The organism is Bradyrhizobium sp. 155, assembly GCF_023101105.1.
Classification (GTDB): domain Bacteria; phylum Pseudomonadota; class Alphaproteobacteria; order Rhizobiales; family Xanthobacteraceae; genus Bradyrhizobium; species Bradyrhizobium canariense_D.
The window spans coordinates 226460-283454 of the sequence record NZ_CP064705.1 but is presented as its reverse complement, the minus strand read 5'-3'; the positions used below and the strand labels follow the sequence as shown (position 1 = coordinate 283454).

The 56995-nt window shown below is 61.2% G+C and carries 53 protein-coding genes and 4 pseudogenes (1 of these 57 only partly in view); 30 read left to right on the top strand and 27 right to left on the bottom strand.

The window, feature by feature from the left end; all coding sequences use genetic code 11:
* Positions 1-506 carry the 5' portion of a class I SAM-dependent methyltransferase gene (locus IVA93_RS38800; RefSeq protein WP_247789965.1) on the bottom strand. It extends 196 nt beyond the left edge of the window, so the window shows 506 of its 702 coding nt (coding positions 1-506); it begins with the start codon at positions 504-506; the stop codon falls past the left edge of the window.
* 498 nt (positions 507-1004) lie between these two features.
* Between IVA93_RS38800 and IVA93_RS38795 the strand changes: the two are divergent.
* The 5 genes and pseudogenes from IVA93_RS38795 to IVA93_RS38775 all read left to right on the top strand — a co-directional run bounded on the left by IVA93_RS38795 (position 1005) and on the right by IVA93_RS38775 (position 6471).
* Positions 1005-2443, top strand: a pseudogene (locus IVA93_RS38795) (FAD-dependent oxidoreductase).
* A gap of 302 nt (positions 2444-2745) precedes the next feature.
* Positions 2746-3672 (top strand): TauD/TfdA dioxygenase family protein, encoded by a 927-nt coding sequence (locus IVA93_RS38790; protein WP_247298883.1) that lies wholly within the window; start codon positions 2746-2748, stop codon positions 3670-3672.
* A gap of 21 nt (positions 3673-3693) precedes the next feature.
* A complete protein-coding gene (locus IVA93_RS38785) occupies positions 3694-4752 on the top strand; it encodes an ABC transporter substrate-binding protein (RefSeq protein ID WP_247789964.1) in 1059 nt (352 codons plus the stop codon).
* The gene (locus tag IVA93_RS38780; RefSeq protein WP_247789963.1) at positions 4749-5609 is read left to right on the top strand and encodes an ABC transporter ATP-binding protein; all 861 of its coding nucleotides are present in this window, start codon (positions 4749-4751) and stop codon (positions 5607-5609) included. Before IVA93_RS38785 ends, IVA93_RS38780 begins: the two co-directional genes overlap by 4 nt.
* Positions 5602-6471 carry an ABC transporter permease gene (locus IVA93_RS38775; RefSeq protein ID WP_247298877.1) on the top strand — a complete coding sequence of 290 codons (870 nt, stop codon included), beginning with the start codon at positions 5602-5604 and terminating at the stop codon, positions 6469-6471. Before IVA93_RS38780 ends, IVA93_RS38775 begins: the two co-directional genes overlap by 8 nt.
* Here IVA93_RS38775 and IVA93_RS38770 read toward each other — a convergent pair.
* Positions 6407-6598 (bottom strand): annotated as a pseudogene (locus tag IVA93_RS38770) (hypothetical protein); the annotation flags it as partial. The gene IVA93_RS38775 and the pseudogene IVA93_RS38770 overlap by 65 nt on opposite strands.
* A 1038-nt stretch (positions 6599-7636) precedes the next feature.
* Here IVA93_RS38770 and IVA93_RS38765 point away from each other — a divergent pair.
* The 3 genes from IVA93_RS38765 to IVA93_RS41460 all read left to right on the top strand — a co-directional run bounded on the left by IVA93_RS38765 (position 7637) and on the right by IVA93_RS41460 (position 9332).
* Complete coding sequence (locus IVA93_RS38765) at positions 7637-7858, top strand: hypothetical protein (RefSeq protein ID WP_247298876.1); 222 nt, start codon at positions 7637-7639, stop codon at positions 7856-7858.
* An 18-nt stretch (positions 7859-7876) separates the two neighbouring features.
* Positions 7877-8299: a hypothetical protein gene (locus IVA93_RS38760; protein WP_247478101.1), complete on the top strand. Its 423-nt coding sequence runs from the start codon at positions 7877-7879 to the stop codon at positions 8297-8299.
* A 766-nt stretch (positions 8300-9065) separates the two neighbouring features.
* Positions 9066-9332, top strand: a complete 267-nt coding sequence (locus tag IVA93_RS41460; protein WP_524536878.1) for a styrene oxide isomerase — start codon at positions 9066-9068, stop codon at positions 9330-9332.
* A 138-nt stretch (positions 9333-9470) separates the two neighbouring features.
* Here the strand turns inward: IVA93_RS41460 and IVA93_RS38755 are convergent, their stop codons facing one another.
* From IVA93_RS38755 to mdcA, 7 genes are read right to left on the bottom strand one after another with little or no spacing between them, the layout of a single operon-like run.
* Complete coding sequence (locus IVA93_RS38755; RefSeq protein ID WP_247789962.1) at positions 9471-10388, bottom strand: acyltransferase domain-containing protein; 918 nt, start codon at positions 10386-10388, stop codon at positions 9471-9473.
* A complete protein-coding gene (gene mdcB / locus IVA93_RS38750; RefSeq protein WP_247298869.1) occupies positions 10382-11236 on the bottom strand; it encodes a triphosphoribosyl-dephospho-CoA synthase MdcB in 855 nt (284 codons plus the stop codon). The genes IVA93_RS38755 and mdcB overlap by 7 nt, the downstream gene beginning before the upstream one ends.
* Positions 11233-11880: a malonate decarboxylase holo-[acyl-carrier-protein] synthase gene (mdcG, locus tag IVA93_RS38745; RefSeq protein WP_247478106.1), complete on the bottom strand. Its 648-nt coding sequence runs from the start codon at positions 11878-11880 to the stop codon at positions 11233-11235. Before mdcG ends, mdcB begins: the two co-directional genes overlap by 4 nt.
* On the bottom strand, positions 11873-12610 hold the full coding sequence (mdcE, locus tag IVA93_RS38740) for a biotin-independent malonate decarboxylase subunit gamma (protein WP_247371417.1): 738 nt from the start codon (positions 12608-12610) through the stop codon (positions 11873-11875). The genes mdcG and mdcE overlap by 8 nt, the downstream gene beginning before the upstream one ends.
* Positions 12597-13511, bottom strand: a complete 915-nt coding sequence (locus tag IVA93_RS38735) for a biotin-independent malonate decarboxylase subunit beta (protein WP_247371414.1) — start codon at positions 13509-13511, stop codon at positions 12597-12599. Before IVA93_RS38735 ends, mdcE begins: the two co-directional genes overlap by 14 nt.
* Positions 13508-13825, bottom strand: a complete 318-nt coding sequence (gene mdcC / locus IVA93_RS38730; protein ID WP_018456505.1) for a malonate decarboxylase acyl carrier protein — start codon at positions 13823-13825, stop codon at positions 13508-13510. Before mdcC ends, IVA93_RS38735 begins: the two co-directional genes overlap by 4 nt.
* Positions 13826-13835: 10 nt before the next feature.
* Positions 13836-15482, bottom strand: a complete 1647-nt coding sequence (mdcA, locus tag IVA93_RS38725; protein WP_247369429.1) for a malonate decarboxylase subunit alpha — start codon at positions 15480-15482, stop codon at positions 13836-13838.
* A gap of 193 nt (positions 15483-15675) precedes the next feature.
* On the opposite strand from mdcA, the gene madL reads away from it, so the two are divergent.
* The 6 genes from madL to IVA93_RS38695 all read left to right on the top strand — a co-directional run bounded on the left by madL (position 15676) and on the right by IVA93_RS38695 (position 20276).
* Positions 15676-16110: a malonate transporter subunit MadL gene (gene madL, locus IVA93_RS38720; RefSeq protein WP_247478108.1), complete on the top strand. Its 435-nt coding sequence runs from the start codon at positions 15676-15678 to the stop codon at positions 16108-16110.
* The gene (gene madM, locus IVA93_RS38715; protein ID WP_247298855.1) at positions 16107-16871 is read left to right on the top strand and encodes a malonate transporter subunit MadM; all 765 of its coding nucleotides are present in this window, start codon (positions 16107-16109) and stop codon (positions 16869-16871) included. Before madL ends, madM begins: the two co-directional genes overlap by 4 nt.
* Positions 16872-17573: a GntR family transcriptional regulator gene (locus IVA93_RS38710; RefSeq protein WP_247369423.1), complete on the top strand. Its 702-nt coding sequence runs from the start codon at positions 16872-16874 to the stop codon at positions 17571-17573.
* A gap of 174 nt (positions 17574-17747) precedes the next feature.
* Positions 17748-17957, top strand: a complete 210-nt coding sequence (locus tag IVA93_RS41455; protein ID WP_524536877.1) for a LysR family transcriptional regulator — start codon at positions 17748-17750, stop codon at positions 17955-17957.
* A gap of 2 nt (positions 17958-17959) precedes the next feature.
* Positions 17960-18661: a hypothetical protein gene (locus IVA93_RS38700; protein WP_247777616.1), complete on the top strand. Its 702-nt coding sequence runs from the start codon at positions 17960-17962 to the stop codon at positions 18659-18661.
* Positions 18662-18950: 289 nt separating this feature from the next.
* Positions 18951-20276 carry an ABC transporter substrate-binding protein gene (locus IVA93_RS38695; RefSeq protein WP_247789961.1) on the top strand — a complete coding sequence of 442 codons (1326 nt, stop codon included), beginning with the start codon at positions 18951-18953 and terminating at the stop codon, positions 20274-20276.
* A 1018-nt stretch (positions 20277-21294) separates the two neighbouring features.
* On the opposite strand, the gene IVA93_RS38690 is transcribed toward IVA93_RS38695, so the two are convergent.
* The gene (locus tag IVA93_RS38690; protein ID WP_502917292.1) at positions 21295-21567 is read right to left on the bottom strand and encodes a hypothetical protein; all 273 of its coding nucleotides are present in this window, start codon (positions 21565-21567) and stop codon (positions 21295-21297) included.
* A gap of 1489 nt (positions 21568-23056) precedes the next feature.
* Here IVA93_RS38690 and IVA93_RS38685 point away from each other — a divergent pair.
* The gene (locus IVA93_RS38685) at positions 23057-23218 is read left to right on the top strand and encodes a hypothetical protein (protein ID WP_247367264.1); all 162 of its coding nucleotides are present in this window, start codon (positions 23057-23059) and stop codon (positions 23216-23218) included.
* Between the two features lie 312 nt (positions 23219-23530).
* On the opposite strand, the gene IVA93_RS38680 is transcribed toward IVA93_RS38685, so the two are convergent.
* The 3 genes from IVA93_RS38680 to IVA93_RS38670 form a co-directional block, all read right to left on the bottom strand.
* Complete coding sequence (locus IVA93_RS38680; protein WP_247547376.1) at positions 23531-24580, bottom strand: HD-GYP domain-containing protein; 1050 nt, start codon at positions 24578-24580, stop codon at positions 23531-23533.
* Positions 24581-24680: 100 nt separating this feature from the next.
* Positions 24681-25004, bottom strand: a complete 324-nt coding sequence (locus IVA93_RS38675; protein WP_247367273.1) for a PilZ domain-containing protein — start codon at positions 25002-25004, stop codon at positions 24681-24683.
* On the bottom strand, positions 25001-26104 hold the full coding sequence (locus tag IVA93_RS38670) for a DUF2336 domain-containing protein (protein ID WP_247367277.1): 1104 nt from the start codon (positions 26102-26104) through the stop codon (positions 25001-25003). Before IVA93_RS38670 ends, IVA93_RS38675 begins: the two co-directional genes overlap by 4 nt.
* Before the next feature lie 1066 nt (positions 26105-27170).
* On the opposite strand from IVA93_RS38670, the gene IVA93_RS38665 reads away from it, so the two are divergent.
* The gene (locus tag IVA93_RS38665; RefSeq protein ID WP_247367280.1) at positions 27171-28190 is read left to right on the top strand and encodes a cyclase family protein; all 1020 of its coding nucleotides are present in this window, start codon (positions 27171-27173) and stop codon (positions 28188-28190) included.
* A gap of 34 nt (positions 28191-28224) precedes the next feature.
* Positions 28225-29238 carry a sugar ABC transporter substrate-binding protein gene (locus IVA93_RS38660; protein WP_247478116.1) on the top strand — a complete coding sequence of 338 codons (1014 nt, stop codon included), beginning with the start codon at positions 28225-28227 and terminating at the stop codon, positions 29236-29238.
* A gap of 2 nt (positions 29239-29240) precedes the next feature.
* Here the strand turns inward: IVA93_RS38660 and IVA93_RS38655 are convergent, their stop codons facing one another.
* The 4 genes from IVA93_RS38655 to IVA93_RS38640 form a co-directional block, all read right to left on the bottom strand.
* Positions 29241-30506 carry a DUF7453 family protein gene (locus IVA93_RS38655; protein ID WP_247789960.1) on the bottom strand — a complete coding sequence of 422 codons (1266 nt, stop codon included), beginning with the start codon at positions 30504-30506 and terminating at the stop codon, positions 29241-29243.
* Between the two features lie 83 nt (positions 30507-30589).
* Positions 30590-31528, bottom strand: a complete 939-nt coding sequence (locus IVA93_RS38650) for a metal ABC transporter solute-binding protein, Zn/Mn family (RefSeq protein WP_247367289.1) — start codon at positions 31526-31528, stop codon at positions 30590-30592.
* Entirely contained in the window at positions 31525-32340 is an 816-nt protein-coding gene (locus IVA93_RS38645; protein ID WP_247367300.1) for a metal ABC transporter permease, read from the bottom strand. Before IVA93_RS38645 ends, IVA93_RS38650 begins: the two co-directional genes overlap by 4 nt.
* 50 nt (positions 32341-32390) lie before the next feature.
* On the bottom strand, positions 32391-33122 hold the full coding sequence (locus tag IVA93_RS38640) for a metal ABC transporter ATP-binding protein (RefSeq protein WP_524536890.1): 732 nt from the start codon (positions 33120-33122) through the stop codon (positions 32391-32393).
* Positions 33123-34102: 980 nt separating this feature from the next.
* Between IVA93_RS38640 and IVA93_RS38635 the strand changes: the two are divergent.
* Positions 34103-34590 (top strand): annotated as a pseudogene (locus IVA93_RS38635) (LabA-like NYN domain-containing protein); the annotation flags it as partial.
* A gap of 1034 nt (positions 34591-35624) precedes the next feature.
* Here the strand turns inward: IVA93_RS38635 and IVA93_RS38630 are convergent.
* Together IVA93_RS38630 and IVA93_RS38625 are read right to left on the bottom strand one after the other, a co-directional pair.
* Positions 35625-35840 carry a hypothetical protein gene (locus IVA93_RS38630; RefSeq protein ID WP_247367295.1) on the bottom strand — a complete coding sequence of 72 codons (216 nt, stop codon included), beginning with the start codon at positions 35838-35840 and terminating at the stop codon, positions 35625-35627.
* Positions 35841-36966: 1126 nt separating this feature from the next.
* Positions 36967-37608, bottom strand: a complete 642-nt coding sequence (locus tag IVA93_RS38625) for an OmpA family protein (RefSeq protein ID WP_247367297.1) — start codon at positions 37606-37608, stop codon at positions 36967-36969.
* A gap of 340 nt (positions 37609-37948) precedes the next feature.
* On the opposite strand from IVA93_RS38625, the gene IVA93_RS38620 reads away from it, so the two are divergent.
* Positions 37949-39376, top strand: coding sequence for a caspase family protein (locus IVA93_RS38620; protein WP_524536876.1), 1428 nt, complete (start codon positions 37949-37951; stop codon positions 39374-39376).
* 600 nt (positions 39377-39976) lie between these two features.
* Here IVA93_RS38620 and IVA93_RS38615 read toward each other — a convergent pair.
* From IVA93_RS38615 to acuR, 8 genes are all read right to left on the bottom strand, one after another.
* Positions 39977-40279 carry a hypothetical protein gene (locus IVA93_RS38615; protein WP_247789959.1) on the bottom strand — a complete coding sequence of 101 codons (303 nt, stop codon included), beginning with the start codon at positions 40277-40279 and terminating at the stop codon, positions 39977-39979.
* Between the two features lie 316 nt (positions 40280-40595).
* Positions 40596-41213, bottom strand: a complete 618-nt coding sequence (locus IVA93_RS38610) for a LabA-like NYN domain-containing protein (protein ID WP_247777619.1) — start codon at positions 41211-41213, stop codon at positions 40596-40598.
* Positions 41214-41654: 441 nt separating this feature from the next.
* A complete protein-coding gene (locus IVA93_RS38605) occupies positions 41655-42170 on the bottom strand; it encodes a hypothetical protein (RefSeq protein ID WP_247367233.1) in 516 nt (171 codons plus the stop codon).
* A gap of 19 nt (positions 42171-42189) precedes the next feature.
* Positions 42190-42456, bottom strand: coding sequence for a DUF2939 domain-containing protein (locus tag IVA93_RS38600; protein ID WP_247376622.1), 267 nt, complete (start codon positions 42454-42456; stop codon positions 42190-42192).
* 1313 nt (positions 42457-43769) lie between these two features.
* Positions 43770-44261, bottom strand: a complete 492-nt coding sequence (locus tag IVA93_RS38595) for an ester cyclase (RefSeq protein ID WP_247337885.1) — start codon at positions 44259-44261, stop codon at positions 43770-43772.
* 38 nt (positions 44262-44299) lie between these two features.
* On the bottom strand, positions 44300-45508 hold the full coding sequence (locus tag IVA93_RS38590; RefSeq protein ID WP_247523885.1) for a trans-sulfuration enzyme family protein: 1209 nt from the start codon (positions 45506-45508) through the stop codon (positions 44300-44302).
* Positions 45509-45605: 97 nt separating this feature from the next.
* A complete protein-coding gene (gene acuI, locus IVA93_RS38585) occupies positions 45606-46589 on the bottom strand; it encodes an acrylyl-CoA reductase (NADPH) (protein ID WP_247523886.1) in 984 nt (327 codons plus the stop codon).
* A 13-nt stretch (positions 46590-46602) separates the two neighbouring features.
* Positions 46603-47265 (bottom strand): acrylate utilization transcriptional regulator AcuR, encoded by a 663-nt coding sequence (acuR, locus tag IVA93_RS38580; RefSeq protein WP_247789958.1) that lies wholly within the window; start codon positions 47263-47265, stop codon positions 46603-46605.
* Between the two features lie 236 nt (positions 47266-47501).
* On the opposite strand from acuR, the gene IVA93_RS38575 reads away from it, so the two are divergent.
* The 11 genes and pseudogenes from IVA93_RS38575 (at position 47502) to IVA93_RS38525 (ending at position 56838) form a co-directional block, all read left to right on the top strand.
* On the top strand, positions 47502-48497 hold the full coding sequence (locus tag IVA93_RS38575) for a Bug family tripartite tricarboxylate transporter substrate binding protein (RefSeq protein WP_247442312.1): 996 nt from the start codon (positions 47502-47504) through the stop codon (positions 48495-48497).
* An 18-nt stretch (positions 48498-48515) separates the two neighbouring features.
* The gene (locus IVA93_RS38570) at positions 48516-49694 is read left to right on the top strand and encodes an acyl-CoA dehydrogenase family protein (protein WP_247337894.1); all 1179 of its coding nucleotides are present in this window, start codon (positions 48516-48518) and stop codon (positions 49692-49694) included.
* Between the two features lie 19 nt (positions 49695-49713).
* Positions 49714-50376, top strand: a complete 663-nt coding sequence (locus tag IVA93_RS38565; protein ID WP_018456527.1) for a 3-oxoacid CoA-transferase subunit A — start codon at positions 49714-49716, stop codon at positions 50374-50376.
* The gene (locus IVA93_RS38560; protein WP_247789957.1) at positions 50373-51050 is read left to right on the top strand and encodes a 3-oxoacid CoA-transferase subunit B; all 678 of its coding nucleotides are present in this window, start codon (positions 50373-50375) and stop codon (positions 51048-51050) included. The genes IVA93_RS38565 and IVA93_RS38560 overlap by 4 nt, the downstream gene beginning before the upstream one ends.
* Complete coding sequence (locus IVA93_RS38555) at positions 51047-52690, top strand: thiamine pyrophosphate-dependent enzyme (RefSeq protein ID WP_247789956.1); 1644 nt, start codon at positions 51047-51049, stop codon at positions 52688-52690. Before IVA93_RS38560 ends, IVA93_RS38555 begins: the two co-directional genes overlap by 4 nt.
* A gap of 32 nt (positions 52691-52722) precedes the next feature.
* Positions 52723-53235: an MOSC domain-containing protein gene (locus tag IVA93_RS38550; RefSeq protein ID WP_247789955.1), complete on the top strand. Its 513-nt coding sequence runs from the start codon at positions 52723-52725 to the stop codon at positions 53233-53235.
* On the top strand, positions 53236-54186 hold the full coding sequence (locus tag IVA93_RS38545) for a PDR/VanB family oxidoreductase (RefSeq protein ID WP_247402292.1): 951 nt from the start codon (positions 53236-53238) through the stop codon (positions 54184-54186).
* A 126-nt stretch (positions 54187-54312) separates the two neighbouring features.
* Complete coding sequence (locus IVA93_RS38540) at positions 54313-54807, top strand: helix-turn-helix domain-containing protein (RefSeq protein WP_247789954.1); 495 nt, start codon at positions 54313-54315, stop codon at positions 54805-54807.
* A gap of 10 nt (positions 54808-54817) precedes the next feature.
* Positions 54818-55039, top strand: a pseudogene (locus tag IVA93_RS38535) (tripartite tricarboxylate transporter TctB family protein); the annotation flags it as partial.
* Positions 55040-55053: 14 nt separating this feature from the next.
* Positions 55054-55284, top strand: coding sequence for a hypothetical protein (locus IVA93_RS38530; protein WP_247790101.1), 231 nt, complete (start codon positions 55054-55056; stop codon positions 55282-55284).
* Positions 55285-56838 (top strand): tripartite tricarboxylate transporter permease, encoded by a 1554-nt coding sequence (locus tag IVA93_RS38525; RefSeq protein ID WP_247385370.1) that lies wholly within the window; start codon positions 55285-55287, stop codon positions 56836-56838.
* The last annotated feature ends 157 nt before the right edge of the window (positions 56839-56995 follow it).

Genomic DNA, 56995 nt, shown 5'->3' with positions numbered 1-56995 from the left:
GCCGAACTCACGTCGTCATGCAAATCGACCAGTGAACGCAGGTCGCTTCGGTAATCGACGAGACCGGCCTCAACGAAGAGCATTTTGAGCTCGTCGTCGGTGGCTCCGAGCACCCGGTGCGCTTCACCACTCCTCTCGGCGAACCCAGCCTGTTCGGTCGCCTGCCGAAGCAAAGTGCGGGACTCGTGAGGTTTGGTCGGGTCCTGAACGTTCAACCCGATCCGGCCGCCCGGCTTGAGAACGCGGTGAATTTCGTGCAGGGCTCGCCGCTTGTCTGAGATCCAATGGAACACGCTGTTGAGATAGACGGCATCGAATTCCGCAGGTTCAAAGCGCGAAAGGTCTTCGGCGCGGCCGATCGCGAATGTCAACGTCTTCGACGCGCGGAGACGCGCGATGGCAATGCGGTTCTCGAGAGGATCGATGCCGGTCACACGGCCGTCAGGCCCGACAAGTTGTGCGACGAATTCGGTAAGGCGGCCCGTACCGGCACCGATATCGAGCACGTGATTCCCGGCCTTCAATGCGAGCGGGCCGACGAGGAATTTACCGTGATGAAACTGGAGGATGCCGGCCTGCGAGCAAGCTCGGGTGTGTCTCGTTCAAGGCTGATGACGCCGGAGGTCGACATCGTGCTTCTCAAATCTCCAACGGGCCGTCGAGACAGCTTGATTGGACGAAGTTTATGTTGTCGGAACGAGGAATGTCGATGAAATTGAATTACGTTGTTCGGTGTGATGCGAGCATGAATCTAGCGGCGCGCATCCCTGGAAGAGATGATGTTGCAAACCGATCGTCTCAATTGGATGCCCCAGCGCATGCCGAGCGTCTCACCCCGGTCTCTGGCTCGCTCCACGACACTACGCAAATCTTTCAACACGCCGAAGCCCGGCGATTGGCTCGTTGTGCGGGTTGAAAAACAAAGCCGATTCCATTTCATTGACTGAGTATCGTTCGCTTCTACGATTTGACCGCATTTGATGCTGAAACCTCGAGGTGCGAACATGTTTCAGTCCGTTGTCGACACTGCGGCGCGCGAGACCTTGCGCCTGATTGGACCCGATCCGCAGAACTGGATCCCTGACCGTCAGGGGATCGATCACAGCGTCGCCATCATCGGCGGCGGGCAATCCGGAAGCGCGTTCGCCTTTGCGTTGCGTCGTGCCGGCATCGGCAAGGTCACCCTGATCGATGCCGCCGGCGACGCTGCTTCGTCCGGCCCCTGGTTGAGCAGCGCGCGCATGAACAAGCTGCGTACGCCGAAAGGGTTGCCTGGGCCCGAACTCGGTTTGACAGGGCTGAGTTTCCAGGCCTGGTATGAAGCCCGCCACAGCGCCGCCGCGTATGAAGCGATCGATCGCATTGCCCAGGTGGATTGGGCCGCCTACCTCGACTGATATCGCAGCACGCTTCGCATCAACGTGCGCTGCCGGACGCGGCTTCTCCGTGTCGAGCCGACCGCTGATCATTTGCGGCTTCATCTCGACCTGGCCGGCGAAGCGCGAACGGAAACGGCCCGCAAGATCATTCTTGCCGGTGGCTTCCCCAGTAACGGCGGTCCGTCCGTTCCCGACGTGCTCTCGCGCAATCTGCCAAAGGAGCTTTACGCTCATACGCTGGAAGCGATCGATTTCGAGAAACTGCGCGACAGGTTAGTCGCGGTGCTGGGCAGCGCGGCCTCCGCATTCGACGCGACGGCGGTGGCGCTCGAAGCCGGGCGAGGGAGGTGCATCTCTTCGCGCGGCGCGACAGGCATGCCTCGGAGCCGGTGATCAGGACGCGCGGCTATCCGGGAGCTTACGACAATTACGGATCGTTGCCGGACGCTCTTCGCTGGCACCAGGCCATCCGTTTCCGCCGTGCCGGATCCACGCCACCGCCTGATGCGGTCGCGCGCGCCGTCAAGTTCCCGAATTTCCACCTTCATCTGTCGGCGCCGTGGACGTCGGCCAAGCCGTTCGAGCGGCGGCTGCTTGCGACCACGCCGGATGGCAATATCGCATTCGGTTTCGTGATCGCCGGTACGGGTTATCGGGTCGATCTCGCAAAAACACCGGAGCTGGCCGCCTTCTCCGACAACATCCTGTTGTGGCGCGACCGCTTTTCGCCTTCTGCGGACGAGCAGGACGAAACCCTGAGCGCACATCCCTATCTCGGGTCGGGGCACGAATTCCTCGAGAAGGCACCCGGCCGCGCGCCCTATCTCCGTAACATCCACGTCTTCAACCCTGCGGCGTTCGTGAGCTTCGGCTTGCCAATTGGAGACGTCCCGAGCTTCAAGCGTGATATCCCGGCCGTCATCGCGCAAATCAGCAGGGATCTCTTTCTGGACGATCTTGCCTCGCATGAGGCCCGCATCAATGCGCCGATCGCCGACGATTTCGAACCTGCACTTTATGCGCCTGCGGTGTGGCGCACGCAGAGCGTCGTCGCGGCTGAATAGCAGAAAGCGCAGATATCAATCGGATACGTCGTGCGAGTGCGTGCAACTATTTTCCACCTTCGTCCAACTTTGGAAGCTATTTCCGAAAGTCTTGAGTTAGCATCCTGTGACTGAGCGAGAGGCTGCATTGATGCCGTCTCTCGGGGAAGATCCCGCCAGACCCGATTGCCGCCAGAGCAGACGGCGATACTGCAAGAGGATCGATCACGACCATCAGCTGTGTATTTACTCCGCCATCGCATCAGCGATCGGCGAACGGCGGAGCCTTGTCCAAACGGGATCGCGATCTTGGGGAAAATGACATGACGGACGCAATCACCATCGACAACGTCATTCCGCGCGCGGATATCGTCAAGCGGTCGGCACGTATCGGCGCGGAGATCAGGAACATCAAGCTCTCGGGCGATCTCCCGGACCGGACGATCGCGGCGATCAACCAGGTTCTGCTCGAGCACAAGGTCGTCTTCTTCCGCGACCAGAACCATCTCGACGACGCGGGGCAGGAGAGTTTTGCCGTGAGGCTCGGCAAACTGGTTCCGCACCCGACGGTCGGCGCGACCAAGGGAACGGCGTCGATCCTGGAACTCGATTCCGGACGCGGCGGCGGCCGCGCCGACCAGTGGCACACCGATGTTACCTTCGTCGACGCCTATCCGAAGATCTCCGTGCTGCGCGGCGTCGTGATCCCCGAGTTCGGCGGCGATACGATCTGGTCAAACACCGCGGCATCCTATCTCGATCTGCCGGCGCCGCTGCGCAAGCTCGCGGACGAACTCTGGGCGGTGCACAGCAACGCCTATGACTACGCCGTCAAGACCCGCGCGAGCGAGGCCGACAGGAAGCACTTCGAGGAGGTCTTCACCGGCACGATCTACGAGACCGAGCATCCCGTCGTTCGCGTCCATCCCGAGACCGGAGAACGGACGCTGGTGCTTGGCAATTTCGTCCAGCGCTTCGTCGGCCTGTCGAAATACGACAGCCAGAAGCTATTCGACCTGTTCCAGTCCCACATCACTGCGCCCGAGAATACGGTGCGCTGGAGCTGGCAGCAGGGTGATGTGGTGATCTGGGACAATCGCGCTACCCAGCACTACGCCGTCAACGATTACGGCGACCAGCACCGCGTCGTCCGGCGCGCCACCATCGACGGCGAAGTGCCGGTCAGCATCGATGGCCGCAACAGCGTCACCCGCGTCAAGTCGACCAAGCCACAGGCGAAGGCCGCCTGAAACGAGCGAGGAGTGAATACAATGGAAATCGCTATCTCTGCGTTGCGTCGCCTGGTTGCCGGTCTGCGTGCAAGAGGGCGGCAACTTGGCCTCGCCGCCCTCGGGCTGATAGGGCTCGTCGGCAGCGCCATGGCCGAGCCGCAGCTCGAAAGGACCGAGGTCCGCTATCAAGGCTGGGCCGGCCAAGTCACGTTTATCGAGCTGGCCGATGACCTCGGCTATCTCGCGCCGCTCAAGCTGAAATGGATCGGCAACACCATTAGCGGTCCGCAGGACATCCAGACGGTGGTGACCGGCGACATCGACATCGGCGGCGCGTTCTATGGCGCGATCATCAAGCTGATCGCGGCCAAGGCGCCGATCAAGGCGGTTGTTGGCTACTACGGCTCGGACGGCAACACCTACAACGGCTATTACGTGAAGGATGACAGCCCGATCAAGACCGCGCGGGACCTTATCGGCAAGAAGGTCGCCGTCAACACGCTCGGTGCACATCTCGAATTCGTGCTCCGCGAGTATCTGGCTCGCAATGGCGTGACGCCGGCGGAGGCGAAGCAGGTGACGCTGGTCGCGATCCCGCCCGTCACCGGCGAGCAGGTATTGCGACAGGGGCAAGTCGAGGTGACCACGCTCAATGGCGTGCTGCGCGACAAGGCGCTCGAACGCGGCGGCATCCGCAGGCTGTTTGCCGACACCGACATCTTCGGAAACTTCACCGGCGGGTCCTACGTGCTGAGGGACAAGTTCATCAAGGACAATCCCAACACCTCGCGCAGGCTGGTCGAGGGCGTGTCCCGTGCCATCGCCTGGGCGCAGACGACGCCGCCGGAGGAAGTCCGCGCCCGTTTCGAGCGCATCATCGCCGATCGCAAGCGGAACGAGGACGCCACACCGATCAAGTACTGGAAGAGCACGGGTGTTGCGACCAAGGGCGGCGTGATCGGCGATGCCGAGCTTCAGGTGTGGGTCGACTGGCTGGTCAAGGATGGTCTCTTGAAGCCGGACCAGCTCAAGCCGTCTGATCTCTACACCAACGAGTTCAACTATTTCCGCCCCGGCAAGACCGCGGAGGCCAAATGACCAAGGCCAAGATCAGGTTCGAGCATGTCCGGAAGGAATTCCTGGTCCGGGGCCCGGGTGGTGGGCCGGCGCAGCGCTTCACCGCGCTGGACGACATCACGCTGGATGTTCGGCCCGGCGAGTTCCTTGCGCTGGTCGGGCCGAGCGGCTGCGGCAAGTCGACCTTGCTGGATCTGCTCGGTGGCCTGACGGCACCGAGCAATGGGCGCATCCTGCTCGACGGCAAGGTCATCGACGGACCGGCGCGCGACCGCGGCATCGTATTCCAGCAATACGCGCTGTTTCCCTGGCGCACGGCTGTGCAGAATGTCGAGTTCGGGCTCGACATCGCCGGCCTGAAAGCGAGGGCGCGGCGGGAGAAGGCGCTGCACTATCTCGACCTAGTCGGGCTGTCCGGCTTTGCCGACCGCTACCCGCACGAGCTCTCGGGCGGCATGAAGCAGCGCGTCGCCATCGCGCGAAGCCTCGCCTACGATCCCGAGGTGCTGCTGATGGACGAGCCGTTCGCGGCGCTCGACGCGCAGACGCGCGAGACGCTGCAAGGCGAGCTGTTGCGGATCTGGCGCAGCACCGGAAAGACCATCCTGTTCATCACGCATGGCATCGACGAAGCCGTCGTCCTCGGCCAGCGCGTGGCGGTGATGGCTTCGCGTCCCGGCCGCATCAAGCAGATCGTCGATATTCCCGACGAACTACATAGCGAAACCGAGGACGTCCGCTCGTTGCCTCAGTTCGGGCGTGTGCGGCATGAGGTCTGGTCCTTGCTGCGCGAGGAGGTGTTGAAGGCGCAAGGAGCTCAGGGCCCAGCAGCGGACGGCGAGGGCGTCGCAAAGGCGGAGGAACTGGCTCATGTCTAATCTGGAGGTGCTGACGCTGCTGGAGCTGGCCGAGGGAAGTCCGAAGCACCGGGCCGCACAACGCGTCGGTGCGCTTACCGGGGCCACGGGCGGCTTCGCGCGATGGTTCGGTGTCATCGGGCAGCGATCGCTGCTGCTGGTGCTGTTCCTGACAGTCTGGGAGACGGCGCCGCGGCTGGGTCTGATCGACGTGACGTTCCTGCCGCCGTTCTCCGAGGTGATCGCCGCGGGCTGGCAGCTCGCGCAGAACGGTGAACTCTATGAAGACGTCGGTGCGAGCCTGCTGCGGGCGCTGAGCGGATTCCTGATCGCGGTCGTTCTGATGGTGCCGCTCGGCCTGCTGACGGGATGGTACGCCCGGCTTGGCGATCTGCTGAACCAGACCATTGAGATCGCGCGCAACACGGCGCCGCTGGCGCTGCTGCCGGTGTTCATCCTGTTGCTCGGCATCGGCGAGCTCTCGAAGGTCACGATGGTGGTCTATAGCTGCGCCTGGCCGCTGCTGCTCAACACCATCGCGGCCGTGCGGCAGGTCGATCCGCTGCTGGTCAAGTCGGCGCGGACGATGGGCGCGACGCCAGGCCAATTGTTCCGCAAGGTGATCCTGCCGGCGTCGCTGCCAACCATCTTCGTCGGCATTCGGCTGGCAAGCGCTTCCGCGATGCTGGTGTTGGTCGCTTCCGAGATGGTCGGTGCCAAGTCCGGGCTCGGCTATCTCATCATCAACAGCCAGTACAGTTTCCTGATCCCGCAGATGTATTTCGGCATCCTCGGCATCACCGTGATCGGCCTCGTCTTCAACGCGATCCTCGAGGCGCTGGAACGTCGCTTGATGCGCTGGAAGGCGCCCGTAGCGGCCTAGCCCCGTTGTTGCGGGCCGTAGCCTGCGTCACGAAGCTGTTTGGCGGCGCATCTTCGGTCACCCAGACGTTGCCCCCAATCGTCGAGCCGCGGCCGATCGTGATCCGGCCGAGGATGGTCGCGCTCGCCGATGAAGAGCGCGGCACGATGGACCTGGTCGCACAGGCTGTCGAGCGCAATGCTGAGGCGGTTGAGGAGAACGACATGCAGACGCGCCCCGGTTCTGGCCTAGGCTCAAAAGTGCTACGTGCTCGCGAAACAGTGGGCTCGAGAACGAAGATGACCTTACCTACGAGCTGCTCCATGACGACGTCGTGACGGCCGATCACCTCCCGTCGCAAAGCATCACGGGGGCGGCTTTCCACATTGTGTGTGCGCTGCTGAGATGGACGTGACTGTGGCGAGCGAGCTTCGCCGTTGCAACTCGCGTCCGTTGCTCAAACGATGAGGGGCGACTCTTGGCTGCACTGCAACGCCGATGGCGCTGCACGATTAGGATGCGAAAAGGACAGGGTCGCGCTCCTATCGCTTGGGAAGGAGACCTGATATTTTGCCGCCGTAACCTTTTGATCGAAATCTTTGAAGACGCTCCAAATTTGATCGTACCCCGGTGGGGAGTTTTGTTCATGCAAAGCGATTTAAGGTGCGCCGGGCGTCACGCGGCGAGTGCCGTTGAGGTGGAAGAGTTCGCCGCCGAGCCTCTAGCGACCGGCAGGCCCGAAGCTGCAAACGATAACAACGAGGACGGCCCCTCGCTGCTCGTTCCATTTCCTGAGGGTTGGTACGCAACTTGTTGAAACATGGTCCGAGATCGGGGCCTAGCTTCCGAGTGCGCGTACTATCCGCTCGACCGTACGAAGCGGTGTTCCGCTTTTTTCTGCCGTGTCCTTTGCGAAGCTGCCCGTACCGCCAATTTGGCGGATTGATCTGCGGTCGCCGCCCTTCTTCGTCTCGGATGCACCGCCTCATAAGCCGGCTTCCGCTTTGCGACCAGCTTCGCCCGTTGTGCCGCCCTCAGGTCGCGGATCAGGTTCTCATCGATTTCAGCGAGCCAGACGATCCCGACTAAAAAGACGGCAGAACGAAATTTGCCGAGAGCAGGAACACTATTCACCGGGGCGAGGTTTGTTTTTCATCAGAGGCTAGGGATCGCGGAGTTCTCTTCCATGGCTACCCAGATCGTAATGGACAGCACAGGCGACAGCAGACATTTCTTTGAGCGAAAGGACCCGAAGGGGCTCGCCGAGGCTGAGCGGCGCTTCAAGAAGTTCACCGCCCAGGGATTTACCGCTGCCACTCGGACGCCGGCCGGCGATCTCAAGCTGATACGGTCATTTGATCCAACAGCGGATGAAACGCTGTTCTATCCGCACTTAGTCGGCGGTTAGAACCGTCCAGCATCAAAGATGCTTTTGTTCGGACGTAACGTCGCCCAGGGCGCGCGTCTACGTGCCCTGCGTGCCCTTTATCGGAGCTTCAACGAGCAAAATGGCCCGGAAGCGCGTGCACGTCGTCTTTTGCGGGAATGGTTATCTCCAGAACAGCGCGCGCAATTTGATGCCAATGGCTTTTTTGAAGTCGCTGGTTCTCTTACTGGCCGTCGATACCGAATTTATCAGGGCACGATGAGTAATGTTTTGGAGCTGGATGAACAACTGGAGCCTAAGGTGGGGTGGTGCTTCCTCCCCGAACGGGAGTTGGCAGTTGGCGATGTGATGCTCGCCCAGAAGATCGCACTCGAAACTGACGAAGCCGCAGTTCTCGCGATCGCGAAGTCGTTTTCTCCGAGACTGCCGTTTGTGCCCCGAGCAGTGCGGCGCGGTCACTAGAGCTGATCATGGGCGGGGCCGTCGCTTGTGACGGCGGCGACCCCTCGCCGCGAAGGCGCCGCTACGCGAGACGCGGACCACTTCGCGACTGCATCCAGCATGGGCGCTGGGCCCGATCGACGCAAGATCGTCCGTGCGTTAGTGTTACTTGAACCGCGGCCTAACTACGTTCGGCCGCTTCGTGGATCGGCCGCGTGAGACCATTTCCTCGACAGCTCGCAGCATCCGAGCGGATTCAGACCGAAGATGTTGAGTGTGCGCCGCATCTTTTGGCTCTAAGAATCTCGACGAGGAAGCGGTTCAATCGCGATGTGACGAGACGATTGTCAGAGTGTTGCGAGCGCAACGCCGTGATCTCTCCTTGTGTCTCGACTAAATCGAGCGGGTGATCATCCGGGATTATTCGTCAAAACGGGGCTCGCGCTATCCATAGCAAAAACGCGAAACCGACGCGCCGAATGTGATGGCGCGCCGACTTCGCCATTGATGGACCCGGACGGGGGGCAATGTCCGGTGTTCAGCCTAGCGTCGCCGGAGGCCGGGTCAACCTAAGTCGCGAATTAAGCTTGATGTCGGGGCTGCAGGTTAAATACCGGAACCCGAAATCGCAGACGGCGAAGCGTGCAGACAATCGGACGTTGGCTGCTGTGGCACGGGATGGTTCTGTTCCTATTGGGGTTGCTGACCGGCTTGGCCGAACAAAGCTTCTCGAACAGGAGGGTGGGCTTGCGGCGCACCTCTAGGGCGTCATGAACGGGACTTTCCTTTGGGGCTGGGGTGCTGTTGGACACAGGTTCGACTATCCGCCGCGCTTGAGCGCGGCACGTTTGCAGCGCTGGTGGCGGGGACATACGGCAATTGGGCGACGACAACGCTCGCCGCTGTGACCGGCACAGCCGCACTCTCACCCATCACAGCCGCGGGTCGAGGTGCGCCGGCCTGGCAAGAGATGCTGGTGACGACCGGCTTCGTGTGGGTTGGCATCCTGATGCTGGCCAGCTCTTGCATCGTGCTCTGGGGGCTGAGGCGATGAGGTGGGCAGAAAACAACCAGGATCTTCTGTCGGAGGTACCGTACCCGTGCGACGATCGGTTGGTAGTCCTGTTCGGGCCCATGTGGATCCGGCCTGCTTTGCAACGCACGCGAGCGTGGCTCGCTTCCGGATCTCCTGCTATACGGCAGCAACCCAGTTACGTAGGCCCTCGATCGTGCGAAAGCCGTCGGCGGCGTAGCAGCGCGTGTCCGGCTGAGATGCTAGCATCATCTCCGCCAGCGCGTGTCCGGGCCCGAGGTCTAGTACCTCGGTGACGCCCAGCTCTGTAAGCGCGTCCAGGGTTGCCGCCCAATCAATAGGATGGGCGACCTGGTTTGCCAGCTTCACCGTCGCGCCCGCGACCGAGAAGATGCGTTCGCCGTCACCGCCGGCAAGTAAGACGCGATGGTTTGCGACGGCCGCGTCCCTGTTGACATCGAGTGCCTGTTGCAGAGGTTGGCAGGCCTGCGCGAGCCTTGTCGTATGCGACGCGATTTTGACGGCCAGAAGCCCCGTTCGCACTCCTTTCCGGGCAGCCTCGTCGCAGAGCGCAATGACCTCCCGCTCCACGCCTCCGATCACGAAAAGAAGGTCCGGATTCCTGATCGCGATCTCGCAGCGGTGCTTTGCAAGCAGAGGTTCGATCGTAGCCCGGTCGAGCCCGCGGATGTAACCCAGGCGACCGGTGGGCCCCGCTGCGTTCTCCATCAGCCGGGCACGAATATTGGTGAGCCGCAACGCTTCTTCGGCAGTCCAGATTCCCGCGATACTCCAGGCCGCCATCTCGCCGACGCTATACCCGGTGACAGCGGTCTCTTCGGTCAACAGGTCAGCGATGCAGGCGTGGGTCGCGAGAGCCGATGTGACGGTCAGGATCTGGCTGGCATAATTCTCGGACAGTTGCTCGGGGGTGCGCGTCCGAACGAATTCCCGCGGGTCCTCACCGAGCCAAGCCGTCGCCGCGGCGAAGATTGACTCCGCGGCAGGCTGGTCCGCGACAAGATCAAAGATCTTGCCCGAAAGCGCACCTTGTGCGCCGCAGAGCAGTGCTAACATCCGCGATCTATCCCATCGACGAATAGCGCCATTGCCAGCAGGTCTGCGGAGCCGCCGGGACTGAGATTGCGGGTCAGGAACGCTTGGTGAATGTCGGCGGCACGCCTGCGCCATTCCGGTGATCCAACACCGCCGGCGGAAAGGAACGCTGACGCGCTGGCTTGCGCGAAGCACAGTCCCTCGAGCCCGCCTCGATGCAGGAGGTTGGTGTCGGTGACGCTAGTAATCAAGCTCATGCACGTCTGAACGCGAGCGGCTTCCTCGTCATGAGGTGCAAGCTCGCGCGCTGCCTGCAGCGCGGGTAGGGCGATGTCGTAGACAGACGGGAAACCGTCGGCGGCTTCCCCCCTGGCGCCCCCGGCGCCATAGCGCCGCGCGGCCACAGCGCCGTGGCTGCGCAGCGATACCGGGCCAGATAGGATGTCCTCGCCCCAACGCTCCGAAACCAGCCGGCCAAGAGATTTGCGAATGCCGACGGCACTCCGATAGCCGGCCGCGGCGCAGAGCAGGCCAAGTCCGAAAATCGCGCCGCGATGGGTGTTGACGCCGGAGGTCGCAGCCATCATCGCGCGCTCCGCGGCAACCCCGATGGCGCGCAGCCGGTTCATGCCCGCACCTGCGGCGCCCGCGAGGGCGAGATCGCTGAAGAAAGGCATCAAGGTCTCAGCGCTCAGGCACAACAGCCCGGCGTCCATGTCGCGATGCGCACCGTTGTCGACATGGCTGACAAGCCCGGGCTTCGGATAGGTTTTTACTTCCAGCTTCAGGCATAGCGAAGCAAGATGACCGAGCTGCTCGGCATCAAGCGCGCCGCCCGGCTGTGATTGCCATCTGAGCGCAATGGTCATGAGACATGACCTGTGAGGAAGGCCGCGCGAGTCGTGGTGGTCACTCCTGCCGGGCTCTTCACAAGCACTTCGTCTTCGTCAGTGCCGGTCAGTTCGCGCCATTGAACCCCGCCGGCGGGACCTGTGATCTCACCGTCCAGCCGCATCGGCGACTGCTTTGCGATCCGCGCGATGTCGGACAACAGAATTCCTGTCTTGTCGGCCGACGAGAGAGGCCACAGCAGATCGAGGTCCGAGCACTCCGAAAGATAGGGCAGGCCGGTGAGGTGCTGCCACGCAAGGCTGCCATAGGCGCGGGTCTCCGGCAGGAGTTGGACGAGTTTCTCGATCGTCTCGCGCCAAGCGGGCGGCGCCGCGGCCGCGGCGTCGGCCAGCAACGGAGGCTGAGCGAACGCGACGATATCGGCTGCGGCCAGCGAGACCGCAATACGACGTTTACCATGGCTCGGCGGCAGCGGCAGTCCGAGCGGAACGAGGCCTGCAGTATCGCTGCAAGCCGGTCGGCGAACGACGAGAGGACGGCCGACGTGCGCCCAGCCTGCGACGATCGGCTCGCTGGCGAGTTCCGGATAACGCTTCATCACGGCCGTCCAGCCGGCGGCTGTGACCTTGACCATGCTGTGGCGCGCGAGAGCTTCACCCATTTGGCGCTCCTTGATGTGAAGTGGCTGAGACGACAACGCGCTCGGCAAGTTCGGCCGCTTTCCGCCGGCCGCCACGTTGGGCACCGATCTGGCCGCGATCATCCTGTCCGTGCGGTCGTTGCAGCACGGCCGCAAGCTGCGGCGCCAGCGGCGCATGTTCATCCCAGACGGCGTGAATGCCGCCGGTCTGCACCATGTTGTCGAGCCCGGGCGCGAACACCGGCGTGGCTTCGGCCCTGGCTTTCAAGACGTCGATCGGAAGCTTGGTGACCCGCGCCATCGACGGCAGATCCATCACCGCGGGATGCGCGCCGGGCAGCGCCACCAGCGTGCCGGTGGCAAGCGCGGTGGCGATGAATGCGCCGGCGGCGCTGCCGCCATAGAGCAGGCCGACGGTGCGGTGTCCTTCGGCTTCCGCCAGCAGCAGGGCCTTGGCGAGATGCGACAGATACTCGCTGAGGCCCAGCAGTTCGTCGCGCTTGCTCATGCGCTGGCTGGCGGAATCCACCAGGAACAGGATCGGCGCACGGTCCTTCGTTTGGACGATCTCGACCAGCCGCCCCGCGAGCATGATGACTTCGTCCACGCCGAGCGGCTTCCCCTGCGTGATGCCGAGCACGTGGATCGGTCCGCCATCAGGCAGGGTTGCTTGTCCCGCGATCATCGCGCCGGTCGTTTCGATCTTGCGGCCGTTCGGGAATAGGCTGGCCAGGATGTCATCGAGCGTCATCGGCATTCTCCCTGTTGGCTGCCGCGCGAAGAAATGCGCCGCTCGGAAGTGCGGGAATCTCGGTCGGCTGCCCGATGCCGAGCGTCTCCCAGATGTCGACGGCGTCCTTGGCCTCACCAAAACGCTGCAGCCGTCGTTCGAGGCGCTTCTGCTCGGCCTCGAGAATCTCGGCGTCGCATCGTCTGGCTATTTTGATCGCGTCAATGGCCGCCTCGCGAAACGCCGTCGCTTCGTCGTCGACGAAGATATCGGCACCGCCGATGAGATAGCGGTGCTTGCCGCCCATCGTGCGCCAGACCAGCGCGCGGTCGCGCGAGTCGAATTCCTCGATCCCCTTGTTGGTTTCGATCACCTCGGGGCCGCTGACGCTGAGCCGCCCCTGTTCGGAGATGATCAGCCGCGAGCAGGTGCCGGCGATCAGGCTGCCGCCGCCATAGCAGCCGGCGCGCCCGCCGATCAGGCCGACGACGTGGATGCCGCCGCGGCGTGCCTCGATGATCGCGCGCATGATCTCGGCGATCGCAAGCTCGCCGGCATTGGCCTCCTGGAGCCGCACGCCGCCGGTGTCGAACAGGATCAGCAGATCTTGCTTGAGCGTGCGAGCTGCGCGCAGGAGGCCGTTGAGCTTGGCGCCGTGGACCTCACCGAAGGCGCCGCCCATGAAGCGTCCTTCCTGTGCGGCGACGAACACCGGCGAGCCATCCAGGCGACCGCGGCCGATGACGATGCCGTCGTCGAACTGCTCCGGCAGGTCGAAGATCGCCAGATGCGGGCTCATCTCGCGCTGCTCGGGACCGATGAATTCGGCAAAGCTGCCGGCATCGACCAGCGCTTCTATGCGTTGCCGGGCGCTCGCCTCATACCAGCTCAGCGAAACCGTATTGACTGTGGCCACCGTCATCGTTCCGGCTCCTCGATCTTGCGGATGCCTTGCGCGAGCCGCAGCGCGACCGTGTCGGGTCGGGCTCCGCCGTCATTGATGGAGATGCGCAAGCCCCCGGCAGAGCGGCGGGCGACGAAATCGCGGACCACGGCGTCCCACACGGGGCCAAAGCCGTGAGCTGCGGTTGCGATGTCGATCGTGCAGCTGTCTGCCGGCGAGGTCCGTTCCAGCAGCACTTCGAGATTGCCGGAGGCGACCACGCCGACGATCGCCTGCGCGCGGGTGCCGCCGGCGCGGTTCGGTGCAGTCAGTCTGAAGCTGAGCTTTTCCATGAGAAACTCCTCACCAGTTGCGGAAGCGGCTGGGCGGGCGGTAGAGACCGCCGGAAGCCAGCATGAGGTCCTTGATCGAGCGGGCCGCCAGCAGGCGCCGGTCGGCGTCAAGCGGATCGATGCCGAGATCCTCGGGACGGCGGATCACGCCGCGTTGCCGGAGCTGCTCCACGAGCTTTGCATCGCGCGCGCGCCCGATGTCGGTGTAGCCGGCAACGCCGCGGATCGCCTGCTCGCGCTCGTCCTTGCTGCGGCACATCAGCAGGTTGGCGATGCCTTCCTCGGTGACGATGTGGGTAACGTCATCGGAGTAGACCATCACCGGGGCTAGGTCGAGGTCGAGCTTGCGCGCCAGCTCTAGCGCATCGAGTTGCTCGACGAAGAGCGGGACATTGCCGTCACCGAATGTCTCACCGATCTGCACCACGAGCTTGCGGCCTCGGCGCAGGGCAGCATTGGAGGCGGGGTCGGCCTCGGCACCCGCTTTGAGCCAGGGTTCGCTCGGGTGACGGCGCCCGCGCGGATCGGAGCCCATGTTGGGCGCGCCGCCGAATCCCGCGATGCGGCTCGTCGTCACCGTCGAGCTGTGGCCTTCGAGGTCGATCTGCAACGTCGATCCGATGAACATGTCGCAGGCATAGAGGCCCGCCGTCTGGCAGAAGGCGCGGTTGGATCGCAGCGAGCCGTCGGGACCCGTGAAGAAGATATCGGAGCGCGCCGCAACATAATCCTCCATGCCGACCTCCGATCCGAAGCAGTGGATCTGCTCGACCCAGCCGGATTCGATCGCCGGAATCATCGTGGGATGCGGGTTGAGCGCGAAATGGGTGCAGACCTTGCCCTTGAGGCCGAGCTTCTCGCCGTAAGTTGGCAGCAAGAGCTCGATTGCGGCGGTGTTGAAGCCGATGCCGTGATTGAGCCGGCGCACGCGGTAGGGCGCATAGATGCCCTTGATGGCGAGCATCGCCGTCAGGATCTGGGTCTCGGTGATGGCCGCGGGATCACGGGTGAAGAGCGGCTCGACATAGAAGGGACGGCCGGCTTCGACCACGAAATGCACGAGGTCGCCGGGAATGTCGACGCGGGGCACCTTGTCGACGATGTCCGTGACCTGCGCCACGACGAGGCCGTTCTTGTAGCTCGTCGCCTCGACGACGGTCGGAGTGTCCTCGGTATTTGGCCCCGTATAGAGGTTGCCGTCCCTGTCGGCGCTGACGGCCGCGATTAAGGCGACGTTCGGCGTCAGATCGATGAAGTAGCGGGCGAACAACTCGAGATAGGTATGGACGGCACCGAGCTCGATCTTTCCCCCGAATAGCATCCGCGCGATCCGCGCCGACTGCGGGCCTGAATAGGAGAAGTCGAGCCGCCGCGCGATGCCCTTGTCGAAGATGTCGAGGTGGGATGGGAGGACCACCCCGGACTGGACCATGTGGAGGTCACGGACGTCTTCGGGGTCAAGGTTCGCGAGCGCTGAGGCGAGGATGTCAGCTTGCTTCTGATTGTCACCCTCCAGGCACACCCGGTCTCCTGACCGGATCACCGCATTCAAAAATGCGGGCAGGCTCGGGATCGGGACGACCTTTCCCTTCGCGTGCTTTCGGCCGGCCGCCAAGCGCTCTCCCAGGGCGGCCCTTTGCATACCCCAACTACTCATTTCGGCTCCTTGGCATGCGAGGTTGGCTTCCACGAGTCAGAGTGTATGCGTATTGCCTTCCGATGTCAATTAATGTATACGCACGGTGCAAAGCAGGAGACAATGGCATACACAGGAGGGAACTTTCGATGCGAGTGCATACACAGCTTCGATCTCTGGGGGTCAGCGCCCCGCTCACAGCCGGGAGGCGCCCGTGACCATTTCCGGCGTAGCTCTGCTCGCGATCTGCACGCTGCTCGGGGTCCTGCTCGGCGACCTGCTCGGCGTCGTCCTCGGTGTGAAGGCCAATGTCGGCGGCGTCGGCATTGCGATGATGTTCTTGATCGCCGCCCGGCTATGGCTGCTACGGCACGGTCTCCTCAGCCACGGGCTGAAGACAGGCGTCGAGTTCTGGGGCAGCTTCTATATTCCCATCGTGGTCGCCATGGCCGCGCAGCAGAACGTCGTCGCTGCGGCAAAAGGCGGTCCCATCGTTGTCATTGCGGGGATCGGCGCGGTGGCGGTGTGTTTCGCCCAGGTCGCTTTGATCACTCGACTCAGCGGCCGTGTCGAGACGATGGACGAGATCGAGGCGCGCGAGGCGATCGAGGCGAATGTGCCCCACTTCAAGTCCGGGAGGATCGGATGACCATGATATCCCACGTTCTTGCCGCAAACTCGCTGATCACGGCGTTCGCCGCGGTGGGCATCCTGATGTGGATCTCCGGAGCGATCTCGAAATATCTCACCTTCGGGCGCATTCACGCCTCGGCGATCGCGATCATGCTCGGGCTTTTGCTCGCGTTTTTCGGAGGCCTCGCCACCGGCGGTGAAAAGGGCCTCGCCGACCTGCCGGCGCTAACCGGGATCGGACTGATGGGAGGCGCGATGCTGCGGGATTTCGCCATCGTCGCCACCGCCTTCGAGGTCGACGTCGTCCATGCGCGCAAGGCCGGACTGATCGGTGCGGTCGCGCTCGGATTGGGGACGGTCGTTCCGTTCATTCTGGGCGTTCTCGTCGCCGCAGCCTTTGGCTACACTGACGCCGAATCGCTGACGACGATCGGCGCCGGCGCGGTCACCTACATCGTCGGGCCGGTCACGGGAGCGGCGATTGGCGCCTCCTCGCCGGTTATTGCGCTGTCGATCGCGACCGGTGTATTCAAGGCGGTGATCGTGATGATCGGTACGCCCTTTGTTGCGAAGATGATCGGCCTAAATAATCCGCGCAGCGCAATGGTGTTTGGCGGCTTGATGGGTACGGTCAGCGGCGTTTCCGGAGGCCTGGCGGCAACAGATCGGCGTCTGGTGCCTTACGGCGCATTAACAGCAACGTTTCATACCGGGTTGGGATGCCTCGTCGCACCGTCCATTCTCTACTTCACGGTGCGCGCAATCATAGGAAGCTGAATGGCAGGTCTGTTTAAAGTTGCGGCTGAGGCAGAAGAAGATGGCGGCCTTCTCTCCGATCGCGTCCGTAATGCGCTGACCGACGAGATTGCCTCCGGTGCGCTGGCTGCCGGTTCGGCGCTGGAAGAGCAGCAGCTTGCCGATCGCTTTGGGGCTTCCCGCACGCCGGTGCGGGAAGCCCTCCGGCAGCTTGTCGTCAGCGGGCTCGTCGAGGTGCGGGGCCGTCGCGGGCTCGTCGTGGCACGGATGACACCCGAACGCATCATGGACATGTTTGAAACCAGCGCAGAGGTGGAAGCCATGTGCGTCAGGCTCGCGACCTATCGCATGACACCGCTGGAGCGCAGCGATCTGATCGAGCTCCACGACAGCTCGCTGGCAATGGTCGACGCCAACGACGTGGATGCCTACGATGCGTTTAACCGGCTGTTCCACGAAGGCATCTATAGCGCAACGCACAACGCGTTCATGGCCGAGCAGGCGCAGGAGGTCCGTGCGCGTCTCAGCGCCTTCCGCCGCACGCAATTGCGGCAGGGCGATCGTATCCGCAAGTCCCGGGACGAGCATGATTCTATCATGCAGGCGATTGCGGAGGGCGATGGCGATACGGCCGCTCGCCGAATGCGCGCGCACATGTTGAACGCCGCCGCGGCGCTTCGGCGCTACATCGACGACCGCGCGGGCGGAGAAGGTCGAGCGTGACAGTAGGATCCCCCAACTTGCGCGTTTGGTGATCAATCGAGTGATCGGATGAGATCTCCGCCTGCTATTCAGGCCGAGGCTTCGTTCGTTGGAGTTGCGACTAGTTCAGCCACCTTGTAGGAATCGAGCTACTTAGGGGCGACATGGGTTGAAGACAACCTTCAAATCAAGCATTTGCACTATCTCCTCGTTTTGGCGCGAGAACGGCATTTTGGCCGGGCGGCAAAGGCATTGCTGATCAGCCAGCCGGCGCTGTCTCAGGCAGTCCAGCAGATTGAGAAGCGATTTGGTGTTGCGATCGTGCTTCGGCACCAATCGGGCGTCCATGGCTTTTCGGCCAAGGACGAAAACATTCTTCGCATGGGCGCGACAGGCGCTAGCTGACCATGATCGGCTTGTTCACACCGCAGGCGACGCGGCTAGTGACGAACTGTGCGGGAACGCTCAAGATCGACCTTGCACCTGTAGCGATGTCGATCGTGTCGCTCCTCACGACATCGTTCAGCGAACGATACCTGAACGTCACCCCGACGGTGCTGTCCCGCAACCTGACGCAGATCGGCGGCCTAAGCCTAGTGCGGTGCGAAAGTAGGGCGACAACGGAATTAACGGTCAGCCGCAATGTGCTACTTTCAAAGATGAGCCCATGCAAATTAAACGCTCTGTCACAGCAAGAACTCGCTCAACGAATCTCTCGAAAGGATTCCGCGAAGCTCGTCAGCCCAGCGACGTTCAGATCTGATATTGCGTCGAATGAACGTTTGTCGTCCGTCCAGCTGACGATGCTGTATCCGCCCTTCTGTCGAATCGCGCCGTTCTCGGGCGCCCCATCGTGCAGGGTCTTAGTCAAGCTGATGAGGTGTTGGCGTCTGCGATACACCAGCGTCGGTAAGGGTGTGCCGGATATGACGTCTATTCGCCCCCCGAGCAACTCGAAAACCCTGGCCGACCAGATCTACAACCTGGGGGCCTTGCGTGATCCGGCCGTTGAACCATGGCTTGAAGGTATGTTGATCGGAGGAACTAACGTCCGTCGGGTGCGAGGACATGAGCGAACGCAAATGTCCGTCAAGGAGCTGACTGGTTGAGCCGAGTGGTTCGGGTTGAAGAAGGGCGATTGAGGTCAATGATCCGGAAACGCCCGCCACAATCATCAAGGAAGCGGCCAGGAGCACCTATTGCGGCGATTGACTGTTGCAAGAGACTAAGGCAGTGCGACTGCCGCTTTAGATTGCTTGTCCCAACGCCGCTTTAGGCATTCAATTCCATCACCGCGATTACGCTCTCGTCGCTAACCGGCAACCGACCAGGCTTCCAGCCCGCACTCTTCAGCACGGCGTGACCGAAGAGGACAAAGGCGCCAAGCAGGAGAAGCAAATGTCCAAACTGTCACGACGAGAATTCATAGCTGCGACATCTACGGCACTTGTCACTGCGCCGTATGTGCGCGGGGCCTATGCGGCCGGCAAGCTAACCATAGGCTTCTGGGATCACTGGGTTCCCGGAGCGAACAAGGGCGCGACGGATCTTGTTACTGAATGGGCCGAGCGGGAACGCGTTGAGGTTCAGATTGATTACATCACGAGCCAAGGCAACAAGCTTCTCCTGACCGGCCAAGCCGAAGCACAAGCGAAGACCGGTCACGACGTATTGCGTCAGGCGACCTGGCAGCCCCACAGTTTCGCCGAGTTGCTTGAGCCAGTTGACGATGTGATGGAGCCCGTTCTCAAACAGAATGGCAGCGTGAATGAAACCGTCAACTATCTTGCTCGAGCTAACGGTAGATGGATCGGGGTTCCCGCTTGCCAGGGCAGCCAAATCCAGCCCCCGTGCTCCCGCATCGACCTGATGAAGGAGCATGCCAAGATCGATGTGCAGGCGATGTATCCAGCGGGGTTGCCGCCGAAAGCCGAACATTGGACCATGGATACGTTCCTGAAGGCAGCTGAAGCCTGTCACAAGGCGGGTTTCCCGTTCGGGATTGGACTCGGCGATACCAACGATAGCGTGTGTACCGCCGGAGCTATCTTCCAGTCATTCGGCGCTCATCTTGTTGATGCCGATGGTAATCTCACGGTCAAAACCGATGAAGTACGGCAGGCACTAGAATTCTATAGGAGGTTGTTGGCTTTCTTGCCGCCAGATGTGGGCGCATGGGACGATGCATCGAACAACAAACTGCTGATAGCCGGAAAAGCCGCCCTAATTTTCAATCCGCCGAGCGCGTGGGCAGTTGCGAAGCGCGACGCTCCGCGACTCGCCGAACAATTGTGGACCTACGGGTTCCCGGCTGGGCCTAAGGGGCGCTTCGCGCCGTATCTTCCCGCGTTCTGGACAATCTGGGCTTTCTCCAAGAACAAGAAAGCAGCAAAGAGCCTGCTTGCGCATTTGTCGCAGCCGTCATCGACCGAGAAGCTTGTGGTCGCCAGCGCCCGTTATGACCTGCCGGCCTATGAAAAGCTGACGACGATGCCCGTATGGGCGAAAGCGGAGCCACCGAAGGGTACGCTCTATCACTATGCTAACCCGTTCAATCATCAAAACCTATCCATTGCGGGGTGGCCGGCCCCGCCGAAGGTCGCGCAGCAGATCTACACGCGCGCGACGATGACCAAGATGGCGCTGCGCTACTCGCAGGGCGAGCCACTGGAGAAAACACTCACGTGGGCAGAAGGCGAGTGCGAAGGGTTCATGCGAACCTGATAACGTCGGTGCCCACCCGGACGGTTAGACGTTGAGCGCGCATCCGCTATCAAAGCTAGCAAGTACATTGCAAATCGTCGATTCGTAGTGGCGCGCTGTGCATGAGCGCCACTGCCTATTGTGGCCAAAAGGCCATGGAGTGATTCAGGTGGCTCATCAGGTTGGTGAACGGGGCCTACGGATGCTGCCCGTTGTGCAATCCTAATGCCTCCCGTTAGGAGTGGCTGTGGACAACTGAGCTCACAGCAAGCATCTCCTCGCGACCGCAATTTATACGCTCAGCAGCTTGAAAACGAGTGTGTGAGAAGCGGCGAAGTGTACACCTTCGCAGCTGTTGCTGAGTCAAGGAATTCCGACATTGGCCTCTCCTTCCTACGCATTCACCGGCTCAGCACCTTCCGGTACGTTTTCTCGGTTGCCGAAATACCTTTCCGTCTGGACATCAGCTTAAGTTGACCCTTAGATTACGGCGAGCCTTCGGCTGGTTACCTTGAGCCACCGGACGTTGCTCCATCCGGGTTCACCATGGCTAGGTCGTCGAGTCGTCGCGCCAAGATACTCGGCGCGGCGGCTTAGTTTATCCGCCGCACGGACGAGCTTCATTTGCCGAACAAGTTCGACGATGATCGCTTCGATCTAGTTGAGATGCGACGACAGATCACGCACTTGCGCTCGCAACACTCTGACACATCTTCTGGTCACATCGGGATTGAACAGCTTTCTCGTAAAGACTGCATTTATATCTGAGCCGACGGATGCGGCACACGCGCAGCACTTGCCGTCCAAATTAGCGCGGACTGTGCAAACTGTTGAAGAGCTCGTCGCGCGGAACCAATCCCTCACGCCATCAGGCACCGTCAAGTGGTCCAATTAACATTAACGCACAGACGTTCTTGCGCGTGGCGCCAGCGGCGCCGATGCTCGATGCAGTCGCGAAGTCGTCCTCGTCTCGCGTACTGGCGTGTTCGCGGCAAGGGGCTGCCGCCGTCACAAGCGGCGGCCCCGCCCGTGATCAGCTCTAGTGAGCGCGGCGCACCGCTCGGGGCACAGACGGCAGTCTCGGAGAAAACGACTTCGCGATCGCGAGAACTGCGGCTTCGTCAGTTTCGAGCGCGATCTTCTGGGCGAGCATCACATCGCCAATTGCCAGGGCCCGTTCGGGAAGGAAGCAGCACCCCGTCTTAGGCTCCAGTTTTTCATCCAGCTCCAAAACATTAGTCACGGTGCCCAGATGAATTCGGTATCGCCGCCCGGTATGAGAGCCAGTGACTTCAAAAAAAACCATTGACATCAAATTGCGCGCGCTGTTCCGGAGATAACCATTCTCGCAAAAGACGACGTGCGCGCGCTTCCGGGGCTCGCCTCGGTTAATAGTGTTCCTGCTCTCGCAACTTTCATTGTACCTTCTTGTTGGTCAGCGGTCGTCTGCTGGCCTAGACGGACGAAAGCCTAATCCGCCGCGACCTGACGTCGGCGCAACGGGCGAGGCTGATCGCGAAGCGAAAGGCGGCTTATGAAGCCGTGCATGAACCGCCGAGGGCTGTCGGCGGGCGGGCTTCGGCGACGAAGCAGGGTCGAAAGTTAAGCGACCGCCAAGTTGCCGGATGCTTCTTTCACAGCCGACACAGCCGCCAAGGCCGTCAAGCCGGAGCGGACGATCGAGCGCGACGCGACCCGCGCCAAGGCACTAGGCCCCTATCTTGGACCATGTTTCAACACGTCGCGTACCAATCGTCAGGAAAATGGAGCGAGCAGCCAGGGCCCGTCCTCATTGTTATCGTTTGCAGCTATGGGGCTGCCGGTCGCTAGAGGCTCGGCGGCGAACTCTTCTATCTCAGCGGCACTCGCCGCGTTACGCTCGGCGCGCCCTAAATCGCTTTGCATCAATAAAAATCCCCACCGGTGCACGGTTAAATTTGCAGCGTCTTAAACAATATCGATCAAAAGTTTTAGGCCCGATAAGATATCAAACCTCCTTGGCAAGCGATAAGAGCGCGGTCCTGTCCTTTTTGCTTGTTAGTCGGGCAGCCCCATCAACCCTTGCGCGGTGCAGCCACAGTCGTCCCTCGTTCTTTGAGCGGTGGTCGCTCCATCAAGCTTTTCGGGCGGCGATCATGACCGGTGAGGGCGGCGCCGCGCGCCGTATCTGGACGCGGCCGAGCGAGCGGCCGCGTCCATGGCCGCAAACCCGGATGTAAGTAAGCGCCGAACTTTCGACCCGCATTGCCTCACGCAGAATGTTACTGGACAATTTCCGCTGACGACTGCAGCAGCGCCACCAAACTGGTTCGTGGCCTCTATGGCGAGAAAGATCAGCATGGGCGCGGGGCGCGAGGTGTTGTCGACGGTGGTGGAGCGTTACCGGTCGGCCAAACGGGCGGAGAAGGGTTGCGTCCTCCACTGTTCTGGTCATCAGCGCCGCAACCATCGACCGCCTGCTCGCCGACGTGAAGATCGCGGCGAGCGGCGGCAGGCGGCGCCGTGCCGAGTTGTATTCGGCAATCCGGCGCGAGATCCCGATCCGCACTTCAATGACCGGAACAGTCCGCCGCCCGGGTTCTGCTAGGTTGACATGGTCGCTCATGGCGGCGCGTCGGTGGCTGACTCGTTCATCCAGTCCCTGACGACGGTCGATGTCGCCACGGGCTGGACGGAGTGTCTGCCGTTGGTGACGCGGGAAGGTTCGCTCGTCGTCGAGGCGATCAATCGGGCACAGAGCCTCTTCCGGCGCGCGCGCCTTGGTTCTTGCGCGGGGTGGACTTCGACAACGACATGCCTTCATGAACGATGCGGTCGTGCCATGGCCTCGCGAAAAGAAGCTCGAAGTCACACGCTCGCGCGCGTACAAGAAGAACGATCAGGCGTTCGTCGAGCAGAAGAATGGTGCGGTCGTCCGTCGCCTCATCGGCTACGGCCGCTTGGCCTCGAGACGGCGCGCGTGATGGGCCGCCTCTACGCGGCGGCACGGGACCAACGCCGCAAGTGACGATTCTCCTTGCCAACCCTGAGCCGTCCACACATGGCTCTTTGCGAAGTAGCGTCCGGCCTCATGAATGCCCGCTCAGTGCGACAGGGCGGACTTGATTTGCTCACAGGTTGAGCTCTCCGCATTTTAACCCCACAGCAGACCTCGTCGCATGCTCACGCTAGATCAGCGACTGCCCCTGACGGAGTGAAAAGACTATCGGTTTGCTATAATTCGCTCCCGATTTTGAGGGAGAAGCTGATGAGGCGCACCGCGAAACGCATCGAAATCATCTGGTGAGCGCAACGTCTTTGAACGAGGATACGAGCGCCTTTTCCAGCTTTCCATTCATGCCGCAGAGAATGCCGTAGGCCGCCTCGCGCGGCATCGTCGGCTTGTACTGCCGGTGCTCGATCAGCGCCGCAAAGATATCCGAGATGGTAAGAATGCGAACGATGTCCGTGATGTTCTCGGCGCAGAGGCCGTCGGGATAGCCGCTGCCGTCGAGATATTCGTGGTGGTGCCGGACGCAATCGAGTATTTCGGAAGAAATTGAGCCGTGCTCCTTCAGCACGTCATAGCCCACCGCCGGATGGGTCTCGACCAGCGCGCGCTCGTTGTTGTCGAGCCGTCCCGGCTTATCGAGAATAGCCAGGGGAATCCTGGCCTTGCCGATGTCGTGGAACATGGCAGCGGTAGAGAGCCGTTCGAGATCGCTTTTGCGGACGCCAAGACTGAGGCCGAAATCTATCGCGATGCCGGTCACGAGCAGGCAGTGTTGATAGGTTCCCTCGTGATGGCGCCGCACGGTCTTCAGCCATTCGGACAGCCCGTGCTCGGAAATTCGGTTGGTGATCATGCGGCCGGCCTCCTTGGTGCCGTCGACGTCGATCCGCTCTCCGAGTGTGACCAAAGTGAACAACGATGCGATGGCGTTGGCCCCGATCTCGACCGCATCGTCAGGCTGCGAGATGTCGCACGGCGAACGGGCTTCGCTCCCGGCCGGATCAGACAGCGCGCCCATGAGCTTGGTCGGATCAATCTTGCCGGGCAAAACGAGGGTGGCGCCCAGCGCGTAGGCCTGCGAGATGCAAACGTGGGAGGTTTGCTCGACGAGGAAGATGCGCTTCCCGGCCTTTGCGAGACGCAAAGCTCTCCTTTTCAGTGCGGCAATGTTTTCGACAGATCGTAGATCGGCACGGATGACCACGGCGGCAGGCGCATGCGGTAGCTTTGCCTCGACGTCGAGCCGCTCGCCCGCGACAGTGAACTGCCTTTCAAGGACCGAGCAGAGCCCGAAGAGCTTATCGGAAGTATCAGCCAGGACATGTACCAACATGACTGTACCTCTTTTTGTCGGGTGCCGGTCTGAATTGGGCCTTGTCGTCAGATTCTGCACGATCATTGCATCAGATTAGAGTTCGACAAGGCTGCTCGGCTCAAGCCTGTTTCGGTGAGGCTCTGTCGCCGGCCGTTTTTGGGGCTTTCTTGCCATCTGCCTGGATGAAGTGAACCCCAGCGATGGTTCCGTCGATCCAGACCAACTCGCAGCGCCGATAGGCCAGTCCCGTGGACGATAGCAGCATGAAGAACTCCTTGGCCTTGAGGACGTCAACCGATCCTTCGACCTCGATCTTGGCGCCGGTGTCCGAGACGTCGAGCAGGACGCAGCTTCGGCGCCAAGTGCCGTCGGAGCCCATCAGGTTGACGGCCTGCCTGTGGTCCATCCGTACCCGAGAGGCCTTGCGACCGTCGAACTTCATCGGCTCGCTCTCGATTTCACAGTGCGATCATCCGCGCCCGCAGAGATTTCTCCCCAACGAACGGACCATTGGCTGGTCGACAGATGAAGCTTTTCAAACAGCTCCTGAGCTCGTTCGCGTCCGCTGAGTGAAAGGCGCGGGCCGCGACTGTTGAGGATGGCCAGCGTCGTCTGCCAATTCAGACGCGACGCCCGACAGGCCATCACCAAGCCTTCGCAATCGGGCTCCGCCATTACGTGCTCGACGACCTCCACGGGTGCTCCGGACAGCACCGACAGCGCGGTGTACAGATTGGCGGTCTCGCTCCGGATCACGAACCGATTAACGGTCGAGTCGTTCAGCTTGCCGGCGCGGTTGAGCGATACGATCTCCGGCCTCGCAGCAGCATATTCTGTCTCGCAAAGGCGCTTCACCGTCACCGGCATTTCGGAGGACGTGGTTGCCCCTGAAAAAGCGCACGGACGCGCGTCGGCCTTCGTGCCGGCTGCTGGTGGTGGAGATGCCGATAGCAGCGCGCGGACAACCATGTCCGGTGTGCCTGGCCTCAAGGCCAGAGCCTTGGTGATCTCGTCATCCTGCTCGGCCTTGCCGATCAACATGGAATAGCCGGTGTCGGAGAATCGCGCCGCTGGATTTCCGATAAGCGCCAGACAAACCTTGCTGCTGCCGCGCTGCAGCAGCACGTCCGTCACCACAATTTCGATCTCGCGCCTGTCAGCAATGGCGAGGAGGTGACGCTCGCTGCTGGACGCCGCGATGCCCATAAGATCCCTCGGCGACAGGGCCGGAGATTGGCGCAGAACGGGGACCGCGATTGCGGCGTCTTCGCATGAGGCAAGACGCCGCAAGGTCTTTTTCGGAGCCGCCCGCAGGTCTGCAAGAGCTGTACTGAGCTCAACAAGTGTGGAGGGGGCCGTCCGGGCGATCAGGCGAACAAGGACCTCATCCAGCAAGTCTACATGCGGCTCTTGCAACCGAGCGTTCCCGGCGACAAGCAGCTCCACGATGCGCCGAAGCATCCGAACACAACGCTCAGATGAGCTCCCCGCAATGGTAGCGTCCAACTCGACAATAACATCGGCTGCGGCAATTCCCGTCATTGGCGGGGCCTTTAGTGTCAAAAGGAACTATGCAATCACACGTATCACGCGCCGAAGTTGTTAACATAGGTTTATGATCTGTGTCTCCCGGGTATCGGGAACCGTGATTACTTGGGAGTATCCTTGAAATCGGCAGGCGCGCCGTTTCCATTGATGACCGAAGCGCCCACACCGAACCTTTGCTCCAACGACATCGACCGGCTTCGCAGCTCGACAAGGTCGTTGAACGTAGGCTTCTCGCCGCACGTTGCGGCGACGCGAGCCGAGCAGATCAATCTGCCAGGGTGCGACATTAGTTCCACCGAAGTCTTTCCGCATCATCGACCCAGCTTGCGCCCGATTTCATGGCAATCGAATTCGCGATGGAAGTCCATGAGCTGCTGATCGTTTGACGAAAGGGGCTGGCGGCCGGCGATCGTCATCCCTCGCGGCGGCGGGTGTTGCTGCTCCATGCAGATGGTTGAGCGGCAATGGGCCTCGCTCGTGAAGCGGCGGCAGGTCATAAGTCGCGATGGGCCGAGAGCCAACCTCCGTTTTGCGGTTTTCGAGTCGAGCCGGTTGGCGCTGCAGTGGCGGCGGAAGTTGGTCGAAGAGGTGCCTGTGTGCTGCTATCACCGCAGCCTGAGCCGCGGCATCCGTCCAGCACCCTTCGACACTTGGGTTCGTGAACCTGCAGCGGCAGCGAGAACCGGACGGCAGGCCCCTTTGAGACTTGCTCGCCCGTCCTGAGAATGTCCGCTCACGGGGTAGCGCGGAACTCGCGGTCATCTCGTGGTCAAAGCGACTCGAATGACACAACTCGGGCATTGACCTGGTCGTAACTGATCCTGCTCGGTTAACGGTACGGGGGCGATACGACCCCGCGCGTCTTCCGCTCAGTTCTGGCTCCGTAAAGCGACAGCGATGCTGTCGCACCGGCTCCGAAATCAACGGAGCTAGGGCTCATCCGGTCTTTTGGGCACCTACCGACCGTCACGAACGCGCAGATTGAAACGGCGCGCTGGGGCTGCCATGATCGTGCACTTCCAAGCAGTCCAGCTGAACTGCAGATCTTAAGGAGGCGACCATGAAGTACAGCGTGATCATTGGCATCGCATTGTCGGCATTGGCGCTCTTAGGCACTTTTGGCATCGCTAACGCTCAGAGCGATTGCAAGACTCTGGTAAAACCTTCTCCGTTCGGTCCAGACGATCAGATCGGAGCGACCAATCGCATTACTCCCGCTGTGACAAAGGCCGCGGCTGCGGAAATCCAAACCGGCGCTGTCGTTCCCATGGCCTACAATCTAGTCGACGGCGTGCCTCTGTTCGGTACCCGCTTCACCAAGACAATGCTGACGACCGCCTCGCTCGTGCCCGGTGCCGAATACGGCAAAAACAAACTGACCTATATGGAAGACACCTATCTCAGTCAAAGCCATGTCGGTACGCATATCGACGGCATGGGCCACATCGGCATCATGGATTGCTACTACAATCAGACGCCGATGGGTAAGTTCGTCACCCAGAATGGCTTGAAGAAGCTGGGGCTTGAAAACCTCAAGACTTTTGCGACGCGCGGCGTGATCATTGACATGGTCAAGGTGTTCCAGGACGCGGGAAAACTGCAAACCAATGCCGCATGCCGAATGCCATGTCTCGACGGCGGCACGGTGATCACCGATGCCGACATTCAGGCTGGTTTGAAAATGTACAACGTCACCCTGCGTGACGGAGATGCCGTTTTTCTACATACCGGCTGGGGCGACCTATTCAATCAATTCCCCGCGCAGAACGCCAATTACAATAAGTCGGAGCCAGGAATTAGCAAAGCCGCTGCGCAATGGCTTGCCGATCAGAAGGTGGTGTTGGTCGGAAGCGACACCTGGGCGGTTGAGGTGATCCCTAGCGAGGATGCGATGGAAGCCTTTCCCGTCCACGCGATCCTGCTGACGGATAATGGCATCCACATCATCGAGAACGTTCGCACGGATTTGATCGCCGCTGAGGCGGCGAGCAGCAAACGTGCGACCTTCTTCCTCTCTATGACCGTGCCGAAGGCGGTCGGCACGACCGGCACCTTCGTCAACATCGATGCAATCCGGTAGCGTGCCTGGGGCAGGGTGGAGCGAACAAGGTCCCATGACGGCGTTTCGGATGGGACGCCGTCGATTCTTGTTGGCCACCCTCGCTGTAATTTCAGCTCACCGCGCTGCCGACGCGGAATCTCGACGCTTCCGAGTGGCCTTTGCTAATTTGAACGAGGAGCCAGGCACGCGGATCGATGGTCTTGGCTTCACCGGCGCGGAGATCCGCCGCAGCTTTGAGCTCGCCTCGCGAAGCTTGCCCTTGGACGTGATCTACTACGACAATGGCGGCGACGCCGACAAGGCGGTCGTCAACGCACGTGATGCCGTCTCCAAAAACGTCGACTTGCTGATCGAGTATAATTCCGATGCGAAAGCAAATGCCGAAATCGGACGCCAACTGAAAGCGGCGGGCATTCCTTTCCTTGCAGTGAATTATTCCATTCCAGGCGCGCCGCTCTATGCCGCCGATAATATCGCGGCAGGCCGGATCGCCGGCCAAGCCCTCGGCAAATTCGCCAAAGAGACCTGGCCCGATCAGACCCTGGTCGCAGCAATCCTCGGCGACGTCTCCGATCCGGGCGCTGCCGTCGCCGCGCGCGTTCGGGGTTTGACGGAGGGGTTGCGGCAGGAACTGCCCGACCTTTCGCCGGTGCAATTGGATAGTGCCGGTCATTCGGTTCGCGCCGGGAGCGTGCTCGCTAAATTTCTAGCCACTCAAACCCGGCGCAAAATACTTGTTGCCGCGCTCGACGATGCCTCGGCGCTCGCCGCCAAATCTGCGGTCGAAACGGCCGGGCGCATGAGCGACTGCGTCATCGTTAGCCAGGGTGCTGATCGCAGCATTCATGGCGGCGCCAGCGAAAAGAAGGAGATTGATCCCGCCAATCGCGGAAGTGTCATTCTGGGGTCGGTCGCCTATTTTTTCGACCGCTATGGCTACGAGATCCTTCCAATCGCCTTGCGGATGCTGCGAGGCGAGCAGGTGCCGCCGCAGATTTTCACCAAACATGTCCTGATTTCGGCGAAGAATGTATTTGCCGAATATCCGCCGGTTGACATGAACTGACCTCAGCTCCCCGGCGGTCCATAATAGTAGATGCCATTGCGGCCCTGCTCCGGATTGGTCATGGTGGCGAATGTCAAGCTGCCGTCTGATCCTGCCGAGGTGACGGAATTGAGCGCGAGGGCGGGAAGGAAGGCACCGTTGGCAAGACGGTCTCCCACCATGGCGACCCGCCGAATGGCTCCGGCGCCTCCGATGTAAATACCGAGGGGACCAGGCGCGTCGTCGACGCCAGCCACGAACGCAATGGTGCCGTCTCGGCCGAAATTCGGCCAAGGGCCGAAGGCGGAAAAGCGACCGCCGCCGGGCGCCGGTTCGCCCGTGACCGCCAATTGTGTCAAACCGCCTGCATTCGCAACCAGTAGCGCCTCGGATGCGGCGCTCGAGCCAAGATGGGCGACGAAGGCTACGTTGTCGTCATCATCGATCGCAGCCCGCTCAGAAAACCGTACCAGCATCTGGCCCCCGGGGGCGGTCTCTCCCGCGCCCACAAGAACGTTCAAACCGCTGGCGCCGACGACAAAAATTCCGCCCAAAATCGCCCCGTGCTCAACGACCGCGGGGAAGGCAACCACTCCCTTGTTGTTGATTGCCGGTAGACCGAAACGATCAAAAGTACCGCCGCGCGGGGCTACGTCGCCGCTCGCCACGAGCTTACGCAATGCGCCCCCGCTATACAGATACAAGACCTGCAGCGTTTCCCGGCCTCGCCTGACCGTTCCCACAAAAGCGATTTCATCGCGATTGTTGAGCACCGGCGTATCGAATTCTGCAAACGTGCCGCTTCGCACACCCGGCGCGTCCGTCCCGCTCAGCGCAATCACTTTAAGGCGGCCTTCCACAACCAGAAAAATCCCCTCGTTGGCACGCGCTCCGGCAACACTCGCACCGAATGCAATCTTCCCGGCATCATTCAACGCGGGAAGTGGATGCCGCGCAAATTCGGACAGCACGCCACCTCCCGGCACCGCATCGCCCACCGCCGCCGCCTTCGTAATCCCCGAGGCGGTTGCAAGGAAAATACCCTCGGCCGCCTTCGCCCGCGCGAGGCTTGCGTAAAACGCAATTTGGCCTCGACTGTTGACGGGCGCAACGATCGGCTGCGAGCCGACGTCGAATCGATCGAAGCTGCCGCCACCGGGCGCGGCCTGTCCGGAGGCGACGACCAGCCGCAACTCATTGACTACTTGAGAGGTCGTTGGCGCTTCAGCCTTGCGGGTGGGTTCTGACAGACTGGCCCATAACACCGCGATCCAAAGGGATACGACCACCGCACCTGCCACCGCTAGGCGGGAACGCGCGCTAGCAAGCAATGCTCCGCGGAAAGGCGACCGTTGGGGGACATCCATTTCCGTCAGTTCTTCATCATGCCGGCTTTGAGCGCCGTCACATCATGACGGAGCATCTTCAGATAAGTGTCGGCTTCCTCGCCTGGCTTGGAAAGGGCGTCACCGTAGAGAGTACCGCCAATCGAGGCTCCGGTCTCCTTGGCCACTTGCTGCATGGCGCGCGGATCGGTGATGCTGTCGAGGAACAGCGCGTGTATGCCCTCCTGCTGGATCTGTCGGGTGAGTCGCGCCAGCTCAGCCGCGGACGGCTCGCTGTTGTTGGTCCAACCATTGATGGACAGCAGCGTAATGCCGTAGGCCTTCGCCAGATATTGCAACGAATCGTGCGAGGCCAGAACACGCCGCTTTGCGGCCGGCAACGCGGCGATCTCGGCCTTCGCCCAGGCGTCGACAGCCTGCAATTCCTTGATGTAGGCATCCGCGCGCGCACGATATTCCGCGGCATTGCCTGGATCGCTTTTTGCCAGGGCGGTTGCGATGTTCCGGACGTAGATGACACCGTTCTTCGGGTCGAGCCAGGCGTGCTGGTCGATCTCTTCCTCCCCAAATTTGCTGCGCGGTCCGCGTTCCTCCGTCGAAGTATGTGTCTTCGCGCCCCTGCTGACGATGATTTTGGCACCGCTGAACTTGACCTGTTTCAGCAGGGGCTCGAGCCAGGGTTCGAACTGGTCATTGAGATCGTTCATGAAGACGATCTTGGCTTCGGCGACATTTTTGCCGTCGGCGAGTGACGGCTTGAAAAGTTCGGTGTCGCCGGCCGGCCCGACCAGGGTGACAAGATCGACCTTATCGCCGGCAACATTGGCGACCATGTCACCGATCACGCTGAATGTCGCCACTACCTTGATCCTGTCTTCCGCGCCGGCCGTGCTGGCGCCGAGCAATATCGAAACGCTGGCAAGAACAACGCGGAACCGAGCGCGGATTGAAAGATCGCTTTTCATGGCTTTTTCCTAAGGCCCTCGGGTTTAAGCCATGTTCGGCCAGCCGCCAGCAGCGACATGCCGTAGATCACTCCCGCGCTGATCACAATGACAGGCCCCGAGGGCAGATTCGCGTAGTAGGAAATGAGGAGCCCGACAAGCGCCGCAGCCATTCCCAAGACCGTCGCAAGGACAATCATCGGGAATACTTTGTTTGTCCAGCAGCGCGCCGCGGCGGCGGGCAGCAGCATCGGGCCAATCGCAAGCAACGTGCCAAAGGCCTGGAAACTGGCGACGAGATTGAGAACCACGAGCGTGACGAAAATCGCGCGGAATGCGCCGCCGCCACCCCCGACAGCGCGTAGGAAAGCGGGGTCGAAGGATTCCACCACCAGGGGTCGATAGAGCGCAGCCACAACGAGCATGGTCGCGCTGCTGATGCTGGCCATTAGCAGCAACGCCTTCACGTCGACCGCAAGCACCGTGCCGAAAAGAACGTGCACCAAGTCGGCTTGGCTGCTGCGTGCGGCGACGATCAGGACGCCGAATGAGAGACATATCAGATAGAAGGCGATCAAGTTTGAGTCTTGGCGCTGCCACCTCGAGCCTGCCGAAAGTGCGGCGAGGGCCGCAACCGCAAGCCCGGTTAGCAGACCCCCGATTGTCAGAGCGGCCAGGGAATAGCCAGCGTAAAGAAAGCCGAGCGCAGCGCCAGGCATGACGGCATGCGACAATACGTTTCCGTCCAGGCTCTCGCGGCGCATGAGCAGAAGTGTACCCATGGGCCCATTTGCCAAAGCGAGCGCGAAGCACGCGACGAGTGCGATTCGCATGAATCCGAATGACGCGAATGGATCGATCAAAACGCCTAGGATCTGTCCACTCACGCGACCAATCCGATGTGCGCGCTCTCTGGCGGATTTAGCGCTTGCTTTGCTCGCGCAAGATTGTCGACCGAAAGCGAAACCGAGGTTTCCCCCCATGCGATGGGCGAACGCGCCAGCAGAAGGGTCGAGGGGAAATATCGGCGTACCTGGTCGAGATCATGCAGCACCGCCACGACGGTGCGTCCTTCTGTCCGCCAACGTTGTAGGATAGGCAGCAGATCCTGGGTCGTGTTCTCGTCGAGCGAGGCGAAGGGCTCATCGAGCAAGATGACGTCGGCGTCCTGCAGGAGCAGCCGTGCAAACAGAGCCCGCTGGAACTGGCCAACGGAAAGTTCAGAGATTTGCTGATCTGCGAGGCTTGAGAGGCCGACGGCCGCGATTGCTTCGTAGACGCTCGCCGCGAGGCGCCGGGGCGGCTTGCGGAGCGCACCGAAATTGCGCCAATCGCCCAGCGCCACGAGTTCTGCGACCGTGATCGGAAAGCCGCGGTCGAGTTCGTCCCGCTGCGGGAGATACGCCAGACGATGGCGCTCAACAGCGGCGCAAGTGACCTCACCGGCGGCAGGCCTAAGGATCCCGGCGAGCGCTTTCAGGAGCGAGCTCTTCCCGGCGCCGTTTGGGCCGACGACAGCTGTGAGGCTCGCGGGCGCAAAATTGCCAGTCAAGCTCTCAAACGCGTATCTATCACCATATCGAACTGAAAGATTGCGAACCGAGATTCCTTCCAGCCGGCGAGTGTGTTCTTCGGATGCGTTGGGATGGTAGCCGTTGTCGAAAAGACGGGCGAAGGCAGCTTGCGCGTTATCTCCAAGCGGCGCGAGCAAGACGGCAAATGATTGCCTGAGAGATGCGGTGCCGGCGCGCACCAGCCCGAGCACCGCGAGATCAGACCAACGTCGTCGCGCGGGATCCGAAGAATTGGCCATTACACGTCCCGGTGAACATGTCAGAAGTAGTCTAGGGAACGCAACTAGGTGGGTCAATCCTGTCCCATGGAGCCGCCACGTGATTAGGATGGTCCTGCTTGGAGTGGCCGGACTAGGTGCTATTGCTGCAGCCGCCAAGAGATCCGCGCCGCTGCCCGCGACCGAAGTAGTCATGGCGCAATCGAACTGGACATGCCGAATGCCCTTGAGCGCCTGGACGTCGCGTACGTTTGGCCCGGCAGTGAAGAGGGAGCTGATTGCCGGGACCGACACCAAAGCAAGCCGCCCTTCCACGGCTTCGACCTTACTCCTCGTCATTGGCGATCCGTACGACCTGAAGGCCAAGGCTGCAAACGAAACAGCCGACCGCACAAAAGGATCAAGAAACTGCGCCGCCGATCAGCCTTTAAAGCAGGCTGAGGCTACACGGAGCCGTTCAGAGGGGCTTGAACCACTCTTAAGAAAGCTGAACGGGATTAGAGGACGATCGGTCGCCCCTAGAGGTCGATTTCAAGGATGAGAATGAAGTAGAAGCCAACGTTGACGAGGAGGTCGAACACGAGGACAGAGTCGCTGATGATGACGATGAAGAAGGCTAACAAGTGAGGAGGGCCGCGCGTGTGCGGCTCGCTTTCTTGTCGGTGCTTCAAGGATTGTGGGCACGGGTGAGTTGGCCAGCCATTGCGCTGCACAAAATTGCGAGCAGGGCGAGAATACCGGAAGGCTGACCCAGCCGCGAGGTCTACCGAATTAATCTTTTTGAAGGCTAATGGTCCCTAGGTAGTCGCGGTACGCTTCTACGCGCGTTCTACTACACCGCCATTATCGAGGACCAAGAATTCTCCTCGATCCGGCCGCTGATCGATTGGCTCGACTACAACGGCTACAGCGTCGTCACCAAGCCGACTAAGGAGTTCATCGACGCCGGCGGCCGCCGCAAGGTCAAGGGCAACATGGACATCGAGCTTGCCGTTGATGCTATGGAGCTCGCCGAGCATATCGACCAGATGGTTCTGTTCTCCGGTGACGGCGACTTCCGCTCGCTGGTCGAGGCCGTGCAGCGCCAGGGCGTGCGGGTTACCGTGGTGTCCACCGTGGCCACCCAGCCGCCGATGAGTTGCGCCGCCAAGCCGACGTCTTCACCGACCTTGTCGAGCTCCAAGCTAAGATCGGTCGGGACCCGTCCGAACGCCCGGCTCCGCGCGAACGCGAGTCGCGCTATCAGCAGCAATTCCCGCGGCGCGAGACCGTCGCGGGGCTCAAGGGATAGCGTGCTCGAGGAGTGAGCCCCCCGTGGCGCGATCCAGTCATTAGTACAAGCTCGGTGCCGGCGCACGTGGCCCCGGAGACAAGGCGCGGCGAATAAGCCGGCATTTGCGCCGGGCTGATCGCCAATATGGTTCGGTTCTCAGGAACGGACGAATTAGAGGATAGTCTTGGCGGCCGGTCGGTTCGGATTCTGACATTGCGCTGCTTGCTCGCGAGCTTCGCATGGTCGCGTTGCGTTTCGCGGCTCCTCGACACGCGCGCGATGATGCCGGGCGCGCTTTAGCACGCAACAAAGCCCTAGCAAGTAGCATCCGAAACTGAGGTGAAACCCAAACTGAAACCAGTGCCGGTCAGCTTCGTTGCGGAACCTATACTGGCTGCCGCTAAACGACAAATTGGTTATCTTCGATAATCATGATGACTCCATCGCAAAATTGAAAAATATGCTTGGGGAAAACATGGGAGGTTGGAATGGAAGCTGCCCGCCGCTTTCGCGCAATGGCGTTGCTTTGCCGGCAGAGTGCCGCGCACCAATCTGAGAGAAGCTGGAAGCTGCTCGCTGAGGCAGAGTACTGGGAGCATCTGGCGGCTGCGGCTTTGGCTCACTGAGGGGTCGGCCGAGCGGTTTTTCGTCCTTACTCTTTATATCGACTTCTTAGTTCAAGTCATAATTTGAGGCCGGTCATGTCCAGTATGCGTCAGATTTATACTTGTGCTGTTCTGAATGAACGACTCCAAGCGCTTCTGGCGGGGCTTAGAGAGGTGGAGAAGCTTCGAAGTAAGCTCCGACATGTAGAAGCGCGAGCAATCGGCAGAAGACGGCGTACCAAAGCGGGCAGCAGAGCAAGAGGCGCTTAGAGACCCGCCGGGCCCGAAGGGTGGCTTGCGTTGGCTCACTCGCGCGATTCATCCTCGCATCTGCCATTATTTGGCGGAAGACTGGCGCCTTCATCGCGCAGTAGCGAGCCTCAGCGACTGTGGCCCTGCGACATGTCGGCAACCTGCCAGGCCGGCGTGCCTCACAATGTTCGAACGTCAACTCGGCAGCGAGACCGGCCGTCTATTCAGGATCGCGCGGCCACCCCGATTTTCGTTCGTCGTTGCACCTCGGAACACGGCAACAAATCGATCGCCTTCCCAAAGCTCAACGTCGTGCTCGCCATGCATTTGCTCGGCTCGACGCCTCGCCGCCTGCTCGTCAATGCCGTCGAGCTTCGCGACGCAGATCAGTTGCCGGCTGCTGTCCACCACGAATGCTTTGTACCGCATTACGCAATCCGATCCCAACGGGGGACCGTCATCGTAATCGAATGTCCGTCTAAGGCGGTGGGCAAACTAGGTGCAGGCGCGCGGAACCTTTGTACCTGGCAATTCGGCTATACCTGCAGCGATCGCGCGGCGGCGCGCGTTCGTGCCTAACCTATTGCGCTACCGCACTGGCTTAATCTCACCGCGTGCAGAAGCGTGCGGCTCGAGCTCGGGATTGAGAAACCACGAAGCATCATCAGCAGCACACCTAGCCAAGTTGCCGTCCAGCTACGTGCCTCGTCGTGCGCCTTTGCACTGCGGCGCTTGAACGGAAACCACTGAGAATATCGCTCCTAGGTCGAGAGGAGGGAACACCGACATCCGTCCCGTCGCTGATCTTGGGGCGCAGCACTTCGTGCACCATAAGTGCCCATCTCGCTGCGCAAGATGTCTGGCGCCTCGATTGCGTGGGATTTGAGCTCGGCAACAATCTCCTGCGGCAGCGTGAAGTCGCTCAGCTGTTGGTCGCAATGACGGGCGAGCGGGCGAGCAGCAGCACGGCACTTTGCAGGGTCTGTTTGCCGTTCTCGATCGCATTCTCCCTGAATGGTGATCGTGGTGCCGACCTTCCCGAGATTCGAGTTCCAGCGCTACAAGCCAAACCAGCGGACGCGCGACCAGTGGACCCGCTGGTGGAAAACGTGCGGCAAATAAAGCGGAAACGGCTCCCAATAGGCATAGCGTTGGGAGCGGCGGTATACATGCCGTCGGTAGGGACGCGCTGCCGTGATGGTCGGCTTTTCGGACGCTGTATCGGTGGTGTTTGGCACCAGCGACGGGCGCGGCACCGAGGCAGGCGGCGATCCGCCCGGGGGCCGAGTGTTAGCTTCTGCAGCGGGCGCGCTCGCGGCAGGCGTTGCCGGAGGCGCAGGAAGCACAGCATCTTCCGCACGACTTTGTGCATAGGTTGCGGCAAGAAGCATAGTTGCGATCGCTAATCTGGCAGGGGTCGTTTTCATGCGAAATCTCCCAAATGAACTTTTGTGGTGCAAGCTGGCACTCACGCCGAGAGGACGGAGCGACCTCGAAGGCGCCTAGCTGCTCGAAGTCTCGATCAGACTGGGACATTTCATTTTGAAGCGGTCTTCGTTTCCATATTGACGACCTGGACCCGGCGGTTGACCGCAGCGTCAGGATGATCTGAATCCTTCAGCCTAGTCTCGCCATAGCCGACGGTAACGAGATCGCTGCCGGAGAGACCGTAGTGCTCGACCAGATAGCGTTTGATGGCGTCGGCTCGTCGCTCCGAAAGATCCTGATTGAAGGCATCACTGCCAATCGCATCGGTGTGCCCGGCGACCACAAAAACGGAACCTTTCAGGCTCGGATCCGAGAGGGCCTTCCCCAGCGCCTCGACGGAGGTCAGGGAGACCGGACTGATGGCGGCTGAGTTGAAGTCAAACTTGATCTCCAGATCGATATTTGGCTTGGTCGAGGCGATCTCCGCGATCTCCTCGCGTTCACTCGACGACAGGGAGCGGGTCTTGCGGTTACGAACGGTGTCCAGGACGGCATCTGTGTGCGCCTTTGCAGACGGGTCCGCTTGCGGAGAAACAGAAAGGCTGCGGGTCAGCGGTTTCGGCTTCAGGGCAGAGAAGATCTGCTCGGCCGAGACGTTGACCTCCCCGGCGAGCGCAAATCCTGCTGTCATCGAGAATGCAGCACCGAGCGTAATCGCCTTGATTGCAGAAAGCCGATGAAAACGCGTCATGATCGTATCCCCTGGTAACAATGTTCAGTTGCTGTGGTCAGCATAGATGCATCCTGGAGCCAGACTGTGACCCACGTCACGCACACAACAATTAGTTTTCGATTGGGCGACGTTCGCATTGGCTTCAGCACCGCTCTCCCTTGAGCTTGGCCCTTGGCGGCCGCGTTCACGAAGAATAAGCTTGCAGGTCTGGGAGAGCGCGCAAGCCAGTTCGATCAAGGCCCACGATACCGGCGTGATCTAGATCACAATCCGCTCTCCGGGATCGGTTCAGTATTGCACTCAACTGTCCAGTTGGCGGGAATGGAGCATCATTTGCGGCAAGCGAGGAGACACGATCATGCGCTTCTTATTTGCAACATTCATGCGCTTTTTGATCGCAACATCAACGGCAGCAGCTCTTCTAGCGAGCGCGAATGCAGCCCTTGCTGAGAAGCGCGTCGCCTTCGTCGTCGGCAACGGCGCCTACAGACACGTGACGCCATTGCCCAACCCGCCGATCGACGCCAAGGCGATGGCGGCGACGCTGCGCAATGTCGGCTTCGAGGTAATCGAAGGCTCGAACCTCACCCGCGATCAGATGACCGCGAAGCTGCTGGACTTCGGCCGCAAAACACAGGGCTCCGACGTCGCCGTGTTCTATTATGCCGGCCACGGAATCGCGGTTGACGGCAGCAACTATTTGCTGCCCGTCGACGCCGACATCAAGTCCGAGATGGACGTCAAGCTTGGCGCGGCCATCAATATCGACGTGACCCTCGACCAGACCATGAGCGACGCCAAAGTCAAGCTGGTCTTTCTCGATGCCTGCCGAGACAATCCGTTCGCTGCCAAGATTAAGGCCAACTCAACCACCCGCAGCGTCAACGTGCAGAGTGGCTTGGCCGAAATGAAGTCCGGCGAAGGCACTCTGATCGCGTTTGCAACTGGCCCAGGCCAGACAGCGCTCGACGGCCAGGAGGGCAACAATAGCCCCTTCACCCGCGCGCTGGTCGACAACATCGCCAAGCCGGGGGTCGAGATCCAGCAGGCGATGACCTCAGTCCGCGCGCAGGTCAACGAGGAAACGCAAAAAGGTCAGCTTCCCTGGGGCCACACCAACCTGATCGGTGCCGTCTACCTCAATCCAGCGCAGCAGACTCAGCTCGCCAACGCCGCACCGAGCACTTCCACCAGCGCACCGGCCGCCAGCACCAGCAGTCATTCCGACGGCATCGAGCTTGAGTACTGGCGCTCGGTGAAAGAGACCAACAAGCCCGAAGAACTCAACGCATATATTTCGGCATATCCAAACGGTCAGTTCACGGCGTTGGCGCTGGCGCGGCTCGCTGCCATCGAGAACGGCCCGTCGACCACAGCCCGTAACCTTACCTCCGGTGTCGATCCTGCTACCTTCACCGATGATGCCAGCCAGCTCACCGAGGATCAGATCGGCCTCGACAAGGGTCAACGCCGCGACGTGCAGCGTCGCCTCAACGGGCTCGGGTTTGACAACAAGGTCACTGGTGCATTCAACGGAGATACCCGCTCGGTCCTCAAACGATGGCAGGCCGCCCGCGGCTATCCCTCGACCGGCTATCTCAACAAGCTCCAGCACAAGGCGTTACTTGGGGAGATTGTTGCGAGCAACTCGGGAAGCAGCGACGAACCTTCCGAGGACAAGCCCGCCCGGCGAGCGCGCCGGAGCGGCGGCGGTGGCGGGGCGGGGGCGGTGGCGGGGGCGGTGGCGGAGCGTTTGCAGGTCCGGGGCAGCTTTTCGGAGGTATGATGCGCGGTATGTTTCGACGGTAACACGGTGATCAAGGACCTCAGGTTCAAGTTTTAAGATCATTCCAAAGCGAGGGCCGCAATACTTAGGGAAGCTTGCGCCGCTCGTGCTAGAAATTGAAACTCTGGTCTGTGGACCCGGTGGGGAGACCAGATTGAACCGCTGGCATCCATTGCCGGCAGGATGACGATCGAATTCAGTGTTAAGTAGCTGATGTGCTGCGACCCGCCGATTTATCCAAATGCTGCTTACTCCAAACGTATCCATTCGGCGTACGCCGCAGTAATCTGCATAACGCTGTGGTAGGCTCGCGCCTTCCAGATCAGCTTGTGATCAATATTGCGCAATTGCGCAGGATGACGGGCATTTTGAGGTCGACCGACCGCAGCCAAAGAAAGACCCGACGCGCTAACAACTCGGTGAACTTGGCAACGGCGACCCGAAGCATAGACACGGCGCCGCTACTTCGCAGTGATTTCTCGGACGATGCCTGGTTTTGCAAGATGCTCAATCGCCTTAGCCAGAGTGGGCCTTGAAAGACCAAGCTCCATTGTGGTCGCAGGGACGGAAAAAAGCGGACGCTTCTTCAGCAGTTCGTGCTCACGTAGGTCGATGCTGCAGGCCGGCCGAGTGCCGATGTGGCTCGCCGGTCCTTCTCGAACAAGTCCAGAAGTTGGCCGGCGGTGTCAGTTGCCTGCGTAGCGGTTTCGACAACGCCTTCAAGGAAAAACAAAATCCAGCTATCCCAATCGCCGGTCTCGCGGACGCTCTGGAGGAGTTCGTAGTACCGCTTCCGGTGAGCCTTGAAATAGAGGCTGAGATAAAGCTCTGGCTGCTTGAGCTCGCCGCTTCGCAGAGCTGGAAGGTAATGAGCAGGCGGCCAAGGCGACCAGTGCCGTCCAAGAAGGGATGGATCGTTTCAAACTGGACGTGCGCTAGATGTGGCTTTGATCAGAAGGGGAATACCCGATGCTCTGCATGAAAAGAACGCTCCAGTGGGCGACCTAGCAAGGGGGATGCCTGGGCGCTGACATAGAAAGTCAGAACCGATGCCAATTCTTGGCACGACTTATGCTCGGGACTTGCCACCGGGATTTTGCTCATCCCCCGGGGCTGGGAAGCCGCCGCCTGCGATTATTCAAGCAGGCGGCGTTTTTTCTTCTGAAATCGATCGTGATTAACCTGCTCAAATTGATCGAAACACGCGCGCCTTAGCAGTCTAATCGTGTGGGTCGTTTCCTTTCGGCTCTTGCAAGAATTTCGGCAGGTGTGCACGCGCTTCGCGGTCACGCGGAGCGGGGCGTTCGGACGGATCGCGACCGAGCTTGGACTGCAGCTCGACGAGGTCCGTGAAGACGTCAGCCTGGCGGCGCAGTTCGTCGGCGATCATCGGCGGCTGGCTGGCGATAGTGGAAATCACCGTGACCCGCACGCCGCGACGCTGAACCGCCTCGACCAGGGAGCGGAAGTCGCCGTCACCCGAGAACAGCACCATCTGGTCGATGTGCTCGGCGAGCTCCATGGCGTTCACAGCGAGCTCGATGTCCATGTTGCCCTTGACCTTGCGGCGGCCGGAGGCGTCGATGAACTCCTTGGTCGCCTTGGTGACGACGGTGTAGCCGTTGTAGTCGAGCCAGTCGATCAGCGGCCGGATCGAGGAGTACTCCTGATCCTCGATGATCGCGGTGTAGTAGAACGCCCTAAGTAGCGTCCCGCGGCTCTGAAACTCCTTCAGCAGGCGCTTGTAATCGATGTCGAAGCCCAGAGTTTTTGCCGTCGCGTAGAGATTGGCTCCATCGATGAAGAGCGCGATCTTGTCGGTAGAGGAAGGTGACATTCGATTCACGCCTTCAGTGGAGCAGCTCGGAGCAAGCCTGGAAGCATCTCGGATACGCGATGCGCACGGGCGGTCGCATTCTATATAGATCACTACCGGAGATCGTCGAGTAGACGGACGCTTAACCTTCTACTTTTTTCAAATGGTATCACGCCTTGGAAACCCGACATTAGCCGAAAGTTGGGCTGTCAGATTTGTAATGTGTCTTGTCTATTTCCAGGTCCTTATTTCGGGGTGCTCGCGCCATGAGAGTTGGCGATTTTGCTCTCTTTGATCTTTGGATTGATCGGCGCGGCCGCGGCTGGCGGTGGTCTGTTTCGAGTCCATCCGGAAACCTTTTGTTGGTCGGAAGGGAGAGAAGCCGGTCCGCAGCGCGTTACATGGCTTCTCGAGCCATATTCCAGTTGCTGCTGACCGCTCCTTATCGCAACGGAATGAGATCTAAAGATAGGTCGGCACGGTGGCATCGACCTGAATGCCAGCAAGGGCTTTCGGAGGTGCATCGCCTGGGCCGAGACGGACATCCCGGCCATTGAGGCGAGTCTGCAGACGCCGTCGGAGCGGGTGACCGGATAGAAGCGGGGTGCCACGGAGACCTTGAAGGACTGGTCCACCGAGCAGACCGGCCACCCGAACGAGATTCCGAAAGCGCTTCGTCGCAAGCCTCATCGCCGGGAGCCGGTCCACGATGTTGGTGAGAACCTTCGGTGGCAGCCCGCTGCCAGAAAGCTTCCAAGTTGGCCCTTCAAGATGCATGCTGATGCTGCCTGCCTCCTGGCCTCCCCCAAGCCGCAATGCAGACTCGACGGGCTTCACAAAGGTGATCCGTCCGGCCAAGGCAAAGATGTTCGAGATGTCGAACTCGGCCAGTGACCACATCGTTCCGAAAGTGAAGTTCTCCGCCGCGTTGCGAACAGGCCCGCTTTTCAGAAGTAGCGACAGGTTTTCCGGCGTCATGAGCTTGGCTGCCAGATCATCAGCGATTCGTTGCACCAAATGCGTTGATGGCTATTCGCTCGATCGGTCGCAGCAGGCGTTTTTGTCCGAGCCGGTCCAGGTAGGCCGTCATCACCTGGTCAACGATGGAATGGCGGACGCGGGGCATATCCGTCCGAGCCACGATTTTCGCAATATCGTCACCCCGGACGGCGGAAACCAAACCCACCAGCGAAACGAAAGCCGATCCGCCATAGATTCCTACACAGACCAGGACGGCCAAGACGACGCCGATCAGCCATTTCATGGAATTGCAATGGAGCCAAATGAGCTTTGTTCCAAGGCCCGCGCGCCGGACGCTCGTTAACAGTCGCCAAAGGCACTCACTAGACCAATCGAAATGAGAACGACCGCAAGGCACGTCCATAAGGCTGGCGAGCTGGAGCCGATACCGGCAATAAAGATCCCGACGCCGAGGACGGCGATGAATACCGAGATCGCATAGGCAACCGCTTTATCCATTGGTCTGAGGGAGGCTTTATGGGCATGCGACTCTCTGGATGTCGATATGTTCCTATTGAGCGGCCGGCTTCAAACCAAAGGACTGGTGCGGGATTTGACCGGCGGTTTCGACGTCCCTCTCGTCCGAGATGCGCCAGGCTGACACTCCGAAACAGACGGTCAGGAATACGGCCGTCACCAACAGCAGTTGCTAAACTTCAAAGTCGAGCCCTCTTACTTCGCGGGCTAGTCGAGCAACGCCGTGGCCGAGGGGGTGAATGGCGACGTATCTGCATCTTGTTGGCGAGAACGTCCCTGGCGTACAGCCCCTTCTTCTAGGCAGGAAACGGTTCGAAGGTCACAGCCCTTCTATTGCTGCTGGCCCTTGGCGACGGAGCCGTCCTCATCGTCGGCTATGGGGCCTTTGCGGCCGCGCATAGCTATTGACCTTAGGAATCTGTGGTGGTCGCCGGCTCATGCTGGAGGGCGAATGGCAAATACGAAGGCCGCAGCGGGAGGTTTAAACCGCTGCGGCCTGCGCACGGTCGAATGAAGCCGGGTTAAAAGGACCAAGTGAAATATGTAGCCAGCCCCGGTGACAAAAATCTGCCCTAGCTTTGTCTCGTTTGCAACCACCATTTCGGCGGAACCGAACTCAACTTAACGGGCATTTAGTTCCGAGAACGGAACGATTTTGCTGTTCTCCCGACGAGCCAGAGCTTGGCGGTGCCAAACGACAAACCCAAGCAGTGGACCGAGGGCGCGGTAGACGCTGATCAAACCTTCGGCTTGGCCGCGGCTGAAATCTTAACCGAGCTTTGAGGTACATCGCGTGCGTAAAACGCGCGACAGGAGACATCGACATTTTGCTGCGAAGCGAGAGGGGTGCTGGACACAGAGTAGCCGTAAAAGGCGCTGCTACAAGTCCTCTATGCTGGCTCCGCCAAACCCTACGGAAAAGCAGGGAATGGTGAGGCCGCCGCGTCTTACCGCACAACGAGGCGCCCGCCCTGAGCGGATACTCTCGACGTCTTCGTTCTTGAAGGTTGGAGGCGTATACATCGCTTGTCTGCGTTTCCAGAGGTGGTCCGCTCGGCGCGAAGGGTCATGGAGCATGGGCTACTTGTTTGTTGTGAATTCCGGTTCGCTAGTCGCATCCGGCGCGAGACGACCGATCAGTCCATGGATGTCGCCCAAGACCCACAGATCGCTCACCTTGTCGCCTCGAAACGTGAAGATCGGCGCACCGTACCACCACACGTGGCGTCCGGTGGGCGCATGGCCGAACATCGGCTTTCGATGGATGCCGTGGAAGCGCAGCTTGCCCGAGACCACGTTGCCGTCCTCGAAGAGATCAAGGATGTCAGACGTATAGTTCTCGAGAGAGTCTGTCACCCATCGGACGTAGTCCGCGAACTGATCGAAGCCGACCAGGACGGGGCCGAGCGAGCCACGGAAGGTGAAGCCAGGCTGAAATATTTCGGGAATTAGAGCAACGTCCGCATTGTCCCACATTTCCTTGTAGAACTTTCGGACGATCTCTTTCTGAGGGCTTAGAGTATTCCGAGCAAAGTCCATGGCGGGCTCGAGTCCTGGCGGCGGCGCAATCATCTTTGGCCTCTCCTTGACGTACGTTCGTTGCGGGCGACCTAGAGACGATTCAGGGACTGCTCAAGGTCGCCGAGCAAATCTGCCTCGTCTTCCAGACCAACCGAGAGGCGAATCAGGTCATCTCCGACTCCCCTTTGCAGGCGCGCTTCGGGACGAACGGCGCGCCGGGCATGAACCAGGCTCGCGGGATGCATGATAAGCGTTTCAGCATCTCCGAGACTGACGGCAAGCGTAACGAGCTTGAGGTGGTCGAGAAAACAGCGGGCGGCATCAAAACCCCCGCGTAGACCAAAGGACAGCATTCCAGAGCCCGCTGACATTTGTCTCTTTGCGATTGCATGCCGCGGATGGGACGGCAGAAATGGATAATTCACCCACTCTACCGCCGAGTGGGCATCGAGCATGTGCGCAATCGCAAGTGCGTTGGACCCGTGGCGGTCCATTCGAAGAGGAAGCGTCTTGATCCCGCGCAAAATCAGAGAAGAAACCATCGGCGACATGACGGCACCGGTGATGTAGCGCAAGCCGCGATCACGTATTTTGTCGATCAACTCGGTCCGTCCCAGCAGAGCCCCTCCGAGAACGTCTCCATGCCCGCTGATATACTTGGTAAGGGAGTGGAGCACGATGTCCGCCCATTGGAGAGGCCTCTGCAGTGCGGGAGATGCAAATGTGCCGTCGACGATGACCAAGAGGCCGGCCCGCCGAGCACGTTGCGCAATGGCTTCGATGTCGAGCACGTCTCCTGTGGGATTGACCGGCGTCTCAAAGTAGATGGCTCTACTGCGAGATGTGAGAACAGTATCCAGATTGGCGGGGTCATTGAGATCGACAGGGATGGTCTTTATGCCGAAGCGCGGCAAGCCCTGTTCCGTCATGGTCGTCGTATTCGAATATAAGGTCCGATGGACGATGAGTTCGTCATCTTGGGATAGGAGCGAAAGTACCAGGGCGCCGAACGCGGCCATTCCCGAGGCCAGTACGACGGCGTCTTCGGCACCCTCCAAGTTTGCCAAGCGGGATTCCAGCAATGCGGTCGTCGGGTTGAACTCCCGCCCATACAGTTTGCCCCCCAATGCGGCCACCGCATCTAATTCGGCGACGCTGTCGAAGGCGAAGGTCGAGGTCATATGAATGGGATGGGATACCGCGCGAGAGTGATGGGCAGGGTCATACCCATGGTGGATCGCTCGCGTCGAGAACCCGAACGCAGGTTCATCCGTTCCAATTCCTTCCGAAGCAGCCATATTTGGGGATCTCCCATTTTTGGACGAGCGGTCATTGCTTTCAGATTTGCCCCGAGGCGGACCGCCACGGCCGCATCTCTCTACTTTTCGGACGATGTCATCTATTGACGTTGACGACGGTGCGCCCGCGCACTTGGCCACTCATCAGGCCGCGAGCCGCGGCGACGACCTCATTCAGACCGATCTCGACCGCCGTCTTCTCCAGATCGGCTTCGGTTAGCAAGGAAGCGAGACGATCCCAGGCTTCGACGCGTTCTGCCTTCGAGCGGGTCACGCTGTTGATGCCGAACAGCGCCACTCCTCGCAGGATGAAGGGGGCGACGCTTGCGGGAAATTCCAATCCTTGCGCCATGCCGCACGCGGCGACCGCTCCGTCCGGTTTGATTCCGGCGCAAACATTGGCGAGCGTATGGCTGCCTACAGAGTCGATCGCGGCGATCCATCGTTCCTTCTGCAGCGGCTTGCCGGGCTGTGACAATTGTGACCGGTCGATGATCTCGGCAGCACCCAGGCTCTTGAGATAGGGCTCCTCGTCCGGTCGGCCGGTCGAAGCCACGACGCGGAAACCGAGCTTGTGGAGAAGCATGATTGCGATGCTGCCGACGCCTCCGCCGGCCCCGGTCACCAGCACGTCGCCCGCGCCTGGACGGATGCCATACTTCTCGAGGGCTACGACCGACAGCATCGCGGTATAGCCCGCGGTACCGATGATCATCGCGCGGCGGGAAGGCATCGAGGGCGGCATCTTGATCAACCAATCGGCCTTGACCTTTGCTCGCTGCGCCAGGCCGCCCCAATGTTGTTCGCCGACACCCCAGCCGTTGAGAACTACCCGGTCCCCCGGCGTGAAGGTCGGGTCGGAGCTCGACGACACCACGCCAGCGAAGTCGATCCCGGGCACCAGCGGGAAGGATCTCACGATCGGGCCCTTGCCGGTAATCGCGAGTCCATCCTTGTAGTTCAGCGTGCTGAACTCGACTTCGATCGTCACCTCACCGTCGGGGAGGCGGCTGTCCGGTAATTCAGCGACGTCGGCGCGATATCCCCGCTCGTCCTTCTCGATCAACACGGCTTTGAACAACTCGAACTCCTCTTCACGATTTTCTTCTGGACCTGGCCTTCGGCTCGTCCGGACGCGGCAGGCCGGCGACGAAACCGGCGATGAAGGTATCGAGCGGGAGGCCGTTCTTGACGAGGCGCGCCCGCATCACCGCTCCCTCCCAGCCGATCCAGAAAAACTCAGCCAGGGCATCGCAGTCCGCGCTGCCGATCTCGCCAGCCTCGTGTGCGCGTTCCAGGCAACGCGCCACCTTCCGCTGCCATCCTTTGACGATCTCGTCCAAGGCGGACCTGTAATCGTCGGGCAGCGCTTCGACCTCTTGGCTGAGGTTTCCGACGAGGCAGCCGCGCGTATAGCTGTATTTCGCCATGCCCGCTTTGGCGCCTTCGACGAAAGCTCGCATGCGCGCCAACGGCGCAAGCCTTCCGTCGTCCAGCGCGCGGTCCAGCTTGTGTCGGAAGAAGGAGTCGTAGGCCTTCATGATTTCGCGGCCGTAGTCGGCCTTGCTTTCGAAGTAGTGGTAGAACGAACCCTTTGGCACGGTGGCGCGGCGCAGCAGCGCGTCCAGGCCCGTAGCTGCAAAACCTTGTTGGGTCATCACCTCCATTCCGCAGCGGATCAGAACGTCGCGGGTCGGCGCATAGCCGACTTGATTTCGGCCCTGCCCATTGCGGTGGTTGTCTGTAGATTTCGCCATTTTGTGTTCTCTATAGACCGATCGTCTAGAACACAACGATGGGGTTTGGCAACCCCGGAAGGTCGGGCTGCCGGGCGCGACATTTGGCCTAGGTGTGGTGCAGCATGCATGATGCACGCTTTTTCCGCAGCGTTTGCCCGCTCAATGTGCGCCTCTGGGTCGGGTCACGATGGTTTCACACTTGACACAAAGTGTCCTTGGCTTGAAGGTGGGTCGTCCTTCGAGGGAGGTGCTGCATGTTTCGATCTTTGCGAAAAAGAGCGTTGATGGCCGCCGGCGCCGCCATTCTTTGTCTCGGCTTTATTGCTGAGCCGGCCGATGCGGCTGATGCCTATCCCTCGACCACGATCAAGCTGGTCGTCGGATTCCCGGCTGGAGGCCCGACTGACATCATTGGCCGCGTCATCGGCCGTCTCCTCTCGAAGGAGTTGAACCAGACCGTCATCGTCGAGAACAATGGTGGTGCCGGCGGAATGATCGCCGCGTCAAACGTCTCCCGCGCGAAGCCCGACGGGTACACGCTTCTCGTCGCGGTGGAGTCCTCGAATACTCGCGCCAAGGCACTCTATGCGTCCGTGCGCTACGATCAGCAGAATGGCTTCACCTACATTCGCAAGGTCGCGAAGCAGCGGAATCTGCTCGTCGTGAGCCCGAAATTTCCTGTGGCCAGCGTTCCGGAACTGGTCGCCTATCTGAAGGCGCACCCTGGAGAAGTAAACTTCGGCGGTACGTTCGGGGCGACGTCCCATGTCGGCGGCACGCTGTTCGACATGGCCTATGATACGAAGATGACGTTCATCAATTATTCGGGCGGCAATCAACCGATCGTCGATTGCATGTCGGGCATCCTGCAGGTGGGCTTCTTCACCGAAGCCACGATCGGCCAGCAGGTCAAGGCCGGCACCCTCAAGGCGCTAGCGGTGACGTCGGCCGAGCGGTCACCCGCCTTCCCGGATCTGCCGACAATCGAAGAGGCGGGCGGCAAGCCTATCGATATCTCCCCATGGTTCGGGATCGCGGGTCCGCCGGGCCTTCCGGCCGACGTCGTCGCCAAGATTGGCGCCGCCCTCGACAAGGCTTCGGGCGATCCGGAGTTCCTGAAGCAGTTGGAGACGATCGGCGCAACTCCGATCGCTGGTTCGACGGTGGAGACCTTCACGGCCGACGTCGGACAGGAAGAGGCCTACTGGAATAAGTGGGCTAAGGACATTGGGGCGCCTCTTCAGAAGTAGCTCGCCGAAGGATCTCCTGTGGACTTCTATCACCAGTACGACGTTCATCTCTCCGCCGAAGAGCGTGATCACGTGGCGAAGGCGCGGGCGTTCTGCGCCGGTGCCTTCTCCGACAGCGTCTTCGCCGCGCACATGTCAGGTGACGCGTTCCCGCAGAAGTGGATCGCCGAGTGGGCCGCTCTCGGCATGCTGGGCCTCCAGGCCAAGCGCGCTCACGGTGGCTTGGAAGCGTCTTATCTGTGCAAAGTCCGCGTCGCGCAGGAAATGTCGCACCACGGGTTTGCGGCAGCGTTCTGCCTGAACCACCATCAAGGCGGAGCGACGCGCCTATCACAAACCGGTACGTCGATCCAGATCGAGCGTCTGCTGCAGCCCGCGTTGCGCGGCGAGCTTCTTCTGACAACCGCCATGACTGAGCCAGCCGGTGGCAGCGATGTCTCCGCCCTGACCACCACCGCGGTTCCAGTCAACGGCGGCTGGGCTCTGAGCGGCACCAAGGCGTGGATGACCGACGGCCTGCTGGTCGGTGGTCTGATCGTCCTGGCCCGCGTCCGAGACGCTGCGGGGGCGGGTGAGATCGCCAGCTTTTACGTGCCCTTCGGCCAAGCCGAGACGGTGAAGCGCACCGAGATCGTCGTTCCCGGAGCGCGTTCCTTCCGTCTGGCCGAAGTGGCCTTCGACGCTCACTTCATTCCCGATTGGTGTCTGATCGCAGCGCCGGGCGCCGCGCTCAAGGCATCGATGGCGTCGGTCAACGCGGCCCGCGTTCACGTGGCCGCCATGTGCGTCGCGACTCTGTATGCGGCGCTGTGCGAGGCGGTGGACTACTGCGAAGGCCGGCAGGCCTTTGGAAAGCCGCTGACCGAACATCAGGGCCTGCGCTGGGAGCTGGCGGAGGTGTCGGTCCGGCTTGAGGCCGCGAACGCGCTCGTCTTCCGCGCCGCCGAGCAGATACAGACCGGGGGAAATCCGGTCGCCCTCGCTGCGCAAGCCAAGAAGTTCGCTGTCGACACCGCGCTTTGGGGCATCGATCAGTGCGTCCGGATCGTCGGCGCGACGGGCGCCGGCGCAGCCCACCGCCTGAACATGCATTTCGCCGAGGTCCGGATGGCGGCCTACGCCGACGGCACCAACGAGATGCTGCTCGACCGGGTCGGCCGTGGCCTGTCAACGACGTACCTCAAATCAATCCCGTAGCAGAGACGGCGGATTTACGATGCGCAACGTAGTGGTCGAAGACGCGGCGGCGGCCGTGGAAGGCATCAAGGACGGCGACGCCGTCATGATGGGCGGGTTCGGCGGAGCGGGGCTTCCGCTCGGAGTGGTCAAGGCGGTGCTCGACCGGGGCGTCCGCGACCTGACGCTGATATCGAACAACGCCGGCTCCACGGAGGACGATCTGTCGCTGTGGTTCGAAGCCAGGATCGTTCGCAAGATCGTCTGCTCCTATCCGCGCAGCGCCAAGCAGTTCGCCGAACAATATCGTGCCGGCACGGTCGAGCTCGAACTCGTTCCGCAGGGCACGTTGGTGGAGCGCATCCGGGCGGGCGGCGCCGGTCTCGGCGGCTTCCTTTCTCCCGTCGGCGTCGGGACGGTATTCGCTGACGGCAAGGAGAAGATCGTCGTCGACGGGCGCGAATTTATTCTTGAGCTACCGCTTCATGCAGATTTCGCTTTCGTCAAAGGTCATCTCGCCGACACGCTCGGCAACGTCACCTACAACAAGACGGCGCGCAACCACTGCGCGGTGATGGCGACCGCCGGCCGGACGGTCGCCGTGGAAGTCGACCGCGTGGTCAACGTCGGCGATTTGGATCCGGAAGCCATAGTCACTCCATGCATCTTCGTCGATCGCGTTTTCGCAAGGAGCTCCCGATGACACCGCTTGCACGCGATGCGCTGGCGCGCATGGTCGCACTTCATCTGCCGCAGGAAGGATTCGTCAATCTCGGTATCGGCGCCCCGACGCACGTCGCCGACTACCTGCCGGAGGGGTCTGGCGTGATCCTTCACAGCGAGAACGGCGTCCTCAACGTAGGTCCGAAGCCGGCGGCGGGCGAAGAGGACTGGGATCTCATTAATGCAGGGAAGATACCCATCTCGATCCGGACCGGCGGTTCCTACTTCGACTCCAGCCTCTCGTTCGCGATGATGCGAGGCGGTCATCTCGACGTGGCCGTGCTCGGCGCCTTTCAGGTGTCCAAGAGTGGTGATCTCGCCAACTGGACGACGGGTGACAACGGGTCTCCGCCCGGCATCGGCGGAGCCATCGATCTGGCGGTCGGCGCCAAGTCGATCTGGGTAATGATGGACCACACCACCAAGGATGGCCGCTCCCGCATCGTGGAGCGATGTGGATATCCGCTCACGGCGCGCGGAGTGGTGACCCGCATCTTCACCAACCTCTGCATCATCGACGTAGCCGAGGACGGCCTGACCGTTCGGGCCCTACTCGACGGCCTCGCGATCGAGGCGCTGCGAGATCGGACGGAGGCGCCACTGCGCGCGCTGGGTGATCCCCTGACCATCAGGCAGGACGGGAGCGTCGCATGACCTATCGCGTCGCGGAACTCGTCGCGGACTGTCTCGTCGCGCACGGGGTGGACAGGGCCTTCGGCGTCCCGGGAGAAAGCTTTCTGGCGCTGCTGGACGCGCTGCGCGACCGTAACGATTTCGATCTGGTGACCTGCCGGCACGAAGGAAGCGCGAGCCTCGCGGCGGTCGCTGACGCCAAACTCACAGGGCGCGCAGGCGTCGTGATGACGAGCCGTGGTCCGGGCGCCTTCAACGCAGCGCTCGGGTTGCATGTGGCCGCGCAGGAGGCGATTCCGCTGGTGATGCTGGTCGGTCAGGTCGATCGTCCGAACCTCGCAAGGGACGCGGTGCAGGAGATCGACTGCGGCCGATCTTTCGATGGCGTGCTGAAGTGGTCGGTGCGTCTGAACTCGGCGGATCTCGTTCCAGAGATGATGGCCCGCGCGTTCGCCGTGGCCCATGCGGGAACGCCAGGTCCCGTCGCCATCGAACTGCCGGAAGATCTCCTTGAAGACCCGGCCAAGGGAATTGTGGCCACAGCCAACGGAGCTGTGCGTCCGGAGCCCGGTGCTGCGGCCATTGAACAGGCGAGGGCGGCGTTGACGGCGTCGGAGAGGCCGATCCTGCTCGTCGGCGGCGAATGCCGGGCGGCATCGTTCCGCCAAGATCTGATCGCGTTTTCCGAGAAATGGAACGTGCCGGTCGTCACTATGAACAAAATGCAGGACCAGTTCCCGAACTCTCACCCGCTGTGGGCGGGTCAGTTCGGGTTCTTCACGTCTCAGCCTCATGTGAAACTGCTCGAACGCGCCGACCTCGTCGTTGCTGTCGGAACACGTCTGGGCGATCTGTCCTCGCTCGGCTTTGCGTTTCCGAGACAGGCCGAGCCTCGCCAGCCATTGGTCCATGTCTATCCAGATCCCGATGCGATCGGAAAGCGCGTCCGAACCGACGTCGCGGTCGTCTCTGGATCGCATGCATTCGTGTCGGCCATGCTCGCAGCTCCCGCGACGGCGCGGGCCTGCGCCGAGTGGTCCTCCGCGGCTGCCGCGGCGCGGACGGCCACGCATGGTTGGCCTCAGTTCGGCGTACCATCGGCGGACGTCTTCGGTCACGCGGTGGCGGCGACCGCCGCGCACTTCAGGCCCGATGGCATCGTCACGACGGATTCAGGCAATTTCGCCGGATGGGTCCATCGCATCTTCAGCCTCGAGCCGACCGCGCGGCTGCTCGGCTCGGCTTGCGGGGCGATGGGCAGTGGGGTCCCGTCCGGGCTCGCTGCCAGCCTTCGCTTTCCGGAGCGGCAGGTGGTTGCCTTCTGCGGAGACGGCGGCTTCCTGATGACGGGCAATGAGCTTGCGACGGCCGTCGCCAGAGGCGCGAACCTCACGATCGTCGTATCCAATAACCAGTCCTACGGGACCATCCGGTCGCACCAGGAGCGAGCCTTTCCAGATCGTCCCTACGGCACTGACCTCTCAAATCCCGACTTCGCTGCCTTGGCGCGTGCCTTCGGCGCGAAGGGATTCATCATCGAGGACGCGGAGAGTGCTCCGTCGACGGTCGCAGAGGCGATGACGACCAAGGGACCGGTCGTCATCGAGGTGCGATCAGACGTGCGCCAGACCCTTGACAAATCGCTCGCCGCATCACGTTGAGACCAGTTCGGATTAAGGCCCATGGAGAGAACATGATGGACGCGACCGCAATCGATGAGCCCGAGGTCACCATGTCCTGGCAGGGCGTCGTCCGCTTTTTGCACAAGACCCCGCGTGCCTTTTTGCCGATGCGCTCGTTTCCCTCGCTCGAGTTCGTCGCTGGACGCGGTATCGAGGGCGATCGATATTTCGCCGGCCACGAAACAGGATTCTACTCCCACAAGCCGGAGGAGGGGCGGCAGGTCACCCTGTTCGAGATGGAGACGCTCGAGGCCCTGCAACGCGACCACAAGATCGAGTTGCTGCCCGAGGAACATCGCCGGAACGTGACCGTCGAAGGCGTCCCGCTCAATCATCTCGTCGGCCGTCGCTTCCGGCTCGGAGAAGCGATTGTCGAGGCGACCCGCCTTTCAACGCCGTGCCGGCACATCGAGGAGATACTCGGCAAGTCCGTCTTCGATCCGTTGATCAATCGGTCGGGGCTGAACTGCAAGATCATCGCAGGGGGCACGCTACGCGTAGGCGACGCCGTGAGGCCGATCTAGATGGCGAAGGCGATCAAGACGGTCTCCACCGTCGTCTCGAAGGTCGAGGATCTCGGCAACGACACCAAGCGCTTCACGCTGGTCGACCAGGATGATTGGGAGCTGCCACCCTTTCGGGCCGGGGCCCATATCGACGTTCACCTGGACCAGGGTCTCGTCCGGACTTATTCGCTCTGCAATGAACCGGACGATGATCGGCGCTACGTGATCGCGGTGAAGCGCGAACGCGAAGGACGCGGCGGCTCGAACTTCCTGCACGATCGCGTGGAGGCGGGACAGCCGATTTCGGTCTCGCTGCCGCGCGGCGGGATCGCACTGGACCAGGAGGGAACGAACGTATTCCTCGCGGGAGGCATCGGTGTAACCCCGTTCATCTCCGCAATTCGGCATCTCGAACGACGAGGGCGCTCGAACTACGTGCTGCACTGGACCAGCCGCGGACGACCGGTCCTGACCGACATGATCGCGCCGGCAATCGGAGCAGGCCGTGTCCGCCTCTACGATACGACCGCGCAGGCCAAGCCCGTCATCGCCGAAATTGTCGGGGAATTTGCCAGATGTGGCCTAGCGGCCTGCTGCGGACCCGCAGCGATGCTGAAGGCTTTCGAAGATGCCGTCTCGGCCTGGCCGGAAGAGCGCAAACACATCGAAATGTTCACCCCGCCCAAGGCCATCGCCCGAAGCGACGTGCCTCCCTACGAGCTGTATCTGTCGGCGAGCCAGAAGCTTGCAACTGTCACGCCAGATGTTGGTCTTCTCGGAACGCTCGATGCCCTCGGCGTCGACGTCCCCGTGTCCTGCGGCGGCGGCATCTGTGGCGCCTGCCGCACGCGCTGGACCGAGGGGCCGCCCATCCATCGCGATCGCGTGCTTTCGCCTGCTGAGCGGCAGAATGAGCTCATCGTCTGCGTGGGCGATTGCGCCGGACAACGGCTAGTGCTGGATCTGTGATCAGTCGGCACCCGTTCTAAGGTTGGAACTATCGGTGATTTGGTGCGAGATCGATGCGGGCAATAACTTGGGAAAGAGCCGAGCGCAATGACACTCAACCTCAAATTCCTTCGCGTGCAGAGCGGCATGACGCTGGAGCAGCTTGCCGCCGATTCCGGTTTGACCCGCAGCTATCTTTCCAAGCTGGAACGCGGGCTCTCCTCTCCGTCGATAGGCTCCGCCCTTAAGATCGCCGCGGCTCTCGGAACGACCTTAGACCGCTTCTACGGCCAGCCGGACGACCACGACCCGATCACGATTGTCCGCGCGAAGAACGGGAAGGCCGGCGACGTCGACACGCACCTGTCGCTAGTCGCCGGTCTGGCTCCCGGCCGCACCATGCGCGCCTTTATCGTGCGACCGACCAAGACGGCGAAACGCGGTCGCATCATGAGTCACCACGAAGGTGAGGAAATCCTGTTCATTCTCTCCGGCCGGATCGAGCTCGTCATCGGAAAGCGCAAGGAAAATTTGAAGCCGGGCGATTGCGTCCAGTTCGACTCCACGATTCCGCACAAACTGACGCAGGTGTCTTCCGAACCAGCCTCGGCGCTCGTCGTGATAGCGAGCAAAACCAACTAGAGGTGCCGATATGCCGATGATGCTGCGGAAGAAGGACTTCTACGCCGGGCTGCTCATGGTGCTGCTGGGCGCCGGGATCGGCGTCAACTCAGCAACATATTCGCTCGGGACCTTCGCGCACGTGGGACCGGGCATGTTTCCGTTGATGCTCGGCCTCATGATGGTTCTCGTCGGAGCCCTGATCTTCGTCACCGGATTGGCGACGCCTCTCAAAGAGGGAGAGCGCGTCTTGCCCGCGGCGATGGAATGGCGTGGCTGGGCCTGCATCCTCGCGGGTCCTCTGATGTTCGTCTCTTCGGCCTCTATTTCGGAATGGCCGCGGCCACCTTCATGTGCGTCTTCGTCTCCGCGCTCGGCGACAGGACCGCCACGCTGAAAGGATCAGCCGTCCTGGCCGCGGTCGTCGCGGTCGTCGGCTGCCTCCTCTTTTCCTACGTGCTCAAGGTTCCTTTCCCGCTGTACCGTTGGGGGTTTTAGATGTTCGCGAGCGCGCTTTCCGATCTCTGGTACGGCTTCGGTGTCGCTTTCGAGCCGCAGAATTTCATGTGGTGTTTTGTCGGCGTCCTCGTAGGTAACATGGTGGGCGTCCTGCCGGGAATGGGGCCACTCGCCACCATCTCGGTGCTGCTGCCGCTGACGTTCGGCATCAAGCCGGTCGGCGCCATCCTGATGCTGTCAGGAGTTTTCTATGGGGCCCAATACGGCGGCGCGATTTGTTCGATCCTGCTCAACTTACCGTGCCATCCGCCGCACGCGGTGACGTGCCTCGATGGGTTTCCGCTGACGAAGCAGGGCCGCGGCGGTGCGGCGCTCGGCATCACGGTCCTATCGTCGTTCGTCGGCGCTTCCTGGGGCATCCTGGAAATGATCTTTCTGGCTCCGGTGCTGGTGAAGGTCGCGCTGGAGTTCGGTCCAACTGAAATATGCTCGCTGATGCTTCTGGGCCTGCTCGCCGGTTCGACGCTGGCGAAAGGCTCGCCTCTCAAAGGCATCGCCATGACGTTGCTCGGCCTGTTTCTAGGAATCGTGGGAACGGATGTCGAGACCGGCTCGGAGCGCTTCACCTTCGGCATCCCGAATCTCCTTGACGGCATCGAACTCGTCGGACTCGCTCTCGGCCTATTTGGTATCGCCGAGTTCATGAAGAGCGTGAACCAATACTCCGAGGTGAACACGCGCTATTCGAAAGTCGGTTTGCGCGATCTGCGCCCATCACGCGACGAACTGCGCCGTTCCATCCCTGCGATGTTGCGCGGCACCATCATCGGGAGCCTTTGCTCGCTCATTCCGGGAACGGGACCAACGATCGCTTCCTTTATCTCTTACGCAGCCGAGAAAAAGATTTCGAAGACGCCGGAGAAGTTCGGCACCGGCATGATCGAAGGCGTCGCCTGTCCAGAGGCGTCGACGCATTCGTCGGTTCAGGGCGACTTCATTCCGACAATGAGCCTTGGTATTCCCGGGGACGCAGTCATGGCGCTGATCCTGGGTGCGCTGATGATTCAGGGCATCGTACCCGGTCCGCAACTGATCAAAGAGCACCCCGACATCTTTTGGGGCCTGATCGCGAGCTTCTGGATCGGCAACGTCATGCTGGTCTTGCTCAACGTCCCGCTGATCGGGCTCTGGGTGAAGCTCCTCATGATTCCGTATAAATATCTCTATCCAAGCGCGCTGTTCTTCGTCGCGATCGGCGTCTACTCGACCAACAACGACATGTTCCAGGTCGGCGAGACCGTCGTCGTTGGATTGATCGGCTATCTACTCCTGCTGCTCGATTTCCACCCGGCCTCGATCCTGCTCGGCTTTGTCCTGGGGCCACGCTTGGAGGAGAACTTTCGCCGCTCGCTGCTGGTCTCGCGCGGCGACGCCATGATTTTCGTCGAGCGGCCGATCAGCGCGTTCTTTCTTTTTCTTTGCGTGACGCTTCTGGCGGCGCAGGTCTATGTGCGTTTGCGCAAGCCGAAGGCTCTTGCGGCGCACGACAATGCGGAGGGGAACGCCGTCTCGACCGCCCGGCCTGCCGAGTGAGCTTCATTCGTTCAAGAGCAGGTCGCTTCGCGGGCCAATAAAGACGACAGGCACTCCAGGCAACAAGAGCCCCAAGATGAGGCGTATCTCGACGAACGCGCTACCCGCGCGATGGCGCAGCATCGGCACGCCAGCAAACGCAAGGTGCAGGTGATGA

Excerpts from the sequence above, each read along its gene's own strand:
- IVA93_RS38645 (WP_247367300.1), bottom strand. The coding sequence starts at position 32,340 with ATGCGAATCGCACTCGTCGCGTGCTTCGCGCTCGCTTTGGCAAATGGG.
- IVA93_RS38550 (WP_247789955.1), top strand. The coding sequence starts at position 52,723 with ATGATGGACGCGACCGCAATCGATGAGCCCGAGGTCACCATGTCCTGG.
- IVA93_RS38735 (WP_247371414.1), bottom strand. The coding sequence starts at position 13,511 with ATGACGGTGGCCACAGTCAATACGGTTTCGCTGAGCTGGTATGAGGCG.
- mdcA (WP_247369429.1), bottom strand. The coding sequence starts at position 15,482 with ATGAGTAGTTGGGGTATGCAAAGGGCCGCCCTGGGAGAGCGCTTGGCG.
- IVA93_RS38555 (WP_247789956.1), top strand. The coding sequence starts at position 51,047 with ATGACCTATCGCGTCGCGGAACTCGTCGCGGACTGTCTCGTCGCGCAC.
- IVA93_RS38780 (WP_247789963.1), top strand. The coding sequence starts at position 4,749 with ATGACCAAGGCCAAGATCAGGTTCGAGCATGTCCGGAAGGAATTCCTG.
- IVA93_RS38650 (WP_247367289.1), bottom strand. The coding sequence starts at position 31,528 with ATGAAAAGCGATCTTTCAATCCGCGCTCGGTTCCGCGTTGTTCTTGCC.
- IVA93_RS38565 (WP_018456527.1), top strand. The coding sequence starts at position 49,714 with ATGCGCAACGTAGTGGTCGAAGACGCGGCGGCGGCCGTGGAAGGCATC.
- IVA93_RS38530 (WP_247790101.1), top strand. The coding sequence starts at position 55,054 with ATGGCGTGGCTGGGCCTGCATCCTCGCGGGTCCTCTGATGTTCGTCTC.
- mdcG (WP_247478106.1), bottom strand. The coding sequence starts at position 11,880 with ATGGGTGAAGCTCTCGCGCGCCACAGCATGGTCAAGGTCACAGCCGCC.
- IVA93_RS38755 (WP_247789962.1), bottom strand. The coding sequence starts at position 10,388 with ATGTTAGCACTGCTCTGCGGCGCACAAGGTGCGCTTTCGGGCAAGATC.
- IVA93_RS38710 (WP_247369423.1), top strand. The coding sequence starts at position 16,872 with ATGGCAGGTCTGTTTAAAGTTGCGGCTGAGGCAGAAGAAGATGGCGGC.
- IVA93_RS38670 (WP_247367277.1), bottom strand. The coding sequence starts at position 26,104 with ATGACGGGAATTGCCGCAGCCGATGTTATTGTCGAGTTGGACGCTACC.
- IVA93_RS38790 (WP_247298883.1), top strand. The coding sequence starts at position 2,746 with ATGACGGACGCAATCACCATCGACAACGTCATTCCGCGCGCGGATATC.
- IVA93_RS38760 (WP_247478101.1), top strand. The coding sequence starts at position 7,877 with ATGCTTTTGTTCGGACGTAACGTCGCCCAGGGCGCGCGTCTACGTGCC.
- IVA93_RS38605 (WP_247367233.1), bottom strand. The coding sequence starts at position 42,170 with ATGACGCCGGAAAACCTGTCGCTACTTCTGAAAAGCGGGCCTGTTCGC.
- IVA93_RS38785 (WP_247789964.1), top strand. The coding sequence starts at position 3,694 with ATGGAAATCGCTATCTCTGCGTTGCGTCGCCTGGTTGCCGGTCTGCGT.
- IVA93_RS38540 (WP_247789954.1), top strand. The coding sequence starts at position 54,313 with ATGACGCTGGAGCAGCTTGCCGCCGATTCCGGTTTGACCCGCAGCTAT.
- IVA93_RS38620 (WP_524536876.1), top strand. The coding sequence starts at position 37,949 with ATGCGCTTCTTATTTGCAACATTCATGCGCTTTTTGATCGCAACATCA.
- IVA93_RS38685 (WP_247367264.1), top strand. The coding sequence starts at position 23,057 with ATGAACGATGCGGTCGTGCCATGGCCTCGCGAAAAGAAGCTCGAAGTC.
- IVA93_RS38590 (WP_247523885.1), bottom strand. The coding sequence starts at position 45,508 with ATGGCTGCTTCGGAAGGAATTGGAACGGATGAACCTGCGTTCGGGTTC.
- IVA93_RS38545 (WP_247402292.1), top strand. The coding sequence starts at position 53,236 with ATGGCGAAGGCGATCAAGACGGTCTCCACCGTCGTCTCGAAGGTCGAG.
- mdcB (WP_247298869.1), bottom strand. The coding sequence starts at position 11,236 with ATGACCATTGCGCTCAGATGGCAATCACAGCCGGGCGGCGCGCTTGAT.
- IVA93_RS38700 (WP_247777616.1), top strand. The coding sequence starts at position 17,960 with ATGATCGGCTTGTTCACACCGCAGGCGACGCGGCTAGTGACGAACTGT.
- mdcC (WP_018456505.1), bottom strand. The coding sequence starts at position 13,825 with ATGGAAAAGCTCAGCTTCAGACTGACTGCACCGAACCGCGCCGGCGGC.
- IVA93_RS38680 (WP_247547376.1), bottom strand. The coding sequence starts at position 24,580 with ATGTTGGTACATGTCCTGGCTGATACTTCCGATAAGCTCTTCGGGCTC.
- IVA93_RS38560 (WP_247789957.1), top strand. The coding sequence starts at position 50,373 with ATGACACCGCTTGCACGCGATGCGCTGGCGCGCATGGTCGCACTTCAT.
- IVA93_RS38695 (WP_247789961.1), top strand. The coding sequence starts at position 18,951 with ATGTCCAAACTGTCACGACGAGAATTCATAGCTGCGACATCTACGGCA.
- IVA93_RS38690 (WP_502917292.1), bottom strand. The coding sequence starts at position 21,567 with ATGTCAATGGTTTTTTTTGAAGTCACTGGCTCTCATACCGGGCGGCGA.
- IVA93_RS38610 (WP_247777619.1), bottom strand. The coding sequence starts at position 41,213 with ATGTCACCTTCCTCTACCGACAAGATCGCGCTCTTCATCGATGGAGCC.
- IVA93_RS38665 (WP_247367280.1), top strand. The coding sequence starts at position 27,171 with ATGAAGTACAGCGTGATCATTGGCATCGCATTGTCGGCATTGGCGCTC.
- acuR (WP_247789958.1), bottom strand. The coding sequence starts at position 47,265 with ATGGCGAAATCTACAGACAACCACCGCAATGGGCAGGGCCGAAATCAA.
- IVA93_RS38575 (WP_247442312.1), top strand. The coding sequence starts at position 47,502 with ATGTTTCGATCTTTGCGAAAAAGAGCGTTGATGGCCGCCGGCGCCGCC.
- mdcE (WP_247371417.1), bottom strand. The coding sequence starts at position 12,610 with ATGACGCTCGATGACATCCTGGCCAGCCTATTCCCGAACGGCCGCAAG.
- IVA93_RS38525 (WP_247385370.1), top strand. The coding sequence starts at position 55,285 with ATGTTCGCGAGCGCGCTTTCCGATCTCTGGTACGGCTTCGGTGTCGCT.
- IVA93_RS38600 (WP_247376622.1), bottom strand. The coding sequence starts at position 42,456 with ATGAAATGGCTGATCGGCGTCGTCTTGGCCGTCCTGGTCTGTGTAGGA.
- madM (WP_247298855.1), top strand. The coding sequence starts at position 16,107 with ATGACCATGATATCCCACGTTCTTGCCGCAAACTCGCTGATCACGGCG.
- IVA93_RS38625 (WP_247367297.1), bottom strand. The coding sequence starts at position 37,608 with ATGACGCGTTTTCATCGGCTTTCTGCAATCAAGGCGATTACGCTCGGT.
- IVA93_RS38675 (WP_247367273.1), bottom strand. The coding sequence starts at position 25,004 with ATGAAGTTCGACGGTCGCAAGGCCTCTCGGGTACGGATGGACCACAGG.
- IVA93_RS38775 (WP_247298877.1), top strand. The coding sequence starts at position 5,602 with ATGTCTAATCTGGAGGTGCTGACGCTGCTGGAGCTGGCCGAGGGAAGT.
- IVA93_RS38765 (WP_247298876.1), top strand. The coding sequence starts at position 7,637 with ATGGCTACCCAGATCGTAATGGACAGCACAGGCGACAGCAGACATTTC.
- IVA93_RS38595 (WP_247337885.1), bottom strand. The coding sequence starts at position 44,261 with ATGATTGCGCCGCCGCCAGGACTCGAGCCCGCCATGGACTTTGCTCGG.
- IVA93_RS38660 (WP_247478116.1), top strand. The coding sequence starts at position 28,225 with ATGACGGCGTTTCGGATGGGACGCCGTCGATTCTTGTTGGCCACCCTC.